Origin of the sequence: Streptomyces rapamycinicus NRRL 5491 (assembly GCF_024298965.1) — a bacterium.
Lineage (GTDB): Bacteria > Actinomycetota > Actinomycetes > Streptomycetales > Streptomycetaceae > Streptomyces > Streptomyces rapamycinicus.
In genome coordinates, this window is sequence record NZ_CP085193.1 from 861,508 (window position 1) to 919,178 (window position 57,671).

Below are 57,671 nucleotides of genomic sequence, written 5' to 3' on the forward strand. Positions count from 1 at the left end.
CGGCCACCGTCGGCAGCAGCGGCATGGCGTGTCCGGGGTGCCCTCCGGGCGCGCTCGCCACCAGGCCCGAGCTGCGCATATCGGCGAGGTCGGCACGCTCGCCGGCCGCCGTGCACAGGGCCTGGGTGAGCTCCGGCGGGCCCATGAACATATCCAGCTCGGTCGTCACGCCGAAGGCCAGCGCCAGTTCGAGATTGCTCTCGGCGCCGAACACATGCGTATGCGCGTCGATCAGCCCCGGCAGCACCGTCAGACCCGTTCCGTCGATCACATCGGCCGACGCCGACGCGTCCGAAGCCGCGGCGGGCTCCGTCAGGACGCATGTGATGACCCCGTCGGCGAACTCCACCGCCCCGGGGCCCAGCATCGCCGTCCCGTCGAAGATCCGCACCTTGTCGATGATCACCGGCCGCACCTCTCTCACCGTCCGATCGCGATCGCTGTGGACCCGTAGAAACACAGCAGGTTGAAGAAGAGCACAAAGCCCATCGCCGGGAGCATCAGCCCGGATGGCTGTCTGCGCACGAGGAAGCGCCAGGCGCCGAGCGCGGGGAAGACGACGCTCAGCGCCGGCAGCAGGCCCCGCGTCCCGAAGAGCAGGAGCCCGAGTGCCACCGCGCCCACGGCGAGGGCGAGGCACACGGCCGCGCTGCCGCGCGGGCCGAGCACCTCCGAGTACAGCCGTGCCTCCGGATCCCGCCGCCACTCGGTCTTCCGGGCGAACTCGAACTGGAGGAAGGCGCAGGCGAACATGGCCATCAGCGGGACGGCCCGCCCGTCACCGTCGATCGCGTCGCCGGTCAGCAGCGAGACATAGAGGTAGACGGAGAGCAGCAGCTGCACCGGGTAGCTGACGAGGAGATTGGCGATGAGGGCCTCGCCGATCCGCGGCGACCAGCGCTCCAGCGCGACCAGGAACAGCGTGTATCCGAGGGCGAGCAGGATCAGCAGCACGGAGAGGGCCGAGACGAGCGCGTTCAGCACGACGACGGCCATCGTGATCAGCGCCATCGCGCCGCGCAGCTCCGCCGCCGTGATGGCTCCCGTCACCAGGGGCCGGTCCGGGTTGTGCCGGCGGTCGTACTCCAGGTCCTTCTGCTCATCGACCATGCGGGCGAACAGCAGGGCCAGCACCACGCTCACCGCGCGCACCACGGTCGCCCCGGAGGGCGTCCAGTGCGAGGAGGGCCCGGAGAGTGCCTCGGCCGAGCCTTCCAGGGTCAGGGTCCACAGCACGCCGTAGGTGACGTAGATCTGCGGGCGGAACATCCGCAGGACGAAACGGCCCAGCCGGGCCGGCACGCGGGAAGCGGTCAGCACATCGCTCAACGCCGCCACCGTCTCCCGGACATGGGACCGTCGAACGTGCCGGGAGCGGCGGTCATATCGGCCGCGCTTCCGTGGGTGCCGGGGTGAGGCGCAGTTCGCCGTCGGCGATGGTGTGTCCGGCCTGCTTCATGACGCAGCGCAGAACGGCGCTCGTCCCGTCGCCCTCCACCCGGACGCTCTCGCAGGTGATGGGCAGGTCGAGCTCGCCGAAGCCGGTGAAGCGCGCCTTCAGCCCCGTGAGGACGGCCGACGCCGATGGCAGCGCCCCGGTTTCCACGGCGGTGGCGAGGCTCAGCTGCCGGAACGCCTCGAGGGTCAGCATGCCAGGGACATGGTCCAGGGGGTGGTCGAACAGTACCGGGTGGCTGGTGTCCACGAGCAACCGCACGGTCCCCATCTCCTCGCCGTCCGGCGGGAGTTGGAGCTCCAGCGGCGAGATGACCACGTTCGTCGCGTCCCTGCGGTCGACCAGGGCCTCCCCGATCCCCTCCCCCGGCTCACCGGCCGTGAACGTGGCCTGGACGGGCAGCCCCAGCGTGGCACGCACCTCCTCGCGCGTCGCTCGCCACTCGGCGGGCGCCAGCCAGGACATGGAGCCCTCCAGCGTCGCCACCACGCGATCACCGATCAGCGCGGTGTAGGACAGCCGCGCCCCCTTCAGCCCCTCGCGGCCACGGAAGCGGCGCACGATGCGGCAGCGCAGCACCACCTCGGTGGGTACGTCGCCCACCGCGAGCGGGGTGATGTCCACGTCGCGCAGGGCGATGTCCCGCAGGATGAACTTGGTGCCGAACGGGTTCTCGAACAGATCGTGGCCCAGCATGAGGAGCGACTGCCGGACGGCCTCCACCAGGACCATCGGGTCGTAGACGTGGCGGCAGCCCGCCGTGTCCCGGTAGAAGGCGTGTGAACGGGGTATCTGCACCCCGATGTCGAGGGTGTCCTCGTCCCGGGCGAGCACGCCGGTCAGGAACACCTCGGCCAGGCTCAGCCGGTGGACGAGCTCACGCGGCACCGTCTGGCTGAATTCCACCGTGTCCATGCTTCCCCCTCTGTGTTACCGAACCGCCGACCGCGCCAGGTGGTGGTGCCAGTCGGACACGCTGACTCCACCGAGCACGGGGGCCAGCCCCTTGCGCTTCATGGGCAGGACATGGGAGCCGACGATCACCGTGTCCCAGGCGTCGAGCGGCAGTCCGGCCCGCCAGACGGCTTCGATCAGCCGCCGGTAGCCCTCCTGGTCCCCGGCGGCGAGCCGGGCCGCGCGCAGCTCGTCCCGGACGGCGCCGGGGGCCAGGGATTCCTCCGCCTCCTGCACGGCCCGCTCGAGCCGTTCCGCGGCCGGTTCGAAGGAGAGATCCCGCTCGGCCACCTCGGCGTGCAACCGCTCGCCGAGCTCACGCGCGCGGGCCGACTGGTCCTCGCCCGCGAGCGCGGAGGCGTAGACCCGCCGCCGGAGTGCCGCGCCGAAGTAGATGCCCAACTCCCGTGCCACATCGGCGGGTTCGTCGGGGGTGTGGACGAGGTTGAGCAGATAACTGTAGCGGCCGGTCGCGTAGCGGAGCTGGCCGGGAACCCGGGCCCCCGGGTCGGTCGGGCCCTTCCGCTCGGTCAGGACGACCGACGCGGGTGCGCTCGGCGGCGCCTCGGTCCCCTCGGCGTCCCGGCGCACCACGAGCACCACCGCGTCGCAGGTGTCGGTGAACAGATCGGCGAGCCGGCGGCGCTCCGGTGTGGCCAGGTTCCACTGGAAGTACCACAGCGACCGCACGGTGTTGGGGGTGAGCCGGGTGCGTTCCGCGGCCACGATCCGGAAGCCCTCCCGGGCCAGCCAGTCGACGGTCGTGGGCAACTGCCTGCTGACCACGGCGTCGGGCTTGAGCAGCAGTGCGGCGTGCCGGTGGAGGAAGCCGTCGACGTCGGCGGTGAGGGTGGCGAGCTGTTCGACGCTCTCCAGGAAGTAGGTGTCCGAGCCGAAGAGGACGCGCTTGCGCGGATCGCAGCTGAGGGCCGGGGATATGTCGTCGCCGAAGGGCCGCCCGTTCGTCGTGTCGTCGGTCATCGGCCGGCTCCGTTCACATCGCTCGCGGTCGGGCCGGTCCCGTCCGCCGCGGAGGTCGCGTCCGGGCCCGTCGTGTTCAGCCGGGCGAGCACCTCGGTGGCGTCGGCCGGTGGTGCGCCCAGGTAGCCCGTCTCCAGGCAGTGGTCGATCAGCGCGCGCAGGAAGTCCTGCCCGTCCGCCGGTGGCCTGCGGGTGGCCAGGCCCGCCGTGTGGGAGTCGTCGAAGCGCATCCGGCGCCGGAAGTAGCTCTCGTAGAGCGTCATGACACGCTCGTAGTACGCCCGCTCCCGCCGGGGCAGCCGCTGGGCGTCGAAGCTCGTCGGCGGGACGAACCTCGGCACGTGGAACGGCGGGTACTCGGCCATCACATCGGAGAAGTCCCGCAGCGTCAGCGGTGCGCCCACCGCGTGGAAGGTCCGGCCCGCCGCCTCCTCGAACCGGTGGGTGACCTCGGTGATGATGTCCGCCACATAGTCCACGGGCACCAGGTCGAGGCGCGCCTCGTACTGGCCGGGGATGGAGCGCACCTTGCCCTCGGTGGCCAGCTTGAGCACGACATAGATGTTCTTGTAGTCGCGCACCACGCCGGTGCGCTCGTCGCCGACGACGATGCTGGGGCGGACGATCGCGGCCCGCACCCCGTCGGCCTGGGCCTTGTGCACGAGGGTCTCGGCCCGGAACTTGCTGTCCTCGTAGGCGTTGGCGAGGCGCTGGCCCTCGTCCAGCTCCGTCTCGCGGATCAGCCCGTCGCGCTCACCGCACACATAGGCGGTTCCCACGTGTACGAGAGGCACGCCCCCGGCGCGGGCCAGCTCCAGGACGTGGACGGTGCCGTCGACGTTGACCGCCTGGTAGACCTCGTCGGGGAGGCCGAAGTCGGTGATCGCCGCGCAGTGCACGATCCGGTCGAGGCCGTCGGCGACCAGCGCCTGGTACGCGGCCTCGGGCAGGCCGAGCCGGGGCTTGGTCACATCGCCCGGCAGGCGGGTGACGGCGTCCGGCTCCAGCGGGGTGCCGTCGTTGCGTATGACCACCGGCTGGTTGTGGACCAGGGCGGTGACCCGGTGCCCGGCCGCCACCAGCCGGGCGGTGACCTCCGCGCCGACCAGCCCGGCCGCGCCGGTCACCAGAATCCGCAAGCGCTCCGTCATCGGCCCGCCTCCGCCTGCCGTGCCTCGGTCTCTCGCGGTGTCCCGGTCTCTTGCCGTGCTTCGGTCTCTTGCCGTGCTTCGGTCACCAGGCGGACGATGTCGCCGAGCGTGGTGACCGTGGCGGTCCGCTCCTGAGCGAGCTCCCCGAGCCCGAAGCCCTCCTCCAGCGCCAGCGTCAGTTCGATGAGCCGGAGCGAGTCATAGGCCAGATCCGCGACGAGCGCGGTGTCGTCGGCCAGGGTGGCGCCCCCCGCGGGCGCCATCGCGCCGACGATCGCGTACACCTTGCTCCGCGTCCCGTCCTCGTTCGGCGATGGTGTGCCGGTGCTTGACGTCAACGTTCCTCCCTCAGCGTCAGGTGGTGGCCAGATGCGGCTGCGCGCCACCGCTGGACAGCAGATCGCTCGCCTCGTCGATGGGCAGGTCCGCGTCGAGGTGGGCGCCGAGGCGCAGCCAGTCGTAGCCGATCTCCAGGGTCTGCCGCCATCCGTCCGAGGAGTCGAAGGAGGACGGGAAGCTGTGCGCGCCGATCGTGTGCCGGACCAGGGCGACGAAGTCGTCCAGCGCGGTGAGCGCCGCGCCGCCCTGGGCCGTGGACGCGATCGTGAGCGTCGCGAGGTGCCGGGCCTTCGCCCGGATCTCGTCGGTGTCCGCCCCCGCCGGGAGGAGGGACAGCCTGCGGACGACCTCGGAGTCCGGGGGCAGCGGGTTGACGCCGTGGGCGCTGAGCACGCCGCGCAGCGCGGCCCGCACTATCCTCCGGGCGCTGAGTTCGGCGACGCTCCACTGCTCGCGGTCCAGGGCGCCGGTGAGATCCTCGCGGGCGTTCTCCACCAGTACGTTGGACCACACGAGGGTCATCGCGGCGGCGCTGAACCGGCGGGCGGGCATGGGCACGAGATCGATGCCCTCCTCACCGCCGGCCGCCGCCCCGCCCACGGTGACGATGGGCCGCGCGATGCTCGGTGGCGGTGTGACGGGGCCGGACGGAGCGGCCAGCGGCATGGCGGGGACGATCGGGCCGTCGCCCTTCCACGCCACCTTCACCAGGCCGAAGCGGAGGAACTGGGCGATCTGCGGGCCCGCCTGTGGTGCTCCCGACGCGTCAGCCACGGCCACTACGCTCCCCAGGGGCCGGCCGAAGACGACCGAACGCCAGGCCCGCGCCGCGCGGTCGCCGAGGACGAACACGTCCTGCTTGTCGCGTACGACATGCACTCGGTCGCCGGTCTGCCAGGTGGTCACCCCGGTCGCCCTGGCCACGGTGATCCGCTCGGAGTCGGGTTCGGCGCCCGCCACGCCCAGATCGGCCGTGAGCCGGACGCCCGCGGTGATGTACTCGGCGGGGTCGAGGCCCGACGCGTCCGGCGAGGCGAGCGTCCGGTACCGGTCGCACAGCGGCTGGTCGCCGAGGCGGTCCAGCTGCATGGGCAGCCACTTCGGCTCCAGGTAGGTCTCTCCCCGCCCCGCCGCCCAGGACTTCACCGCCTGGAGCAGTCCGGCTTCGGTCCATGCCGCGGCCTCTTCCTCCTGGCCGAGCTCCCGCAGGGCGAGCGCGTAGCGGATCGACTGGCGTGCGTGGTGTGCCCACCACTCCCGCATCGTGTCCTGGAAGTCGTCGAAGGACATCAGCCCCTTGACCGTCGCCACCAGGTCCGGATTGCGCAGTGGGAAGCTGCGCAGCAGACGCTGACAGCGGTTCAGCAGATCCTCCGGGACGGCGCCCACGTGGTCGCGCGTGTCGGTCGTGATCGCGGAGAACTGCTCGGCGAGCTGCCGCACGGAGCGGGTCCTGACCTCGACCCGCCGCCCGTCCAGGAACAGGAGCGAGGGCATCGTGGGCAGGTCGGCGTCGCTGTCGGCGATGAGCAGGAAGTCGATGTCCGACGAGGAATTGCCGAAGCCCTCGGCGATCGAACCCTCCAGGACCACGGCGCAGTTGGCGGCGGAGTGGATCTGCGGAATGGTCTTGTCGAGCAGGTTCTGCAGATAGTCCTCGCTGAGGATCACACGGGCCTCCCGGTCGTGGCATGGGCCGTCTCCAGGACGCGCGCGTCCTTGAGGCGGCCCGCTCGCAGCTCTTCCCACATGTGGCGACTGCATGGGCCGTCTCCAGGACGCGCGCGTCCTTGAGGCGGCCCGCTCGCAGCTCTTCCCACATGTGGCGACGTCTCGGCTTGCCGCTGGACGTCTTTCTGATCAGCCCGCTGCGGCCGGTGACGACGGTGATGGCGACGTCGTCGCCGAGTGCGCCGCGCAGGACGATCGTGGCATCGTCCACCCACGCGCCCTCGGCCTTCTCCACGAACAGCGTCACCGAGGCACCGTCGGTGCCCTCGACGCCGACGACCGCGCACTTCTCCCGGGCGATCCCGGTCGCGGAGACCACCTTCGCCTCCAGGTCCTCCATGTAGACGCTGCGTCCGCGCGCCTTGAGGCTGTCACCCATGCGGCCGAGCACGAACAGCTCGCCGCGGTGGAAGAACCCGGCGTCCCCGGTCCTGATACGGCCGTCGACGAACCGCGTGGAGCCGCTGCGCCCGGCGTGGTAGCCGCTCGTCACCGAGGGGCCCGTCACCTCGATCTCGCCGAGATGGCCGTCGGGCAGGGCCCGTCCCCCGTCGTCGACCACCGTGGCACCCACTCCGTCACCGGGGCCGCCGCAGCCGATCAGCCAGCCGTCCTCGACATCGGAGCGCGTCTTCGCGGAGTTCGCGAACTCGCCCTCCTCGTCGATGGTGACGGGGCCTCCGAAGCGCAGCGTGCCGGTGTCCACGCGCACGGTCGGCGCGGGGGCGCCGGAGATACGGACGGTCACCGCGAGCGTCGCCTCGGCGAGCCCGTACGACGGCAGGTAGACGGAGGGGGAGAATCCGGCGGGTGCGGCGAGCCTGGCGAAGTGCTCCAGCGCACGGGGGTTGATGGGTTCGGCGCCGACGATGACGTTGCGCCACGCGGACAGGTCCAGGTCCGCGAGCCGGTCACCGAGCCGCCGGGCCGCGTACTCGAACGCGAAGGGCGGGGCGGCGGTGTGCGCGGCGACGGCGAAGCACCGCAGCCAGCGGGCCGGATCGCGGATGAACTGTTCGGGGCGCATGAGCCACAGATCGTCCCTCACGCTCACGGGGGTGAGCAGACAGCCGATGAGCCCCATGTCGTGGTGGAGCGGCAGCCAGGAGGCCCCGGCGTCGCCCGCGCGCCAGCCCAGTGTGGACCGGATCAGCGCGAGGTTGGCCTCGAGGTTGGCCCAGGTGACCCGGACCCCGCGGGGCCGGCTGCTGGAGCCCGAGGTGAACTGGAGGAGGGCGAGTCCGCCGGGTTCGCGGGGCTGGATCTCATCGCCGTCATCGCGCCAGATCCACGGCTCCCGGCCGGAGCCCGCGGCGGCCAGAACCCGGTCGGCCAGGGGGGCGAGGCCCTCGGCGGTGATGGTAACGGCGGCCTCGGTCTGCCGCAGGATCCCGGCCGCGTGCTCCACGTACTCGGCCTCGGCGGCGAACGACGGCGGGGGGATGAGGCAGACCGTGGCGCCCGCGGCCCAGACGCCGAAGAGCGAGGACAGACACGGGAAACCGGTGGGAAGGAGGACACACACCACATCGCCGGGGCGTACCCCTCGGGCCGCCAGTGATCCGGCCACCCGACGTGCGGAGGCGGCGAGTTCGGGGTATCCGTGGAACTCCCAGCCGCCGCGGTCGTCGGCGAGGTGGATGCCGCGGCCGTGGAGGTCTCCGGCCGTCCGAGGGGGGTCCGTCAGCCAGGAGAGCAGTGCGTCACTCACTCGTCGCGTCCTTCGCCTTCTCGGCCCCGGCCCCGCTGTCCATTCCGGCCTCGGTGCCGGTTACGGCCGGGGTGCCGGTTACGGCCGGGGTGCCGTCGTCCAGGAACGTGATCGCCCCCGTACCTCCGTCCACCCTCAGCCGCATACCGGTCTCCATCTCCCTGACCGCGCCCTTGACCTGGACGACCGTCGGAATGCCGAGCTCACGGGCGACGATCGCCACATGCGTCAGCGGGCTGCCCCGCTCGATGATGAGCGCCGAGGCGGACGGCAGCGCGGCGACCCAGCCCGGATCCGTGCGGTAGGTCACCAGGACTCCGCCGTTCACATCCACCGGAGTGTCCGTGACGACGGCGCGCGCCTCGACCACACCGGGGCAGGACGGGGTGCCGCGCAACTCCCGGACGCCGGTGCGCGCCACGCCGCCCTTCACAAAGCCGGCCCGCTCCAGATTGCCCCGCCAGTAGGCGGCCCCACGGGTGGTGAACCGGGACGGCGCGGACAGCTGCTCGTCCTCGGCCTGCTGACGCTTGCGCAGCTCCACGAGGCCGCGCAGATCGGTGTGCGCCGTCGTGCCCTCGTAGGCGCCGCGCAGCTCCTCGAGGCGCAGGAAGAAGACATCGTTCCAGTGGTCGATCGCCCGCATCCTGGCGAGATCGCGGCCCATGGCGCGCAGCATCCGCTTCGCCGAGCCGAAGGCGCGGGTGCGGCAGAATCTCAGCCGCTCCCGGTTGTAGAGGGAGGTCCGTGCCTTGCGGCGGACGACGTTGTAGAGCATCCGGCGCGGCCCGCGCAGATGCTCGTCCAGATAGGCGTCGGCCTTCTCGCCGGAATTGGTGTCCACCTCGGGCAGCGCGGCACGCACCATGGCGAACAGGGTGGCCGGGTCCTCCCGCAGATCGGGCACTTCGAGCTTGAGTTCGTCGAGGCTGCGGTAGCCGTACGCGGCGACGTACTCGTCCACCGAGGCGAGGAACGCGGTGTGGCCGCCGTCGCGCAGCGCCTGATAGGTGTCCGCGGCCGGGGTCTCCTGGATGAGGCGGTTCAGTTCGGCGTCGTCACGGACGGTGGCGGCGAGGGCCGACAGCGCACGGGCGGGTTCGATGGACTCCACCCGGGAGCCGGGGCTGGCGGCGCTCCAGGTGAGCCACTCGGGGGCGTCGGGCAGCCAGCCCCTGTTCAGCAGGGCGAGTGCGCCGATGGACCAGAGAATCGTCGCGTCCAGGGTCTGCATCGGACCCCACTTCTCCAGCAGGTCCTTCTCCAGGGCGCGGAATCGCCGGTAGACGTCCTGGCCCTCCATCGCGTCGTAGTCGACGTTGTCGAACTCCTCGTACGCCTTGTAGAAGTAGGCCATGAATCGTTCGACAGAACGGTTCATGGTGAGGAAGCGGCGTATGAAAGCGGCCACCGTCCTGGCGCGGGACAGCCGGCCGCGCAAGGAAGAAGAGAAGGTGTACGGGTAGATGGTCTCGGCCATTTCGTCGTCGAGTGGCTCCTCGACGCCGATCGCGACCTCCAGCACTTTCCTGTTGAGTTTGTACAGTGGCGCGATCCGTACCATCCGGTACCAGTGGAGCAGGTTGTAGTACACCCGGCCATGGAAATAGCCGAGCATATGGGGAGCCCATTCCTCGATCTCGCGCAGTGCGGCGGGCGGGACCCGGAGACCTCGGGCGTAGTATTCGTAGACCCTGCCGTAGACATTGGCCGCGAAGCTGTAGGTCAGCGGTGAAACGATTCCGGAGAAGCTCTCGATGATGTTGGCGTTGTCCCAGATCCGGAGTTCGCCTTCGCTCGGCCCTAACTCATCCCCCGATGGCTGGATCGCATCCGGCAGCGCGGTGATCGGGCGGGCTTGCAAAATCCACAGGGCGTCGTCCGCGAGCGCCCACTCGATGTCCTGCGGAGCGTCGAAGACCGTCGCGATGTGTGCCCCGGCCTCGTGCAGCCGTGCTATGTCCTTCGGTTCCAGCGACAACTTCTCCCGGTCGCCCTGCGCCACTTCGGCGACCAGATATCCGGAACCCGCCGGATCCAGGTGATAGCGCTCCTGCTTGTCGCCGAGCACGGTGTCGTCCACCGTGCCCGTGGCGCCGTCGAGGACGACGGTGTCGGCGTCCACCGCGCCCGAGACCAGGCCCTCGCCCAGTCCGTACACGGAACTGATCACATACTGCCGCCGGTTGCCGGTCACCGGGTTGGCGGTGAACATGACGCCGCTGCGCTCGGCGTCCACCATGTCCTGCACCACGACGGCGATGCCCGCGTCGCGCGGCGGCAGCCCGTGGCGCAGCCGGTAGTGCAGCGACCGCTCGGAGAACGCCGAGGCCCAGCACTTCTTGACGTGCGCTATCACTTCGGGGAGCCCGGACACATTGAGGAAGGTGGCGAACTGCCCGGCGAAGGAGAGGTCCGAGCCGTCCTCCTCGACACCGGAAGAGCGCACCGCGACCCGGGGGCGCCCCACATGCGCATATGCTTCTTCAACGACCGACGCGGCCTCGTCGCTCAACTCCCCCGACTCGATGATTTCGGCCAACTGCCGGGAGATTCGGTTCACATTGTCCTGGGTGACCTCTCCCAGCAGATCCTCGATGCGTCCCGCCTCGTCAAGTGCGGCGATGAATTCCTGGAACACATCGAGCCCGACGACTGCCCACCGGGGGACGGCGAGCCCGTTCCTGGAGAGCTCATGGAGATTCTTCCCCTTCCCGCCCGCCAGCTCCGCAGCCTCACCTGGGAAGCTGTCGTCGACTATGGCTCGCATCGGTTTCCTTGACCTCCGGGCACGCATGTCGCGAAACACACCCCGCTTGATCACGAGGAAGTTTCACCGTACCCCACGGGTCTGGCGATTGCGATCGTTCCCCCCTCTTTATACAAGGCCACTTCATGACGTCTTGATTCAAGACGCCATGACACTTTGGCTGGTTGCTACGCATTTCCCTAGCGATTGCCGACCAACCGCCCCTGGTGCCCGGCGTTCGCTGGGGGGGTAGCAGTGAGCTGGCAACGCTAGGATCCTTGCCATTGCTCCCGCCCCGTTTCCTGCCCCCCCCACGCCCCTTGTTCTCCCCGGCCGGTGGCGAATCCCTGGTGGGCCGCACAGTGGCCACTAGTGGCCGCTGCCTCGTGCACGCCGGAGAACTGAGCGGACGCTGGACAACTGGAGAAAACCGATGTCCCTCCTTCCTCCCGGCTCCCGGCAGCCCGCCCTTCTGCAGACCATGCGCATGCGCGACCCGGTCCACTACTTCGCGTCACTCCGGCGGCGCTACGGTCCGGTGTTCCGCATGCAGCTGATCGGCTTCCCGCCCCAGGTGGTGGTGTCCACCGCGGAACTCGCCGCGGAGATCTACAGCACGGACGGCGACGGCAACCGCGCCGGGGCGCTGCGCGCGGGATACGTGCCCTGGCTCGGCGACTATTCGCTGTTCACGAACGACGGCGAGCCGTGGTGGCGGCACCGCAAGCTGCTCAGCCCGGCCCTGCACGGCCGGTCCATCGCGAACTACCCGGACCTCATCGCCGAGATCGCCGCGGAGGACATCCGGACATGGCCGCTCGGCAGGCCGTTCGCGCTCCAGGAGCATATGCAGGCCATCACGCTGGAGGTCACCCTGCGGCTGGTCTTCGGGATCCGCGACGTCACCCAGCTGGCCCGGCTGCGGGCATTGCTCCTCACCCTGTCCAAGGCCAGTGGCTCCCCGCTCCTGTTCCTGATGCCCGCGCGACTGCGGGCATGGGCGGAGAAGTCACCGCTGGCGATGCGCGTACCGGTCCTGCCGACGACCCGCACCATGAAGGCCAGCGCGGCGGTGGACGAGATCCTCTTCGCCGAGCTCGCCCGGCGCAGGGACGAGGAGGACAGCGGCGCCACCGATGTGCTGGGGCGGTTGCTCCAGGCGCGGGACGACCAGGGCCGCTCGATGAGCGACCAGGAGATCCGCGATGAGCTGCTCACCCTGCTGGAGGCCGGACTCGAGACCACGGCGACCGGCCTCTCCTGGGCCTTCGAACGGCTGATGCGCGCCCCGGACGTACTGCGGCGGCTGCTGGAGGAGTTGGAGCGGGGCGAGGACGACAGCTACCTCGAAGCGGTCGTCAAGGAGGTGCTGCGGCTGCGCCCGGTGATCACCGGTTCGGGGCGTCTGCTGGACAAGCCGCTGCGGCTCGGCGGCTACGAGATCCCGGCCGGGTGGGTGGCCATCCCCATGTTCTCGCTCATCCACCAGGACAGCGAGGCGTATCCGGACCCCGAGGAGTTCCGGCCTGAGCGGTTCCTCGGCGAGGGCGCCCAGGCGGCACAGAAGTCCTTCCTGCCGTTCGGTGGCGGCCGACGCTACTGCGTCGGCGCGCAACTCGCCATGATGGAGCTGAAGGTGATCATTCGGGAGGTGCTGCGGAGGGTGGAGCTGACCGCCGCCGACCCCGCACCGGAGGCCCAGCGCATGTGGCACGTCACCCTGGTCCCGGGCAAGCGCGCCGTCGCGGTGGCCCGCGAACAGCCCCTGAACCGCGCGTCGTTGAGCGAGGAGCCGAGGTGCCCCGTGCACCCTGCACCGTCCGAATAGGCCCTCACTCGCGCGGGGCGGCGGCGAGTCGGTCGCCGAGGGGACTTCGCCGGTACAGCACCTGCCGCCCGTGGCGCGCCCGGGTGACCAGACCCGTGGCGTGCAGGACGCGCAGGTGCTGGGACACGGCGCTCGGAGTCACCCTGAGGCGGCGGGCGAGCTCAACCGTGGGCAGGGGCTCCTCGAGGAGGCCGAGGAGCCTCGCCCGGGGCGCGCCGATGAGCGACCCGAGCGCGGACGCGTCGTGGGCGGGCGCCGAGGCCCACAGCGTCGCCACGCCACGGCTCGGGTAGACCAGCAACGGTGGTTCTTCCGGGCTCAGCGGGGGCGCGGGCTTGTGCGCGAAGACGGAGGGCAGGAGGAGCAGTCCCCGCCCGGATGCCACGACCCGGTGCCGACTGATCATTTTGGCGATGTGCAGCACCCCGTGGTGCCAGCGCAGATTGGGATGCATATCGGCGAAGAGCAAGCGGGCGCCTCCCATGGCCAGTTGGCGCGCGCGGTAGGTCATGTCCGCCTCCACCACGAGGCGCATCCGCGGCCACATCGGCTTGACGGCGATCTCCCAGTACTGGCGCAGGAGAGCGCAGATGGTGTCGCGGAGTCCGGCGACGGACGCATCGTCGGCGGCGGTGGCATCGCGCAGCGCCGGGGGCAGCGGGTCCGGCGCGTGTGTGGCCAGCAGATCGCGGCGTACCAGGCCGGGAGGGGTCCGACGGACGACGGCCAGTTCGTCCTCGAAGGCAGGGGCGAAGCTCGCGGGCCGTGGAGTCAGGAAGTCCGGAAGGGTGCGCCGCCGCGCCACCAAGGACATCAGCAGGTCGGTGTCCAGGTCGCCGAGTCCGCCCAGCACGGATCTGCGCCACGGCAGATGCACCGCCGACAGCCCCGGATCGTGCAGCACCCGCAGGCTGAACACCGTCTCGTTCAAGGGCGATACGGCGAACCGTGTGTCCGCCAGGTCCTCGACATCGAGCACAAAGCTGATCATTAAGCCATACGCTACATCGATTGGCAGCGGAGCTCCGGTGCCGTGGACTTCGGCCCATGACACATCCCACGACACATTCCGTGAGAGACCTCCTGTGTGTGCGGACCACGGCCGGATGAGCCGCCGCATGGTCCTGCTCCTCGCCATCACCTGCGCGGTGGCGGTGGGCAACATCTACTTCCCGCAGGCCATCGGCCCACTGGTGGCCGACGGGCTGCGGGTGTCCCCCGACTCGGCCGCCGTGGTGGTCACCGCCACCCAGGTCGGCTACACGGCCGGAATCGTCCTGCTGGTGCCGCTCGGCGACCGGATTCCACACCGTACGTTCCTCGCCGCCCTGCTCGGCCTCACCGGCCTGGCGCTGCTCGCCGCGGGTTGCGCACCGGCGCTGCGGCCCCTCGTCGCCGCCAGCGCCCTCGTCGGCCTGACCACCGTGGCGGCGCAGATCGTCGGCCCGCTTGCGGCCGGTCTCGTGGCCGCCGACCGCCGGGGAGCGGTGATCGGCACCCTGCTGAGCGGATCGACCGGCGGCATGCTGCTGGCCCGCACCTTCAGCGGCACCCTCGGCGAGTGGCTGGGCTGGCGGGCCCCGTATCTCGTGGCCGCGGTGCTGGCCCTGCTGCTCGCCACCGTCCTGGCGTTCGCCGTCCCCGCCACGGCCCCTGCCTCCCGGCAGTCCTACCCCGCTCTCCTGGCCGAACCGCTGCGTCTGCTGCGCACCGAGCCGGAACTGCGCCGCTCCTGCTGGTACCAGGCGACCGTCTTCGCCGGATTCTCGGCCGTCTGGACCTGCCTGGCGCTGCTCCTGACCAGTCCCGCCTACGGGCTCGGCGCCCAGGCCGTCGGCATGCTCGCCCTGGTCGGCGGGGCGACCATGCTGTGCACTCCGCTCGCCGGGCGCCTGGTGGACCGCCGAGGGCCCGATCCGGTGAACCTCGTCTGCCTGCTCGGGGTACTCCTCTCCGCCGCGATCCTCACCGCGGGCGCCCTGGGCGGGACGCCGGGCCTGGCCGCCCTGACGGTCGGCACCCTGCTGCTGGACGTGGCGATGCAGTGCGGCATGGTGGCCAACCAGGCGCGCGTCTACGCCCTGCGCCCGGACGCCCGCTCCAGGCTCAACACCGCCTATATGACCTGCGCCTATCTGGGCGGCAGCGCGGGTTCCTGGCTCGGGGTGCGCGCCTGGGGCCGGGCCGGCTGGTGGGGCGTGTGCGCACTCGTCGCGCTTCTCACCGTCCTCGCCCTGGTCCGCCACCCGCCGGCCATCCGCCGGCCTCGGCGGAGCCTGTCGGTTCCGGCTCAGGCCCCATGCCGTGACACGGCCCCTACGCCCCCGGACCCTCCCCTCGCAGCGCGGTGAGGAGCTCCCCCGGATACCCATCCGCCGCCGTTCGAACGCCGCACGGCATAGCCACTCACTTCCGGGCTGCCCTCGGAACCCTCTATAGTAGGTAGACCTACCTACCTAATTTGCCAGGGTGTATGCGATGCGTGAGACCCGTGTGAGGACGACGGAGCCCGGGAGGCGGCGGCCTGCGCGGGAGCGTCTGCTGTCGGCCGCCGCGCGCCGCTTCTACGCCGACGGCGTGACGGCGACCGGAATCGACACGATCACCGCCGAGGCGGGCGTGGCGAAGATGAGCCTGTACAACAACTTCTCCTCCAAGGCCGATCTCGTCAGGGCCTATCTCGACACCCGCCACGAGGAGTGGCTGGCGATGTACCGGGCACGGCTGGAGCGGGCCGAAAGCCCCCACGACGGCGTCCTCGCGGTCTTCGACGCCTACGCCGATCACGCGGCGTTCGCCTACGAGCGCGGCTTTCGCGGGTGCGGCCTGCTCAACGCGGCCGCCGAACTGCCCGCCGGGGACGAGGGGCGGACCGTCGTACGCCGCCACAAGGAGGAGGTCGAGCGGCTGATCGCCGGTCACCTCGAAGAGCTGCTGCCCGAGCGCCCCGACGACGCCCGGACGATGGCGGAGCACCTGGCGTTCCTGCTGGAGGGCGCGATGGCACGCGCCGGTCTGGAAGGGGACGACAGCCGTCTGCGGCACGCCCGCGCGATGGCGGCGGCCCTGCTGGACCGGCCGTGACGGCCCCCGGACACGGCGCCCGCTCTTCAGCGGGCGCCGGATCGTTGTGCGTGCTCGCCGCGTCCGTGCTGTGGGGTACCACCGGCACGGCCGCCACCTTCGCCCCGGACGTCGGCCCGCTCGCCATCGGCGCCGTCGCCATGGGCCTCGGCGGACTGCTCCAGGCCCTGGTCGCCGCTCCCCGCATCGCCCGGCAGGCCGCGCGGCTGCGTGCGCGGCGCGGCACCGTGCTGCTCGGCGCGGTCGCGGTGGCGGCCTACCCCTTGGCGTTCTACAGCGCGATGCACCTGGCCGGAGTGGCCGTGGGCACAGTGGTGTCCATCGGCATGGCCCCGCCGGCCTCGGCCGTGATCGAACGCGTCATGGACGGGCGGCGGCTGACGCGCCGCTGGAAACTCGGCGCCGCCCTGGGCCTGCTGGGCACCCTCATGCTGTGCGCGGGCCAAGCCGCCGGGGCCCCCGGCGGCACGGAGCGGACATCCACGGCCGCCACGGTGTCCGGTGTGGGGCTGGGCCTCATCGCGGCCACGACCTACGCCCTCTACTCCTGGGCGGCTCACCGCCTGATCACCCAGGGGGTCGCCTCGCGCGCGGCGATGGGCTCGGTCTTCGGCGTGGGCGGACTGCTGCTGGTGCCGGTCCTCCTGGTCACCGGCGCCCCGCTCCTCGACTCCGGGTCCAACATGGCCGTCGGGGCGTACATGGCGCTGGTGCCCATGTTCGCGGGTTACGTCCTGTTCGGCTGGGGGCTGGCGCATGTGCCCGCCAGCACGGCCACCACGCTCTCCCTGCTGGAACCGGCCGTCGCGGCCGTCCTCGCCGTGCTCATCATCGGCGAACGCCTCCCGGTCCTCGGCTGGGGCGGTATCGCACTCGTCCTCGCCTGTCTGGCCGTCCTCACCGCTCCGGCGGGCGTCTCCGGGCGGCGCCGACAGCGGCGGGACGGCGTGCCGCCGCGGCGCACAGCGGCGGAGCACACCCTTGCCCAGTCGGATCCGGCGCCGTAGCGGAAGTCCGGTCCGACGGCAGGGCGTCCGTCGTGCGGTGCTGTCATTCAGCCCGCCGCGGGCCGGAAAACCTCTCCGCGAGACCGCGATGCCTGTCGGCGGCCAGCTTCGCCCGGGCCGTGCCGATGGTCGATCCGGCCATCCCTCCCAGACGTTCGATCTCGTCCGCGAAGCGCAGATGCTCCTGCCGCGCATGCTCACGGCAGGCGAGGCAGGTGACGTTCTCCGGGCGCGGCGACGTCATCGCGTACGGCGCCCGCAGTCCGCATCCGGTATCGACGAGGCTCGGCAGGTCACCGGCCAGGCCGAACGTGGATGCCATCATTTCGCGGACGGCGGCCACGCCACGGACGACCTTCGACTCGACATGGATGTGCGGATCGTCCCCGCCCAATGCGTCCTCCTCGCCACGGCACCGTGGCCGACCGGGAATGCTCGGCGGACGGCCGCGGGAGTGCGGGACGAGTCTCCCACGCCGTCAATGGCCCGAGCGCGGGCCGACGGGGCTGACGGGATGGCCGGGGATGGTCACCCCGGCGGCCGGGCGAGTTTGGCGGCCACGGCGTCGAGGACCCAGTCCAGGCCGGTCGCGAAGGACTCCTCGGCGTCCACCTCCGTGCCGTCGTGCACGGCCTTGGCCAGCGCCGGGAAGCGGCCCGTGGCCAACATCCTCGTCACATGCGGGCCGGAGGCGCGCTGCCAGTCGCGCTTGGACAGGCCCGTGGCGCGCTCGGCCCGCAGGTTCGCGATCTCGCGCCTGATCGCGCCGGTGAAGTAGGCGCTTACGGTCTCCACGGCCCGCATGACGGTGTCGAGGTCGGCGAGGCCGTCGAGGGCGGCCAACGTGGACTCGGTCACGGCGAGGCCGTTCGGGCCCAGGGTCGGTCGGCCGCCGAGCAGGTCGGCCAGCCATTCGTGACGGAGGGCGGCCCGCCTGGTGCGGTGGGCGAGGACGCGCAGCGCCTCCCGCCAGTCACCGGGCCGCTCCTCGGGGAGGATCTCGCCTTGGACCTCGTCCACCATGAGGTCGAACAGCTCCTCCTTGGTGGAGATGTATCCGTACAGCCGCATCGGGCCGGCGTCCAGCCGGGCGGCCACCTTGCGCAACGACACCGCCGCCAGCCCGCCCTCGTCGGCCAGCGCGATGGCGGCGGCGACGATCCGCTCCCGGTCGAGCGGTACGGGGCGAGTCGGCGGCTCCGGCCGGTCCCACACAGTCATGGTCACACCGTACTTGTTGCGATGCATCGTAATGAGCCAATACAGTGTATCGACATGAGACACCGCATCGCTGTGGTCGGGGGCGGCCCCGCCGGCCTTACCCTCGCCCGCGTCCTGCACCGCCATGACCACCCCGTCGCCGTGCTCGAACGCGACCCAGCCCCCGACGCCCGTCCCCCGGGCGGCACGCTGGACCTGCACGAAGGGCTGGGCCAGCTGGCACTGGACAAGGCGGGGCTGCTGGCGGAGTTCCAGGCGCTGTCCCGTCCCGAGGGGCAGGCCATGCGCATCCTGGACCCGGACGGGACCGTGCTCCGGGACTGGCAACCCCGTCCGGACGACCGGGCCAATCCCGAGATCGACCGCGGGCAACTCCGTGACCTGCTGCTCGGCCCTCTCGACGTCCAGTGGGGGCGGGGCGTGACACAGGTGGTGCCGGGGACCCCGGATGGCGTACTGGTCCATTTCGCGGACGGGCGACAGGAGACGTTCGACCTCGTAGTCGGCGCGGACGGCGCCTGGTCCCGGATCCGCCCGGCGGTCTCGTCGGCGACGCCGCACTACACCGGCGTCACCTCCGTCGAGACCTCCCTGGACGACGCCGACACCCGCCACCCCGATCTCGCCCGGATGGTCGGCGACGGTTCCGTGGCGGTGTACGGCGCCAACCGAGCTCTCGTCGCCCAGCGCAACAGCGGCGGCCACATCAAGGTGTACGCCCAGTTCCGCGCGGAGCTGGACTGGCACACGGACCTGGACCTGGCCGACGTCGAAGCCGTGCGATCGAGCCTGCTGGCGCTGTTCGACGGCTGGGCCGCTCCCGTCCTCGACCTCCTCCGCCACGGCACCGCTTTCGTCCACCGCCCCCTCCACGTCCTGCCCGTGTCCCACACCTGGCCCCACGTCCCCGGGGTGACGCTGCTGGGTGACGCCGCCCATCTGATGCCCCCGTTGGGGGCGGGCGCGAACCTCGCGATGCTGGAAGGCGCCGAACTCGCCGAGTCCATCGCCACCGGCCCTGGAGATCTGGACGAGGCCGTCCGCGCCTTCGAGGAACGGATGTGGGCACGGGCCGGCCGGTGGGCGAAGATCACGACGGCCGGTCTGGAACGCCTTGTGAGCCCGGACCCCGCCGCAGCCATCGCCCTCTTCGACGAGGTCCAGCCATCCTGACGCCGGGTCAGGTCGCGGTCGCGGACGCCGCCGCGCGGCCCGCGGTGCGGCCCGAGAAGAGGCAGCCGCCGAGGAAGGTGCCCTCCAGGGAGCGGTAGCCGTGCACTCCTCCCCCGCCGAAGCCCGCCACCTCACCGGCCGCGTACAGGCCGCTGACCGGGTGGCCGGAGGCGTCCAGGACGCGGCCGGAGAGGTCGGTCTGGAGGCCGCCGAGGGTCTTGCGGGTGAGGATGTTGAGGCGCACGGCGATCAGCGGTCCGGCGCCCGAGTCCAGGATCCGGTGCGCGGAGGCGGTGCGGCTGAGGGTGTCCCCGGGGTAGGCGAGCGCGTTGCGGATGCCCATGACCTGGACGTCCTTGGTGTACGGGTTCGCGATCTCGCGGTCGCGGGCCTCGATCTGCCGTTGGAGGTCCGCCAGGTCGATCAGGTTGTCGCCGGTCAGCTTGTTCATGCCCGCGACCAGTTGGGGCAGGGAAGTGGCGACGACGAAGTCCTCGCCCTTGTCCCGGAACCGCTGGATCGGCTCGGGGGTCTGCCAGATGCGGGAGAGGAGTTGCAGGATGTCCTTGTTGGTCAGGTCCGGGTTCTGCTCCGAGCCCGAGAGCGCGAACTCCTTGGCCATGATCTTCTGGGTGGTGACGAACCACGAGTAGTCATAGCCGGTGGCGGTGATCGATGCGAGGGTGTGCAGGGTGTCGTAGCCCGGGATGTCGGGGCTGGAGAACCGTCTGCCCTTCGCGTCGAACCACATCGACGACGGACCGGGCAGAATGCGGATGCCATGGCCCGGCCAGATCGGGTCGTAGTTCCTGAGGCCCTCGGTGTAGTGCCACATCCGGTCGGGGTTGACGATCCGTCCGCCCGCCTTCTCGGTGATCGCCAGCATGCGGCCGTCCACATACGCCGGGACGCCGGTGACCATGAACTTCGGCGGTGAGCCGAGCCGGTCGGGCCAGTTCCGGCGTACGAGGTCGTGGTTGGCGCCGATACCGCCGGAGGTGACGATCACCACCGGGGCGTTGAGCTCGAAGTCGCCCACGACGGTGCGCGAGGTCTGCTTGCCGCGGGCGGCGTCGCTCGGCTCCAGGATCGAGCCGCTCACCCCGGTGACGGTGCCACCGGTGACGATCAGCTCGTCCACCCGGTGCCGGAACTTGAAGGTCACCCGGCCGTCCTTCGCGGCGGCCCGTACCTTCTTCTCAAATGGCTCGACCACGGCCGGACCGGTGCCCCAGGTGACATGGAAACGCGGCACCGAGTTGCCGTGGCCGTCCGCGAGGCCGCCGCCGCGCTCGGCCCAGCCGACGATCGGGAACCACTGCACACCGAGCCCGTGCAGCCAGGACCGCTTCTCCCCGGAGGCGAAGTCCACATACGCCTCCGCCCACTTGTGGGCCCAGTGGTCCTGGCCGCCGGGGTCGGTGACACCGCGGTCGAAGCCGGCCGTGCCGAGCCAGTCCTGCCAGGCCAGTTCGGGGGAGTCCTTGATCCCCATCAGCCGCTGTTCCTCGGAGTCGACGAAGAACAGGCCGCCGAAGGACCAGAACGCCTGGCCGCCGAGGTTGCTCTCGGGCTCCTGGTCGAGGAGGAGCACCTTGCGCCCCGCGGCGGCCAGTTCCGCCGTGGCCACCAGCCCGGCGAGCCCGTGGCCGACCACGATGGCGTCCGCGTCCGAGGACGCCCCGGAGGCGGCGAAGGCCGGAACCGCCGCCTGGGCGAGCGCGGCACCGGCGAGCACACCGCCCGCCGCCGTCAGGGCGCGGCGGCGGCTGATCCCGCTGATCCCGGCGGGCGACGCGGAATTCTCTGTGGAGTTCTCCATGAGCTGCCTTCCGGGAGGGGTTCGGAGGGTGCGGGAGATACGGAGGGGGCCGCCGCGACGGAATCGTGTTACCGGCCGACAACGTGTTACCGACGGTAGCCCACGGGGTGCGAGGCCGCCAGAGTTCTGCTCACAGGAGCAACTCCCCTACGTGGCAGGGGACTTCGGGCGTTCAGCGACCGCCCGGTGACGGCTCGGCCGAGGCACTCCCCCGCGGCGAGAAGGCGTACAGATCGAGGATGTCGGGCAGCGGCACCACCCCGGGGCCGCCCGCCCGGACCCAGGCCACGATGTCCTCCGTCGCGTCCGGGTCGTTGACCAGGCCGAGCCAGACCGGCCGGCCCCCGGCGGCCCGTCCGGCGGCCGACGGCTGCACCACGATCACATTGGCCTGGTCGCAGACGTCCAGACACTCGGAGACGCGTACGGGCGCCTCCGCACCGAGCCGCGCGAGCTGCGCGGCGTGGTCGACGCCGGTCACCTTGGGACTGCCGCAACAGCAGTCCCGGCACACGGTCACCCGGCACGGCAGCGGATCGGCCGGCCCTACGGGCACGCCGCACCACCCCTCCTCCGGGGAAGTCCGCCCCGGTGTCGATCGAGGAGGCGACCGCGTGAGTCTCCTGGCTCTCGGGTCGATGCTCGTCCCGGCCTTCCCACCCGCGCATGCGGGCAGTGGCCTGTCCGGGATCCGCTCGCCGATCACAGTGGCGGTACCGCGCCGGATTCTCACCGGCTTCCTCGTTCCGCCGTCGCCCTTGTCGCCCGGCATCATCGCATCCCGGGCGCCCCGCTCACTCCCTCGGGGCTCCGCAGCGCGCACAGCGAGCGAAGTGGGCGGTGTCCTGGATCGCGCCGCAGTCGGCGCAGACCCGCTCCAGCCAGCAGGCGGGGTCCCCGCCCTCGGGCTCGGCGGGCGCCGGGTCCGCCGCCTCCCGGTCCGCGGTCTCCGGGTCCACCGCCTCCCGGTCCGCCGTCCCCGGGTCCGGGTCGCCGGGCCGAGCCGTGCCGCTCATCGTGTGCGCCTCCTCATCCGGACCGTGCGCGGGTCCGTCAGCCGACCCTCTACCCCTGGTGGCGTCTCCGGAAGCAGCCAAGCTATAGATCCGATCTCTCACGCGCCCACGACCCTTGACGGGGCGTAATATCGCCCGCCCCCTCCCCAGTTATCGGATGACTCGGTAACGTATCCGCCTCGGGAGGCAACGATGCCGAGATCTTACCGACGCTCCGCAGTGGCATTTCTGCTCTGCGGCGTCCTGGCCATGACGCTCTTCGTCACCGGGCCCGCACAGGCGAAGGACTCCGCCTGGACCGTGCGCGGCCCCTCGCCCCACTCCGGTCCCCTCGCCCAACTGCGGCTCGACGGCGCCTCGGGAGCGCTGGCGCTCCAGGTGTCCCGGGGCGGACGTACGGTGATCGAGCCCTCGCCCGTGGGCATCGTCACCGAGCGGGCGGATCTGTCGCACGGGCTGCGCTATCTGGGACGCCACGACCGCACCGTCGTGGAGCGCTACCGGTCGACGGTCGGCAAGCAGCGCTCGCGCACGGCACGGATGACCGAGACCCGCTTCCGGTTCCGCGGCGGCGGGAACGCCCGGCTGGACCTCGTGGTGCGGGTCTCGGACGACGGGGTCGCCTATCGCTACGACCTGCCCTCCGGCAGCGGCGATGTCCTCGGCGAGACCTCGGCCTTCACCCTGCCCCCGGACGCGGCCGCGTGGCTGGGCGACTACCGCAAGGACAACGAGAACCTGTTCAAGGAGTACACCGCGGCGACCGCGCCCACCGGTGAGTACATGGCGCAGGCGCTCTTCGAGACGGGCGGCGGCTACGCGCTGATCGCGGAGTCGGATCTCACCGGCCGCTACTCCGCCGCCCGGCTGACCCACCAGCAGGGCATGCCCACGTACCGCATCGGCCTGTGGGACGAGCGGGTCGAGTCCGACGGGCCGCTCAGCACACCCTGGCGCGCCCTCATCGTGGGCGATCTGCCGACCGTCACCCAGTCCACCTTCACCGACGATCTGGCACCGGCGTCACGGGTCGCCGACACCTCGTGGATCCGGCCCGGACCCGCCCTGTGGACCTGGCTCGCGGGCGGCAAACCGGCCGGGCAGAGCCTGTCGATGCAGAAGGGGTACGTGGACTACGCGGCCCAGCGCGGCTGGCCGTATGTCGTGGTGGACGCGGGCTGGTACTTCGACCCCGACCAGTGGGACGTCACCGATCCCGACTGGCAGCGGAACAGCTGGATCCCGCAGCTCGTGGACTACGCCCGCGAGCGGCAGGTGGGCATCCAGGTCTGGATCCACCACCGTGACCTCGACACCGCCGAGGAACGCGAGCAGTGGCTGCCCACGCTGGAGCGGTGGGGGGTGAAGGGCGTCAAGATCGACTTCATGGACTCCGAGTCCCAGGAGACACTGCGCTGGTACGACGAGATCCTCAAGGACACCGCGGCCCACCATCTGCTCGTCAACTTCCACGGCTCGACGATCCCCAAGGGCATTCAGCGCACCTGGCCGCAGGTGATGTCGATGGAGGGCGTGAACGGCGAGGAGAAGCGGACCAACACCCCGCAGCACCTGGCCACGCTGCCGTTCACCCGCAATGTCATCGGCTCCATGGACTTCACCCCCGGGGCCTTCCACCGGCCCGAGCGCCCCAACGCGGTGTCGGACGCGGGCGAAGTCGGGCTGTCGGTGCTCTACGAGTCCGGTATCCAGAACCTGGCGGGCACCCCGGAGTCCTATGACGCCCGTCCGCTCGCCCGCCGGTTCCTGGAGCAGATCCCGGCCACCTGGGACCGCACCCGGCTGCTGGCGGGGCGGCCGGGTGAGAGCGCCGTGCTCGCCCGGGCCAGCGGCTCGCGGTGGTTCATCGGCGGTACGTTCACCGGTCCCGCGCACACCGCCGAGGTGCCGCTGCGGCTGGAGCCGGGCCGCTGGCTGGTCGATCTGATCCTGGACGGCCCGGACGGCCTGGTGCGCAAGCCCACGGTGGTGCGCGGCGGGCAGACCCTGTCCGTGCCGGTCGCGGCGGACGGCGGGTTCGCCGCCATCGCCTGCCGCTGGCGGCCCGGCCTGTCGACCTGCGACCGCCCCTGACCGCCCCCTACGACCCGGGCTGACCACCCGTCACGCGGACACCCCGTCCAGGACGCCCGTCCAGATGCCGAGCGCCGGAAGGCAGACGCCGGCCGCGAAGACCCATGCGGCGGCGACGGCACGGGCGTAGGGGGCGGGGTGGCCGCCGGTCCACCCTCGGGAGAGGGCCCTCAGCCGGTCGGCCTTCTGCCGTGTCGGGCTCTTCTGCTGCTGAGCGGTGAGGAAGGCGGACAGCCGGTCCGCCGACTCCGCGTCCGTGACCGCCTCGGCGTCCGCCCGCGTCTCCATCAGCGTGACCAGGACGCGGCGGGCGCGGCTGTTGGCGTAGAGGCCGCCGGTCAGGGTGAGGACGAAGGGCCATCGACACGAGGGTCTGCGCCGGGCGCTCGATGGGGGTGATGGCGAGGGCCGTCACCCCGTCGAAGCACACGGCGGCCTTCCCCGCCGCCGGCCCATGGCGCAGATAGCGCCGTCTCATCGGATCGCCGTGGCGCAGATGCGAGATCTCGTGCCGGAGCAGGACCGGACCGGCCGGGCTCTTCAGACCGCCGTCAACTCCCGTGCCCCGTACGGTGCGGGGGCCTGCGCGTGCGGGTCCAGTCCACCAACTGCCGGGCCGTCCAGGTGGTGATGACGCGCTCCGCCGGCACCCCGCATTCCACAGCCCGTGCGCATCCGCCCGGCTGCCAGTCGAGCTGGCCCGGCGCGTGGGCGTCGGTGTCGATGGAGAAGAACGTCCCCGCCCGCACGGCCTCCCGCAGCAGTCTGCGCGGCGGATCCAGCCGCTCCGGACGGCAGTTGATCTCCACGGCGGTGCCCGCCTCCGCGCAGGCGCCGAAGACCTCCTCATGGTCGAAGGCCGACTCGGGGCGCTTGCCGCCGAGCAGCCGTCCGGTGCAGTGGCCCAGCACATCGACCAGCGGATCACTGACGGCGGCGACCATCCGGCGGGTCATGGGACGGGCGTCCATCCGCAGTTTGGAGTGGACCGAGGCCACCACCACGTCCAGCTGGTCCAGCAGCTCCGGCTCCTGGTCCAGGGAGCCGTCCGGGAGGATGTCGACCTCGATCCCGGTGAGCAGCTGGAACGGGGCGAGCTTCGCGCGCAGCTCCGCCACCACGTCCAGCTGGGCGCGCAGCCGGTCCGCCGAGAGTCCGCGGGCCACCGTCAGCCGTGGGGAATGGTCGGTGAGCACCGCCCACTTGTGCCCCAGCCGCGCCGCCGTACGGGCCATCAGCTCGATCGGGGAACCGCCGTCGGACCAGTCCGAGTGCATATGGCAGTCCCCGCGCAGCGCGGCGCACAGCTTCGCCGCGTCCTCGTCGGGCTCGCGCCCGGCCTCGGCGGCCTCGGTCTCCAGCTTCGCCAGATACCCGGGCACCTGGTCCTTCAGCGCCTCCTGGACCACCTGCGAGGTCTTGGGGCCGAGGCCCTTGAGCGACCGGAGGGTGCCGTTCGCGGCACGCCGCTCCACCTCCTGGGGGTCCAGGTCGGCGAGCACCGACTGGGCCGTGCGGAAGGCACGCACCCGGTAGGTCGGCGCCTGCGCGCGCTCCAGGAGAAACGCGATCCGGTCCAGGGCCTCCAGGGGGTCCATCGGGCGCTCCTCGCTGTGGGTGGCGTGGCCTGCGGGGGTGTCGTGGTGGCGTGCGGAGGGTCGTGGCGTACTGCGTCCGCGCCTCAGGCGCGGCGGTTCGGGCGGCGGCCGGGGGGCTGATGGGGTTCGGGACGTGCGGTCAGCTCGTCGATGTCGCAGGTCCGGGGGGTCTTCTCGGAGACGGTGATGGGCCGCCCGTAGTGCCGGATCTCCAGGGGCGCGCCCTCGGCCAGGGAGTAGGTGACAGAGCGGTTGGTGATCTCCACGCGCAGCTTCCGGCCCAGCACCTGCATGGTGAAGGCGAGCCGGGCCAGCTTCTCGGGCAGCTTGGGCGAGAACTCCAGCCTGCCGTCGCGGTGCCGCATCCCGCCGAACCCGGCGACCAGGGCGATCCAGGTGCCGGCGAGCGAGGCGATGTGCAGACCGTCGCGGGTGTTGTGCTCCAGGTCCTTCAGGTCCATCAGGGCCGCCTCGCCCAGGTAGTCGTAGGCGAGCCGCAGATGGCCCACCTCGGCGGCCATGACGGCCTGGGCACACGCGGAAAGCGAGGAGTCCCGGACCGTGAGCCGCTCGTAGTAGTCGAAGTTGCGTGCTTTCTCCTCCTCGGTGAAGCACTCGCCGCGCAGATACATCGCCAGCACCAGGTCGGCCTGTTTGATCACCTGCTTGCGGTACATGTCGAAGTACGGGAAGTGGAGCATCAGCGGGTACTGGTCGGGCCGGGTGCCCTGGAAGTCCCACTCCTGGTGGCCGGTGAAGTCCGCGGACTGCTCGTGGACGCCCAGGGTCTTGTTGTACGGGACGGACATGGACTCGGCGGCGTCCCGCCACGCGGCGGCCTCCTCGTCGTCGACGCCCAGTTCGGCGCCCTTGTCCGGGTGGCGTTCGACGATGTCCGCGGCGGCCCGCAGGTTCGACTGGGCCATGAGGTTGGTGTACACGTTGTCGTCCGCGACGGCGCTGTACTCGTCCGGGCCGGTCACCCCGTCGAGGTGGAAGCGGCCGTGGTGGTCGTGGTGGCCGAGGGAGCGCCACAGCCGGGCGGTCTCCACCAGCAGTTCCACCGCGGTCTCGCGCTCGAACTCGTCGTCGCCGGTGGCCGCCACATAGCGCACCACGGCGTCCGCCACATCGGCGTTGACGTGGAAGGCCGCGGTGCCGGCCGGCCAGTAGGCGGAGCATTCGGAGCCGTCGATGGTGCGCCAGGGGAAGGCGGCGCCCTCGTGGCCGAGCTGCCGGGCCCGGTCCCGGGCGGCGGGCAGGATGGACTGCCGCCAGCGCAGCGCCTCGGCCACGGACTCGGGGAAGGTGTAGGTGAGCAGCGGCAGGACGAAGGTGTCGGTGTCCCAGAAGGAGTGGCCGTCGTAGCCGGAGCCGGTGAGGCCCTTGGCGGGGATGGCCCGTTCCTCGGCCCGGGCGCCGGCCTGCAGTACGTGGAAGAGGGCGAACCGCACGGCCTGCTGGATCTCGGCATCGCCCTCGACCTCGACGTCGGCGCGGGACCAGAAGTCCTCCAGCCAGCCGCGCTGCTGGTCCACCAGACCGCGCCAGCCGGTGCTGGCGGCCCCGGCCAGCGCGGCCTCGACCTGGTCCCGTACGGCGGGCAGCGAACGGGCGCCGGACCAGCCGTAGGCCACCAGTTTCTCCAGCCGCAGCACCTGGCCCGGCTCCAGTACCGAGGTGACGGTCAGCCGGGCGACGTCGTCGGCGCTCTCGCTGGCGTGACGGGTGGGCGGCGGCCCGGTGATCAGGTGGTCGGCGGCCGCCGCGATCCGCAGGTCGCTGGCCTCGGTGCAGTGGATCAGCCGCAGCCGCTTGTCGTTGGCGGCGTTCTCCTCGGGCTTGAGCGGGGACTCCAGGGCCTCGGCCACCCGGGGGTCGCCGGCGCGCTCGGGAAGCTGCTCGTTGGCGACCAGTTCGGACTGGACGACGACGCGGATCTGGGCGTCGACGGCCTCCACCTCGTAGGCGACGGCGGCGATGGCCCGCTGGGTGAGGGAGACCAGCCGGGTGGAGCGGACCAGCACGCTGATGCCGGAGGGGGAGGTCCATTCGCAGGTGCGGTGGAGCAGCCCGCCGCGCAGATCGAGCACCCGCTCGTGGGAGCGCAGCCGCCCGTACCGCAGATCGAAGGGCTCGTCGTCCACCAGCAGCCGGATGATCTTGCCGTTGGTGACGTTGATCATGGTCTGGCCGGCCTCGGGATAGCCGTATCCGGCCTCGGCGTAGGGCAGGGGACGCCGCTCGTACACCCCGTTGAGGTAGGAGCCGGGGAGGCCGTGGGGCTCCCCCTCGTCGAGGTTGGCGCGCCAGCCCACATGGCCGTTGGAGAGCGCGAAGACCGATTCGCTCTGGGGCAGCAGATCGAGCCGCAGATCGGTTTCCCGCAGCGCCCAGGGGTCGACGGCGTACGAGGAATCGGTGATCACGAGTCGTCCTCCAGCAGCTCGGCTAGATCCTTGACCACGATGTCGGCGCCGTGGGCGCGCAGCGCGTCGGCCTGGCCCACCCGGTCCACGCCGACGACACAGCCGAAGTGCCCGGAGCGCCCGGCCTCCATGCCCGCCAGGGCGTCCTCGAAGACGGCGGCCGCCTCGGGCCCGACGGCCAGCTCCTGTCCGGCCTCCAGGAAGGTGTCGGGGTGCGGTTTGCCGGGCAGCTTGCGCTCGGCGGCGACCACACCGTCGATCCGCACCTCGAAGAGGTGCTCGATACCGGCGGCGATCAGCACATCGCGGCAGTTGGCGCTGGAGGAGACGACCGCGGTCCGCAGGCCCTCGGCACGTACGGCCTCCACGAAGCGCACCGAGCCCGGGTACGCCTCCACTCCCTCCTTCCGGATCTTCTCCAGGACGAGGATGTTCTTGCGGTTGCCCAGGCCGTGCACGGTGTCCCGGTCGGGCGGGTCGTCCGGCTCGCCGTCGGGGAGCTCGATGCCCCGGGAGGCCAGGAAGGTGCGCACCCCGTCGGCGCGTGGACGGCCGTCCACGTACTCGTCGTAGTCGCGGCCCGAGTCGAAGGGGCGGAACGAGGGGCCGTCGCGCCGCCGCAGATACTCGTCGAACATCTGCTTCCACGCCGCCGCGTGCACCACCGCGGTCCGGGTCAGCACTCCGTCGAGGTCGAACAGGCAGGCTCGGATGCCATCGGGCAGGCAGAGCTTGGTCATGGCCCCCGGTTCCCCCGGGAACGCCGGAATATGCGGGGAGGGGGAAGCCTTCCCCCGCTCGGCGGAGCGCGGCGCGCACTCGGCGGGGCGCACTCGGCGCGGGGCGGCGCTCGCTCAGCGCGGGGCGGCGCTCGTCCACCGTGCAACAGCGCTCGCTCAACGCGGCACGACGGTGCGCCCCTCGCGGCCTGAGCGGTCGGCGGCCTCCAGGACGGCGACGACCTCCCGGCCGAACCGTACGTCGCAGGGATCGGCCGCCCCGCCGTCGCGGGCGGCGCTCAGCAGCCGGTCGACGGCCGTGGCGAAGGCGTCCAGGGCGGTGGTCCCCGCCTCGGGCACCACGGCGATCCCCCGCTCGCCGTAGAAGTCGCAGGAGAAGCCCTGGGCGGCGGGCCGGGCGTCCAGGGTGAGCGCGAGGGTGCCGATGGCGCCGGAGTGGTGGCGCAGCAGCACATGCGCGGCGCCGCGCGGCCCCTCGAGGGCGGTGACCTCGGCCACCGGGCCGAGGACCGGCAGCAGGACGGACAGCGAGTGCGGGCCGACGTCCCACAGCCCGCCGCGCTCCCGCCGCCAGTGGGAGTCGCCGTAGTGGCCGCCGGGCTGGAAGATCGAGGCGAAGGCGGTGGCACGGCCGCCGTCCCAGCCGCCGTCGGCCGCGGCCTGCCGGAGGAAGGTCTCGACGGGCGCCGCGAAGCGGTTGGTGAAGAAGACCACCGAGGCCAGCCCGCGCTCGTCCACGGCGCGCACGATCCGGTCGGCCTCCTCCGTGCCGAAGGCCAGCGGCTTGTCCAGGAGCAGATGGCGTCCGGCCAGCGCGGCCCGCTCGGCGAGGCCGCTCTGGATGTCCGGCGGGAGGGCGATGGCCACGGCGTCCACGTCGGCGATCAGGGCGTCGGCGTCCGGGTGGGCGCGGGTGCCCCAGCGGTCCGCCAGCGCCTTCGCCTTCGCCGGGTCGCGTCCCCAGATCCCGGCCAGTTCTGCCTCGGGGTGTGCGGCGAGCGCCGCCGCGTGGGTCTCGGCCGCCCAGTGTCCGGTGCCCAGCACTCCGAACCGCACTGTCCGTCCCCCTCCGCGCGAGGCCCCCGGAGTCCTCCCCGGGCGTCGGCCGCGATCCTACGCCCGCGCCGCCCGGCCGCTTCGGCCGAGGGCGGTACGCCGCTCCCCCGCTTGGCCGCGGGCGGATGCCGGTGGCCGGGGGCGGTGCCAGGGTGAGGCCATGGCCGGCCACGGTGCGGGTGACGGCCGAAGCCCACCCTCACCGCTGGAGGAACCCGTGACCCGTGGCTCGTCACGCTCCCTCTCCCGCGCACACCGGCGGCGTGCCGCGGTCCGGGCCGCGGCGGCCCTGCTGCTGTGCGGGGCAGCGGTTCCGGCCTGCGCCTCCTCCAGCGAGCACCGGCCGGACCGGGCGGCGTCGGCGTCGGCGCGGCAGAGCGCGATCCAGGCGTCGGCCGCGGCGAGGAAGAAGGCGGAGAAGAAGGCCGAGCTCGCCCGGCTGCTGCCGGGGATGCCGCCCCCGCTGGACCCGCATGACCTCTACGCGGCCGACCGGCCGGGGAAGCTGTCCCGGACGGTGAAGGACTATCCGTCACGGGTGTACGTACCCAACACGCTCTCGGACACGGTGAGCGTCATCGACCCGGAGAAGTTCAAGGTCGTCCGCACGATCCAGGTGGGCCACCAGCCGCAGCACGTGGTGCCCTCGTGGGATCTGAAGACGCTGTGGGTCAACAACGACCTGGGCAACACCCTCACCCCCGTCAACCCCGCCAACGGCCGGGTGGGCCGCCCGGTGGACGTCCACGACCCGTACAACCTCTACTTCACCCCGGACGGGAAGTACGCGGTGGTGATGGCCTCCATGGACCGGGCGCTGGTCTTCCGGGACGCGCACACCATGAAGGTGGTCAAGTCGGTGCCGGTGGACTGCTACGGCGTGAACCACGCGGACTTCTCACCCGACGGGCGCTACTTCATCGTCTCATGCGAGTTCTCCGGTGAGCTGCTGAAGGTGGACACGGCGAAGAAGAAGGTGATCGCCAAGCAGCGGCTGCCGATCGCCGGGGCGATGCCGCAGGACGTCAAGATCTCGCCCAACGGCAAGACCTGGTACATCGCCGACATGGTGGCGAACGGCCTGTGGGTGCTCAACGGCGACACCTTCGGCAAGCCGCGGCTGCTGCCCACCGGGAAGGGCACGCACGGCCTCTACGTGAGCCGCGACTCCCGCTCCATGTACATCTCCAACCGCGGCGAGGGCACCATCTCGGTGCTGTCCTTCAAGAGCGGCAAGCTGGTGCGTCGGTGGCGGCTCCCCGGCGGCGGCAGCCCCGACATGGGCGGGGTGTCCACCGACGGCAAGGTGCTGTGGCTCTCCGGCCGCTACAACGCCGAGGTCTACGCGATCGACACCCGCACCGGCCGGCTGCTCGCCCGGATCCCGGTCGGCGGCGGCCCGCACGGGCTCGCGGTCTACCCCCAGCCCGGCCGCTACTCCCTCGGCCACACCGGAATCTTCCGCTGAGGCGGTATTCCCGCGGGGCCGGGCCCGGGCCCGCGGCCTGCGTGCGCCGGGGATCTGCATAGCCTGCCTATATAGAGGCATGATATAAAACTAGATGTGGAATACACGCAGCAGTCCGGCGCCCGGGAGCCCGGCGCCCCCGCCACCCGTGAGGAGGTCGCGGAGGCGCTGGAGCAGCTGGCGTTCCTCGCGGTGCGCCATCTGACCAACCGGGACATCAGCTTCACGGCGGCCTCGACCCTCGGCCGGCTCAGCCGGGAGGGCCCGTCCCGCCTCACGGCCCTGGCCGCCGACGAGGGCGTCACCCAGCCCTCGATGACCCAGCTCATCCAGCGCCTGGAGCGGCAGGGTCTGGTGACCCGGGTCGACGATCCGCACGACGGCCGGGTGGTCCTGGTGGCGATCACCGACGCCGGGCGGGAGCTGCTCGCCGAGCGGCGCCGCGGCCGTACGAACCGGCTCGCCGAACTGCTGGCCACCCTTGCCCCCGAGGACGAACAGGCGCTTGCCACCGCCGTCCGCGCCGCCACGCCCGCCTTCCAGCGGCTCGTCGAGAACGCGGCACGGGCGCGGAAGTCCCCGGGAAACACCGCTTCCTGATCAACCGGCACCCTGCCGCGCCACGGCTCGCCATGTCGTCACGGCTCGGGCCCTGAACGACGGAGCATCATTTGTCCGCTCATCCCAGCGCCCCCAACCCCTTCAAGCAGCCGAAGGCCGTATGGGCGGTCGCCTTCGCCTGTGTGATCTCCTTCATGGGCATCGGCCTCGTGGATCCGATCCTGCCCTCCCTCTCCGCCAAGCTGCATGCCACGCCGAGTCAGGTGTCGCTGCTGTTCACCAGCTATCTGGTGGTCACCGCCGTCGCCATGCTGGTCACCGGGTTCGTCTCCAGCCGTATCGGCGCCAAGCGCACCCTGGTGGCCGGTCTGGTGCTCATCGTGCTCTTCAGCGCGGCGGCCGGGGCCTCCGGCAGCATCGACGGGATCGTCGGCTTCCGCGCCGGATGGGGGCTTGGCAACGCCCTCTTCATCGCCACCTCGCTGGCCGTCATCGTGGGCTCGGCCAGCGGTGGCTTCGCCGGCGCGATCATCCTCTACGAGACCGCGCTGGGCATCGGCATCGCGATCGGGCCGCTGCTGGGCGGCGAGCTCGGCGCGATCAGCTGGCGCGGGCCGTTCTTCGGTGTGGCGGTCCTGATGGCCATCGCGCTGATCGCGACCATCGTGCTGGTCCAGCCCACCCCGACCCCGGCGCGCCGGGCCTCGATCGCCGACCCGCTCAAGGCGCTGCGCCACCGCGGGCTGCTCATCATGGGGCTGACCGCGCTCTGCTACAACTGGGGCTTCTTCACCGTGCTGGGCTACGCCCCGTTCCCGATGGACCTGGGCACCCATGAGCTCGGCTATGTCTTCACCGGCTGGGGTGTGCTCGTCGCCCTCTTCTCGGTCTTCGGCGCCCCCTGGCTCCAGGCGCGGCTCGGCATAGCCCGCTCCCTGTATCTGAATCTGGCGCTGTTCGCCCTCGACATCCTCGTCATCGGCCTGTTCACCGACTCCAAGGCGACGCTGATCGTGGCGGTGATCGTGGCCGGCGCGTTCATCGGGATCAACAACACCATCACCACCCAGGCGGTGATGACCGTCGCCCCCGTCGAACGGCCCGTCGCCTCCGCCTCCTACGGTTTCGTCCGCTTCATCGGCGGTGGTCTGGCCCCGTACGCGGCGGGGAAGATCGCCGAGCACAGCGGTGTGCATCTGCCCTTCTACATCGGGGCGGCGGCGGTCGCGCTGGGGATCGGCGTCCTGGCCACCGGGCACTCGCTGCTCGCCGAGGCCGAGCGCGTCCAGGCGGCGGAGGCGGCCGGACACACCCCGGCCGAGGAGCGGCGCGAGACGCTGGAGAAGCAGGCGCTGGCCGAGGAGCTCGGCTCGGCGGGCTGACGCGGGACGCGGGGCCCCGGCGGGCCCCGCCCGTCCCCGTCGGATCAGCCAGGAACCTCAGATCCGCCAGGACCGGATGTTGCTGGCCGCGTCGAAGACATCCGCCTTGCTGGAGAGGATGTCGCGGACCAGGTCGATCAGCGCCCCGTACGGCGGGTCGATGCCCTCGCCGGAGGCGTGCATATAGGCGACCGCGGTCGCGGCGGCGAACCGCGCGTTGCTCGCCGGGAGCGGTCTGAGCAGCGCGATGGTGTGCAGCAGGGCCGCGGCCCGCCACGCGGGGTCGGGGTCGACGCCCAGGCGGGGCGGGTCGACGCGGTGGCGGGCGACGGCCGCGACCAGACCCGAGAAGTCCGAGATGGCCGGCTGTTCCGGCATGACCTCCTCATGGCGCTGCAGCAGCCAGGGGACGTCGATATGCAGCAGCGGGGCCATGGTCAGGCGGCCTGCCCGGGCTGGCGGTGCTCATCGTCGGGGAAGGCGTCCGCGAAGGCGTCGGCGTTGTCGGCGAAGAACCGCCGGAAGACCTCGGCGCCCTCCTGCAGAGCGCGGTGACGCGCGATGTCGGCCACGGTCGCCTCCCGGACGAGGGCCTTCATGGTGGTACCGCGCTCCTTGGCGATCTGGCGGAGGTCCTCAAGTTCCCGATCGCTGAATTCCACGTTGAGTGCTGACATGCGGGACACCCTACTCACCGGGTACCCCGTCAGCAATCGCCGCAGCTCAGATCATGTTTTTGTAGGTACTTGACAAACCTTTCCAGCCATCACGGACGGCTGCGGCCGGGGACGGGACCGCCGTCGGGCCCGACCCTGACGAACGGCTCGCGCACCTCCCGGTCCAGCAGGCTCCGGTACGCGGCGGGGCGGCGGAAGGCGTCTCCCCAGGTCTCCCGGCGCCGGTTGGCGCGCAGCGCGTCGAGGTCGAAGACCGCCGGATAGACCCCCTCGGCCTCGCCCGCCTCGACCACCAGGGTGTCCCGGGACCGCCCGTCCACGAAGGCGACGCCGTCGTGGGCGACGGAGTGGCCCCAGCCGGGACCGGCGTAGTTGGCCATGGCCATGCCGGTCATGTTCTCCACGGCGCGGGAGCGGAACTGGGAGAGCCGGTTGATCTCCAGCTCGCAGGCGTTCGGAGTGAGGACGATCTCCGCCCCGGCGAGCATCAGGGCGCGGGCGCTCTCCGGGAACTCCCGGTCGTAACAGATCATCGCCCCGGTCATCACTTCGCCCACCGCCGTGTCCAGGGCGCACACCTCGAACCCCTCCCCCGGGGTCAGACCGGCCTCCGGCAGGTCGAAGGCGCAGGTGTGCACCTTGGCGTAGGTCAGCACCAGGCGGCCGTGCCGGTCGATGAGGGAGAGGGTGTTGCGCGGCGGTCCGTCCCAGCGCTCCAGATAAGTGAGCCCGATGGCCATCTCGAGCTCGGCGGCCAGCTCGCGGAAGCGGGTGACGAAGGGCGAGTCGCGGGTGATGGGCTCGCCGAGCCAGACGGGCTCGGGCCATGGCCCGGCCGGGGTGCGGGCACCGTCCCACAGCGACGGATGGCGGTAGACGTCGCCGTCGGCGGAGCCTTCGGGGATGTCGCAGCTGTAGCCGTTGCTCCACATCTCGGGGAAGAGCGCGATGTCGGCGCCGAGTGCCCGGGCCCGGCGGCAGGCCGCCTCGCCGAGGGCGAGGTTCACCGGCAGATCGGGCCCCGGCGGGGCGAGTTGGAGCAGGGCGACGGTGAGGGTGGTCACGGTGGATGCCTCCTTCGGTACCTGATGGCGTGCGGGCGATGCGAAGGAGGTGTCCCGGTGGGCCTCTGGGGCGGGACGGGTGTCAAAGCATGCCGCCACGCTACCCGGGCGCGAGGTGGGTTCGCGAGGGGCCGTCGTCTCCGGATCCCGGCGGCGGGAAGCGGGTAGGGCTGCCCGTACGGCGTGATCGCCGGAGGGACCGGCCACAAGGAATGGGGTATGCGGTGAGGATCGAGTCGGCTGAGGTCGTCGTCACCAGTCCGGGACGCAATTTCACCACCCTGCGCATCGTCACCGAGGACGGTGTCACGGGTCTGGGGGATGCCACGCTCAACGGCCGTGAGCTGGCCGTCGCCTCGTATCTGCGGGACCACGTGGTGCCACTGCTGCTCGACCGGGACGCCTCGCGCATCGAGGACACCTGGCAGTATCTGTACCGCGGGGCGTACTGGCGGCGGGGGCCGGTGACCATGGCCGCCGTCGCGGCCGTCGACACCGCGCTGTGGGACATCAAGGCCAAGGCCGCCGGGATGCCGCTGTACCAGCTGCTGGGCGGGGCGTCGCGCAGCGGGGCGCTGGCCTACGGGCACGCCTCCGGCCGGGACGTCCCCGAACTGCTCGACTCCATCCGCGCCCATCTGGCACAGGGCTATCGCGCGATCCGCGTCCAGACCGGCATCCCGGGGCTGGCCTCGGTCTACGGAGTGGCCTCCTCCACCGCGGGCGGCGGGGAGCGCTACGACTACGAACCGGCGCGCCGGGGGTCGGGGCCGCGGGTCCTGCCCGCCGAGGAGAGCTGGGACACCCGGGCCTATCTGCGCCATCTGCCGACCGTGTTCGAGGCCGTCCGGGCGGAGTTCGGCCCGGAGCTGCCGCTGCTGCACGACGGCCACCACCGGATGACACCGATCCAGGCGGCCCGGCTCGGCAAGGCGCTGGAGCCGTACGACCTGTTCTGGCTGGAGGACGCCACACCCGGCGAGGACCAGGCCGCGCTGCGGCTCATCCGGCAGCACACCACCACCCCGCTGGCCATCGGCGAGGTCTTCAACCACGTCCACGACTACACCACGCTGCTGAGCGAGCGGCTGATCGACTACGTGCGCTCGGCGGTGACCCACACCGGCGGGGTCACCGGCATGCGCAAACTGCTGGACCTGGCCGCGGTCTACGGGATCAAGTCCGGGATGCACGGCCCGACCGACATCTCCCCCGTGGGCATGGCCGCGGCGCTCCACCTGGATCTGGCCGTCCACAACTTCGGCATACAGGAGTACATGCCGCACACCGCCGACACGCTGGAGGTCTTCCGCACCTCCTTCCGCTTCGAGGACGGGCTGCTGCACCCCTCCGACACCCCGGGCCTGGGCGTCGAGCTGGACGCGGAGGCCGCCGGTCGGTTCCCGTACCAGCCCGCGTATCTGCCGGTGAACCGGCTGGCGGACGGCACGGTGCACGACTGGTGAACGGAGGTACGGTGAGCCGCGTCGCCGTAGCAGAGAAGAGGGAGCATGGAGCAGCGTGAGTTCGGCCGGCTCGGCCGCAAGGTGTCGGTCGTGGGCCTGGGCACCTGGCAGCTGGGCGCGGACTGGGGCGAGGTCGGCGAGAACGACGCCCTGACCGTGCTGGACACGGCCGTCGAAGCGGGTGTGACGTTCTTCGACACCGCCGATGTGTACGGGGACGGGCGCAGCGAGCAGCTCATCGGGCGGTACCTGAAGGCGCGCCCGGACGCCGGGATCTTCGTGGCCACCAAGATGGGGCGGCGGCTGCCGCAGCTCGCGGAGAACTACACGCTGGACAACTTCCGCGCGTGGACCGACCGTTCGCGGGCCAATCTGGGCGTGGACACCCTGGATCTGGTCCAGCTGCACTGCCCGCCGTCCTCGGTGCACTCCTCGGCCGCGGTCTTCGACGCGCTGGACACGCTGGTGGCCGAGGAGCGGGTGGCGGCGTACGGGGTGAGCGTCGAGACGTGTGCGGAGGCGCTGGCGGCGATCGCGCGTCCGGGCACGGCGAGCGTGCAGATCATCCTCAACCCGTTCCGGCTCAAGCCGCTGGAGGAGGTGGTCCCGGCGGCGCGGGAGGCCGGTGTCGGGATCATCGCGCGGGTGCCGCTGGCGTCCGGTCTGCTGTCGGGGAAGTACACCAAGGACACCGTCTTCGCCGAGAACGACCACCGCACCTTCAACCGGCACGGCGAGATGTTCGACCAGGGCGAGACGTTCTCCGGTGTGGGCTTCGAGGAGGGCGTCGAGGCGGCGGTGGAGTTCGCCGGACTGACCCCACCGGGCGCCACCCCCGCGCAGACGGCGCTGCGGTGGATCATCCAGCAGCCGGGCGTGACCTCGGTCATCCCGGGGGCGCGTTCGCCCGAGCAGGCTCGGGCGAACGCGGCCGCGGCGGGGCTGTCCCCGCTGCCGGGCGCCACGCTGGAGGCCGTCGGCGACCTGTACGACCGGCGGATCCGGGCCCAGGTGCACCATCGCTGGTAACGGTGGCACGCGGGGCTCAGAAACCGGCGTCCGCCGTCCATTGCGCGAGCTCGCGCTGGGCGGCGGCGCGCTGCTCCGCCGTAGGGGCGGCGGTGCCGTCGGCGATCAGCGCGTAGTGCAGGGTGCCGGTGGACTCACCGGCCGGGGCGGACAGCACCAGCCGGTTGCCTTCGCCGTCGCCGGGCTCCGCCGCGGTGGCGACGGGATGGTCGGCGGTGTGGCCGTGCGCGGTGTACGCGGGCGGGCCGGTGAGGGTGCCCAGATCGGAGACGACGGTGGTCCGTGCGGGGTCGAAGTCGCGGGGCAGCCGGAGTTCGGTGGGCGCGTCGGTGGCGCCGTCTGAGCGCCAGACCAGCATGGAGTAGCGGCCTGAGCCGGTGACCTTGGCGACGTGTCGCAGGCTGCCGGGGATGCGGTCCCAGCTGAGCGTGGTGGAGCCGTCACGCGCACGGTCCTCGAAGGTGAAGGCGAGGGTGCGGCCCGCGACGGCGCGCGGATAGATGCGGTCGAGCAGCCGGGCGTCCTGGCGCAGCGCGGCGTCACCGGAGTCGTCGAGGCGCACGGCCGAGAGGTCCTCGTCGTTCCAGGCGTCACCCTCGGTGAGTACCTTCCCGGTGTTGCCGTTCATGGCCTCGTGGTGGCGGCCGTTGTAGATGTCCCACTGCCACTGGGTGGAGGAGAGCACGGCGCCGGAGGCGGCCGGTTTGGTCCACCAGGTGGCGCCGGGGAGGCGGGAGTCCAGCGCCTGGTACATGCCCTTGACGACGGTGGGGGCCTTGTCGGAGGTGAAGCCGGCCAGCGGATGGCCGAATTCGCTCATGACGGCGGGCAGGCCTAGGGCGGTGGAGCGGTCGCGCAGGGCGCCGAAGTCGCCCGCGTACTGGCCGTCGGCCGCCTTGCCGGGCATGAAGATCCCGGAGATGGCCTTCTGATCGTAGTAGTGGGTGTTGAAGACGTAGTCGGGGCCGGGTTTTCCGGCGTCGAGGAGTCCGCCCTCCTGGCGCTGGAAGTCCAGGTTGGAGTTCCAGAACATATTGGGTTCCACGAACGCGGGCTTGTCCTGCCAGCCCGCGGCGTCCATACGGGCGCGGAACTTCTCGTAGAAGGGCCACAGCACGCTCTTCTCCCAGGTGCGGCTGTTCTGGCCGTCGTCGTACGCGCCCGCGTACGGCTCGTTGAGCGGGTCGAAGCCGACGACGCGGGTGAACTGGTCGTCGGTGAGCTCCCGGGCGAGGTAGGTCATGGTCTTCTCGGCGGTGGCCAGGAAGGCGTCCTGGACACGGACGGTGCCCGCGCCGGTGGTCAGGGCGCGGTTGCGCCAGAAGTCGCGGGTGGCGTCTCTGACCGCCTGGTTCTGGGTGATGTTCTGGCCCCAGTGGAAGCAGATGCCGCAGGACTCCTTGGGGTATCCGCCCGCGTCGATGACCCATTTCGGGGCGCCGTCGCCGCTGTACCAGCTGTCCTTGTCGAAGAGACGGCCGGAGTACAGGTCCTGGTGGAAGTCGGGGAAGACCCGGATTCCGGCGTCGAGGAACGCCTTCATCTGCGCGGTGGCCTTCTCCAGATAGCCGGTGTCCACCTGGCCCGGCTCGGGCTCGGCATGGGCCCAGGAGAGCAGGTACCGCACCGCGTTGGCGCCGGTCAGGTGGCGCATGGCGGCGGCGGATTTCCTCGCGTCGGCGGTGGTGGCGAACGGGAGCCCGCCGTTCTCCTCCAGTTTGGTCTCGCCGGACACGTTGAAGCCGCGCAGCACGACCTCGCGGCCGTGGCCGTCGGCGAACCGGGTGCCGTCCACGGTCACCTGGTCCGCCGCCCGGCCGTCGAACCAGGGCGCCTCGGCCGCGGCCGCCGGAGTGCCCGGGGCCGCGGCCGCCGCCAGCAGCAGGACGGCCACCCCGAGCAGCCGGGTGCGACCCGGTCGGGGGCGGCCGATCCGTATCCCTCGTGTCTCATGAGTCGGCATGGACCTACCGTCCAGTAAACCTGAGGGATCGTCAACTACTCGCGTCAACTACTCGCACTCGAAGGGCAGTTCGGCGCCGAGGCGATGTGGCTACCGCTGGAAACCGTGGCCCAGGGCCGCACCGGCCTCCGGCGCCCCGAGGGAGTCCGGCCCGAAGGAGACGACACCGTCCGTGGTCAGGCCGCTCGCCTGGCCGCGCAGCGTCCAGGCCGCACCGCTGGTGGACTGGGCGCCGTCCTCGTCGGGCGCGCCCACGGCCAGGTCGTCCTTGCCGTCGCCGTCGGTGTCGGCGAGCCCGGTCGCCATGGCGAAGTGGTCCCCCGCCTCCGCGGCACCGGGGACACCGGCGGTGTCCTGGGTGAACGCCTGGGCGCCGGTGCCGGACAGCCCGCCCCGGCCGCCGTAGAGCTGGACGACGCTGCCCGCCTCCTTGACCGAGTCCAGGCCCTCGTACGGGATGCCGACGGCGATGTCCGCGTAGCCGTCGCCGTTGACGTCGCCGGAGCTGAGCGAGTAGCCGAACTGGTCGCCGTCCTCGTTGACGCCGGGGACGCCCGCGGTGTTCTGGTCGATGGTCGTGGTGCGGGTGGTGCTCGGCCCCGACGCGGTGCCGTAGAGGACCTTGAGCGTGCCGTGGTCGTACGGCAGGTTCTCGATGACGTCGCCGGGGACGGTGCGCAGGACCAGATCGCCGTGGCCGTCCTTGTCGACGTCGCCGATGGTCGCGGAGGCGGCGTCGGTGAGGTCGGCGGCCTTCTGCGACAGGCCCTTGTCGTCGCCCTTGAAAAACAGGCTGGACTGGGACATCTCCTCGAAGGCGTGGGTGGAGACGAGGTCGTCCTTGCCGTCGCCGGTGATGTCGCCCGCGGTCAGACTGGTCGGCGCGTCGAACCGGCCGGTGTCGGAGAAGGAACTGCCCTCGTCCTTGCCGTCGCGGGTGAACGGGCCGAGGCGGACGCGCACTCCGGTCTTCTCGTCGTCCGGGCCCTCGCCGGTGGTGACCACGTCGGCCAGGTCGGCGTGGCCGTCGCCGTTGAAGTCGCCGCCCGCGATGACGCTGTCGCCCCAGTGGTCGCCGTTGCCGGCGGGCAGCTGGGTGCCGCCGGTCAGCCCGTTCGGCGAGCCCCACAGGACCGTGATGGCCGGGGACTTGCCGGTCTGGATCGCCAGATCGGTGTAGCCGTCGCCGTCCAGGTCGCGGGCGACGGTGTGGGCCCCGAAGAACGCCGACGCGGCGGGGTCGCCGGGAACGCCCTCGGTGGCCTGGCTGACGACCTGGCGGTGGGCGGTGTCCGCGCCGGAGGCGGAGCCGTAGACGACGGCGACATAGCCCGCCTCGGCCTTGCCGCCCACCGTGCCGGCGGGTGCGGAGACGGCGAGGTCGGCGCGTCCGTCCTTGTTGAAGTCGACCTTCGGGGCGGCGGCCGCGGCGGGGCGGCCCTCGGCGGCGCCCGCGGAGGGTACGGCGAGTAAGGCGGGGGTGGTCACAAGTGCGGCCACCGTCGCGCAGCGCACGACGGTGGTGAGGGAACGGGGGCGCACACTTCCTCCTGCTCGTTGATGAGCGTTTACCTCATGTACACCCAGCAGGACCCGTGACGCCGCCTCAGGGTTGCACGGCCGATTCCAGGGATTTCCCTAATCCGTCTCGTTCACATGGCGGAGCACGCCCATCATGTGCGTCTCGTCGATCTCCTCCTCGGACGCCGCCACGCACTCGGTCAGGCGTTTGGTGAGGGTGTCGGCGTCGATTCCGGTGCCGATCATCACCAGCTGGGTGGTGCGGGGCTCACCGCGCTCCCAGGGCGAGGGCTGGAAGCTGAGGTACGAGCCGACCGCGTGCAGCCCGAACTTCCACTCCCGGCCCGCGCCCGCGAAGTGGAGGAACCCCTTGGCCCGGTAGAGGCCCACCGGGCGGCTGTCGAGGAAGTCCATCAGCCGGCGCGGATGGAGCGGCTCGGCAGCGGAGAACTCCACGCTCTCGTAGGCGGCGTGGAGGTGGTCGCCGTGGTCATGGCCGTGGCCGCAGTCGTCGTCCCCGCACCCGTCGGCAGATGCCTCGTCGGCCCATACGTCGGCGAACGAGAGCTGCCGGAAGCCTTCCTCGGCGGTCTCGCGGGGCCGGTGGTCGAAGAGGAGGGCGGGGTCCACCCGCCCGTGCGCGGCGGTCACGACCGGCACGCCGGGGGCGATCTCCTGGAGGGTCTCCAGCAGACCCCGCCACTCGTCCTCGGCGACACGGTCGGTCTTGTTGAGCACGACGAGGTCCGCGGCGCGGACATGGCGGTCGAGCTCGGGGTGGCGGACGCGGGTGTCCGGGAACTCCGCGGCGTCCACGACCTCCACCAGGCCGCCGTAGACGATCCGCTCATTGCTGCTGGACAGCAGCGCGCGGATCATGCTCTGCGGCTCGGCGAGGCCGCTGGCCTCGATCACCACGACATCGATGCGCCGCTCGGGATCGGTGAGCCGCTCGAGCATCTCGTCCATCTCGGAGGCGTCCGCCGCACAGCACAGACAGCCGTTCTCGATCGGGATCATCGAATCGACCTGCCCGGCGACGGCCAGGGCGTCGATGTTGATCGATCCGAAGTCATTGACGATGACGCCGATCCGGGTGTCCACGCTGTCCCGCATCAGATGGTTGAGCATCGTCGTCTTGCCGGAGCCCAGAAAACCCGTGACGAGAATGACCGGAATCCGTTGTGTGGCCAAGGCTGTGTCTCCGTGCGGCGGTCTGTGGTGATCTCGGGCGGACCGCTCATGCTATCCGGCCGCCGATCACCATGTCGCGCACGTGACCGTGGCCCGCCGCGCCGGGCGCGGCGGACGCGGCGGACGCGGCGGGGCCTTGAGTCCTTCGTGCTCCCGGGGCGGGGCCCGTCAGGGGATCTCGATCCCCGCCTCGGCCGAGAGCCGGTCGATCTCGGCCAGTTCGGCGTCGCTGAAGTCGGGCGAGTCCAGCACCGCGACATTCTGCTCCAGCTGGGCGACGCTGCTCGCGCCGATCAGCACCGAGACCACCCGGGGGTCCCGCAGCACCCATGCGAGCGCCAGCTGGGCGAGGGTCTGGCCGCGCCCCTCCGCGAGCTTGTTGAGGGCGTGCAGCAGGGCCAGCCGCTCCTCGGTGAGCGTCTCGCGCTTGAGGAAGTGGCCGAGCGCCATGCGCGAATCGGCGGGCACCCCGTGCAGATAGCGGTCGGTGAGCTGCCCCTGCGCCAGCGGCGAGAAGGCGATGACACCGGCGCCCGCCTCGGCGGACGCCTGGAGCACCCCGCCCTCGACCCCGCGCTGGAGGATCGAGTACGGATGCTGGTTGATCAGGTACGGGGTGCGCAGGTCCTTCAGGATCGCGGCGGCCTCGGCGATCGCCTCCGGCGGGTAGTTGGACAGGCCCGCGTAGAGCGCCTTGCCCTGGCGCACCGCGGTGTCGAGAGCGCCCATCGTCTCCTCGAGCGGGGTGTCCGGGTCGAAGCGGTGGGAGTAGAAGACGTCGACGTAGTCCAGCCCCATCCGGGACAGCGACTGGTCGAGGCTGGCCAGGACGTACTTGCGCGAGCCCCACTCGCCGTACGGCCCCGGCCACATGAGGTATCCGGCCTTGCTGGCGATGAAGAGCTCATCGCGGTAGGGGCGGAAGTCCTGGGCGAAGATCGAGCCGAAGTTGGTCTCGGCGCTGCCGGGCGGCGGGCCGTAGTTGTTGGCCAGGTCGATATGGGTGACGCCCAGGTCGAAGGCGCGGCGCAGCACCGCGCGCTGGGTCTCCAGGGGGTGGGTATCGCCGAAGTTGTGCCACAGGCCGAGCGAGACCTTCGGAAGCAGCACACCGCTGCGGCCGCAGCGCTGGTACTGCATGGAGTCGTAGCGGTTCTCGGCGGCGAGGTGGACCATGCGCGTCGTCCTTGTCCGTACGGTGCGATTGGGAGCGGACGGGCCGTGGGGACGGCCCGCCCGCCCGAGCTTGTCAGCTTTGGGCCAAAGTGGCGACCTCATTCCCGCTGAGTGTTCTGCCGTACACACGGACGTCGTCGAACGCGGCCTTGAGGTACGGGTCCGGGTACTGCGACTTGCCGAGATAGCCGGCGCGGACGTGGTTGCCGAAGTGGACGGGCTCGACGGTGACGGCGGTGTTGCGCCCCACCTCGCGCCCGCCCACGTAGAGGACGGCGGTGCCGCTGCCGTAGGCGACCGCCACATGGACCCACCGGCCGGTGGGCAGCGGGGCGGCCTCGATGCGCTGTTCGGCTCCGCCGCCGCCCGCGGTGATGGCGAACCGCAGCTTTCCGGAGTCGGCCATGGGGGTGAGGAACATATTGGCGGTGACACCGGTACCGATGTCGAAGATCCGGGTCCAGGCGGCGGGGGTGCCGTCCAGTCGGACCCAGGTGGCCAGGGTGTACGCACGGGCGCCGGCCAGGAGGTCGTCGGCGAGGACGACATGGCCGTCCGTGCCGTTCAGGGCGACCGCGCCACCGGTCCTGCCCGCCGTCCAGGAGGCGCCCCCGGCCAGCCGGGCGGCCTTCCCCCGGCCGGTGGCGTCGGCCGCGGTGGTGCCGGAGGTCTCGTCGAAGCGGTGCCAGGCGGCGAAGGCGGGCGGCGGGGTGGGCGGCTGCCCGGTCAGCCAGTACACGTTGTAGTGCTGGTGGTGGACGCGGGCGACCGGCAGCAAGGTCACGCTCTCCGCACTGGCCGTGGCGCTGAACCGCAGTGGGTCGGTGGCCGTCCGGGACACGGATCCGGTGTCCAGTCGCGGCATGGTCATTCCGGTGCGGCCGCCGTACGCCCCGGCGAGCACCACCGGCCCGTAGAGCACTGCCTGGACGTCGGGGTCATCGGGAGCGGGGTCGAACGTCAGCTTCATCGGCAAGGTCACCTCGACCCGGTCGCCGGTCTTCCACTGGCGGTCGATGATCAGCCGGCTGCCGGGGGCCGGCCGGTCGGCGAGGGTGGTGCCGTTGAGCGTGGCGCGGGCCCCGGCCGCCCAGGAGGGGATGCGGACGCGCAGTTCGAGGGAGGCCGCGCCGGAGGTGACGGTGAGGGTGGTGGTCTGCTGGTCGGGGAAGCCGGTGGTCTGACGCCAGGTGATGCCCTTGTCCTGCCAGCGCAGCTCGGAGGGGATGAAGAGGTTCACCAGCAGGCTGCGGTCGGCGTGGGTGTAGATGGTGTCCGCGAACTTGGCCTGGGTCTCCATGCCGCTGCCGTGGTCGCAGGAGAAGTTGTCGTAGTCGGTGGAGTACTGGTTGGGGTCGGTGCCCATGAAGGACGGCTGCTGTTTGAAGGAGCCGGGGGCGAGGCCCGTGTAGTAGATGTTGAAGCCGTGGGCCGAGTCCGGGTCCTGCTCCCCCAGCATCTGGTTGAGCAGGGTGCGCTCGTAGTAGTCGAGCAGGTCCACGCGCTCCGGTGCGTGGAAGTGGATCAGCCGGGTGAGCTTGAGCATGTTGTACGAGTTGCAGTTCTCGCAGCAGTTGTCGGAGAGCTGGGCGGCGATGGCGTCGGGCTCGTGGAAGGCCTCACCGTTGCTGTTCCCGCCGATGACATAGGTGTGGTGATCGGTGACGATCTTCCAGAAGTTCTCGCCGATGGTGCGGTAGCGGCTGTCGAGCCCCTCCTCCCACAGCCGCATGGCGCCGACCATCTTGGGGATCTGGGTGTTGGCGTGCAGCCCGGCGAGCCGGTCCTCGTTGCGGGCCAGCGGGTCGAAGACGCGGGCGTGGGTGAAGCGCTCGGCCACCTTCAGCCAGCGGCTGTCGCCGGTGATGGCGTGCAGATCGGCCAGGACGTCGTTCATGCCGCCGAACTCGGTCTGCAGCACCCGCTGCATCTGGTCGTAGCTGAGCTTCCCGGTGCGGGTGTCGACCCAGGCGGCCTGGCGCTCCACGGTCTCCAGCGCCTCGGCGTTGCCCGCGAGCCGGTACTGGTCGACGAGCCCGGCCATGATCTTGTGGATGGTGTAGTACGGCGCCCACACCCCGGTACCGGCCTCCAGCCGGTCGAAGAAGCTCTCGGGGAACGCCGAGAGATAGCCCCGTCCGTAGCCCGCGGCCGGGGACTTGGCCTGGCAGGCGGCGAGCGCCGAGACCAGCTTGCGGCCCTTGTCGAGCAGGGCGGTGTCCCCGGTGGCCGCGTAGCTGAGGGCCAGTCCGGACAGGAGGTGGCCGGTGCTGTGGCCGCGCAGTTCCGTGCTGGGGCTCTCCCAGCCGCCGCAGGGCTGGGCGCTGCTGGGGAGCCCGACGTTGAGGCGGAAGGTGTGCAGCAGCCGGTCGATGTCGACGAAGCGCAGATAGGCGGTGTTGCGGGACTGGTTGTCCTTGAAGGCGCCGGGGAGCAGGGTCACGGCGGTGAGCGGAAAGGGCTGAGCACTGGTCAGCGCCTTGGGTTCGCGGTGGGTCGCGGCCGGGGTGGCGCCGGGGGCGGCCGCCTCGGCGGTGGATCCGGCGGTGACGGAGAGCGCCACGGCCGCGGCCCCGGAGGCCGTGGCGGCGATGAAGTGCCGTCTGTCGACTGGTTCGCTCATGACTTCCCTCGCTGAGGTTCGAAATTACGAACAATGTCCGACATCATGTGCACCGTGAAGGTACCGGCCCTCCCGGGGACGTCAACAGCTCCCAATCAGGCGGGTACCGGCGGTGCGAGGTCGGTCAGCCGCGCCGCCACTGCTGGTTGGCGCCGCCGGTGCAGCTCCACTGGACGAGCGCGGCCTTGTCCGCCGTGGACTCGTCCGCGACATCCAGGCACTTGCCGCTGGAACGGGCGGTGAACCGGACGTAGCCGTCACCGGTGTCCGTGGCCCGCCACTGCTGGTTCGTCCCCGTGCCACAGGCCGACTGGACCACGGCGGCGCCGTCGGCGGTGGAACCGCCCGCCACCGTCAGACACTGGGAGCTGTGCCGGGCGACCAGCTGGACCTGGCCACCGCCCACGTCCTTGGACCAGAACAGCTGATTGCCACCGCCGTTGCAGGTGTACTGGACGGCCGCGGTGCCATCGGTCTGCGAGCCTGAGACGATGTCGGCGCACTTGCCGCTGTGCCGCGCCGTGAGCGTGGTGTACGGACCGCCGGAGCCGGTCACCGTGCCCGCCGCCGTGTCGATGGTGAGCTGCGGATACCAGTCCATGGTGAGGGTGGTGGCGGTGGGGAAGGCCAGCGGCAGCCAGACGTAGCGCGAGTCGTTGACGGTGCCGCCGAAGGAGTTCCCCCAGCGGTCGCCCAGATAGAGGTACGAGGTGGCGCCGCTGCCCTGCACCGGCAGGACGTACGCGGTCTGCGAACCGTAGGCGGTGGCGTCGCCCACGTTGCGCATCGCGCTCCAGGGGCCCGCCGGGCTGGTGGCGGTGGCGTACTGCTGCTGGTTGGGGTTCCAGCCGGTGGCGCCGGAGGTCAGCATGAAGTACACGTTTCCGCGCTTGAAGAGCGCCGGTGCCTCGCGGTGGCCGCCGGGCCAGGGGTTGGCCACCAGGCTCGCCACTCCGGTGTAGTCGTCGGTCAGCCGGTAGATGTGCAGGTCGTAGTTGTCCCGGGCGGCCGAGACCATGTATCCGGTGCCGTCACTGTCCTGGAAGAGGGTGATGTCCCGGGACATGTGCTGGCCCAGCGGGCGGAAGCTGCCCCGCCAGGTGTAGTCGCCGTCGATGGTGGCGGAGGTGGCGACGGCCGCGCGCGCCTCGCCGTAGTCGCTGCCGTTCTCCTTGTGCATCCACATCACGTACTGTCTGGTCCGCTCGTTGTAGAGCACCTTGGGCCGCTCGATGTTGGCGGAGGCCAGCTCGGGATCGGTGGCCTGAGTGAGGACATGGCGGCGGAACTCCCAGGTCTTCAGGTCCGTGGAGCGGTAGGCGGAGACATAGCGGAAGGTGTTGTCGGCGTTGCGGTTCTCACCGAACCAGTAGTAGTAGCCGCCGGACTTGATGACTCCCCCGCCGTGGGCGTGCACCGCCTCGCCCGATGTGGTGGTGAACTGTGTGCCGTTGGCGACGGTGACGGGGGCGGCCTGCGCCGCGCCGGCTCCCGCCAGCGGGGCGAGCAGCCCGAGGAGGGCGGCCACGACGAGGCTCCACAGACGGGCTCCGGGACGTCCGCGCATCACACGGTCTCCTTCAGGACGGTGAAGTGGCGGGCGAATCCGGTCAGCCCGGGCAGTTCCCGGATCGGGGTCCAGGTCCGGAAGCCGTCGAGGCTGTCGCTGTAGTAGTACTTCTGCTCGGTGTAGCCGTCGAAGTAGATCCGCCAGCCGCCGTTGTCCAGGCGCACCAGTGCGGGGCCCTCGCGCCAACTGCCCCAGCCCGCCCAGTCGCCGGTGCCGCGGAGGGTGTACGGCCCGCCGAGGCTGTCGGCCGTGGCGTGCTCGATGTACTTGGTCGTCTCCTGCTTGGTGAAGGCGTGGTACTGCCCGGCGTGGCGGACCACGAAGGTGTCGATGTAGTTGGCGGTTTCCAGGCCCTTCAGCGGTGTGGGCGTGGTCCAGGACGACAGCGAGGCGTCGGTGGCGGTGAGCAGATGCGGCCGGAAGATGTAGTCGGGTGTGGAGGTGGTGTCCAGCGAGACGACGACGTGGACGCCACCGCCGTCGTCCACGAAGAACTCCGGCGCCCAGGTGCGCTCGAGCCCGGCCACCGGGAGGGTGTGATTACGGACGAAGGTCCAGTTGACGCGGTCGCGGCTGCGCGCGAAGCCGATGGTGTTCCCGGTCCAGTCGGTCGTATGGACGATGTAGTAGTAGCCGTCGGTGTGCTTGATGAGGCTGGGGTCGCGGATCAGCCCGGACGGCGGGGTGTAGGCGGGTCCCTTCAGCAGTGTGTACGTGGTCGCGTCGGACGACTGGTAGACGTACATGTTCGACTCGCTGCTGTTGGTGAACGCCGTCATGGTGAAGCGGGTGGCGGCCGTGGTCTCCCGCGCGGGCGCGTCGGCCACGGGCACACCGAAGTCCGGGGTGCCATCGGCCCTCCAGCCGAGCGCCTGGACGCGGGTGTGCCGGTTGGGGTCGTTCAGCGGGTCGCCGGTGATGTCCTTGTACTGACGGGCGTGGTAGACGAGGAGATCGGTGCGGCCGTCCTCAGCGGCGGTGAAGGAGTTGTGGCCGGGCCCGTACTGCTTGGTGGTGTCATCGCTGGTGAAGACCGGCTGCGGGCTCTTCTTCCAGGACCCGGCGGCGAGCAGGTCACTGTCGGCGGAGGCGGTCAGCAGCCCCATGCAGTAGTTGGCGTCGGTGGCGCTGGCGGAGTAGGTGAGGAAGACCCGGCCGTTCCGCTGGAGGACCGAGGGGCCCTCGTTGACCTTGAAGCCGCGGGTCTCCCAGTCGTACGTCGGCCGGGAGATCTCCACCTGGGGCCCGGTGACGGTCCACGGATTGGCCATCCGGGCCAGGTAGATGCTCGAGTTGTTGCCGACGTCCGGATTGCTCTGGGCCCAGACGAGATAGCGGGTGCCCCGGTGGGTGAAGGTGGAGGCGTCGAGGGAGAAGGAGTCGACGGGCGTGACGATGCGGCCCTTCTCGGTCCAGGTCCCGGCGATGGGGTTGGCGCTCGCGTTCTCCAGCACCCACATCCGGATCTTCCAGACGTCGTTGGCGGGCGCCGAGGCGAAGTAGACGTACCACTTGCCGTCGATGAAGTGGATCTCCGGGGCCCAGATGTGGGCGCCCATGTCGCCGCTGGTGTGCTTCTTCCAGATCACCGACTCGGCGGCGGTGGCCAGCCCGCCGATGGTCCTGGAGCGCCGCAGGACGATGCGGTCGTACTCGGGGACGGTGGCCGTGAAGTAGTAGTAGCCGTCGGTGTGCTTGAGGATGTGCGGATCGGCGCGTCGGCGCACCAGCGGATTGGCGTACGCGGGTGCGTTGGCGGCCACTTGCGGCGCGGGGGTGGCGGCCGCTTGCGGCGCGGCGGGGGTGGCGGCCCGCGCGATGCCGGGTGTTCCGGCGGCCGCCCCCAGGACGAGGGCGCCCATCACCACGCGTCTGCGGCTGGGCTGGTGCTCTTCGCTGCGGCTCATACGGTTCTCTCCTGCTCTGGCGGATGACGCGCCTGACATCGGACGGGCGTGACGCCGGTCTATGGGACGGGGTCGATACCGGCCTGTGTCGGGCGGATCTTCTGGATGGTGCCGTCGGGGTCGAACCGCATCCGGTCGATGGCGACTTCGCGATGGGTGCCGTCGCCGCCGGGGCGGGCGAAGCGGTGGTAGACGATGTACCACTCGTCGCGGCCCGGGACCTGGATGACGGAGTTGTGCCCGGTGCCGAGGATCTGATCGCTTGGGTCCTTGGCCAGGACCGGGTTGCCCGCCGCCTTGGTGAAGGGGCCGAGCGGTGAGTCGGAGACTCCGTAGGCCACCCGGTAGTCCGGGCTGCGGGTGTCGTCCTCCGACCACATCGCGTAGTAGCGGCCCGCGCGCTTGAAGACGGTCGGGGCCTCGTTGTAGCCGGGCGGGGTGATCTTCACCGGCTGGGTGGCGAAGGAGACCATGTCGTCGTTCAGCCGGGCCGCCTCGAAGGCGCCCTGCCCGAAGTAGAGGTACGGGGTGCCGTCGTCGTCGACGAAGGCGTCCGGGTCGATCGACTGATGGCCGAACTGTCCCTTGGCGACCAGCGGTTTGCCGAGGGCATCGGTGAACGGCCCCTGGGGGCTGGAGGACTTGGCGACGCCGATGGACTGGCAGGCGCTGAAGTACATCCAGTAGGTGTCGCCCTTCTTCACCACCGAGGGGGCCCAGGCGTTCTCGTGGCACCAGGAGACATCGGCGAGGTCGAGGGCGGGGCCGTGGTCGGTCCAGTGGACGAGGTCGGGCGAGGAGAAGCCGTTGAAGCGGGTGCCGCTCCAGCCGGGGTGCCCGTCCTCGGTGGGGTAGATCCAGTACCGGCCCTCGGCGTACATCACATCGGGGTCGGCGTGGTAGCCGGGCAGGGCGGGGTTGGCATCGCCGGGCCGTACGGTGGCGGTCTCCCGGATGACGGTGCCGTGGCGTACCACCCCGGACAGGCCGGGCAGCTCCCGTTTGGGCGTCCAGTGCTCCAGGTCGGGGCTGTCGCTGTAGTAGTACTTCTTGACGGTGTACCCGTCCATGAACATGCGATAGCCGCCGCCGGGGAGGGCGACGACGGTCTGGCCCTCCAGCAGGCTGCCCCATCCCGCCCAGTCGCCCTTGCCGGTGAAGCGGTACGGGCCGGTGACGCGGTCGGCGACGGCGTGCTCGATGAGTTCGCCCGTGGCGTTCTTGGTGAACGCGTGGTACGTGGCGCCCTTACGGACCACGAAGGTGTCGATGTAGCCGTTGTAGTCGCTCTCGCTCGGCGCGATGCCCTCGAGCGGCCGGGGCTCGCTCCACTTGGTGAGGGTGTCGTCGAGGGCGGTGAGGACGTAGGGCTGGAAGTGCCGGTAGGCGGTGGGCCCGGTGGACAGCGAGACGACGACGCGGACCTTGCCGTCGGGCGCGTCGGTGAAGAACTCCGGTGCCCAGGTGTTGTTGGCGGCCACGCCGTGGTCGATGTCGGCGAGATGGGTCCAGGTGCGGCGGTCGTCGCTCACGGCGAGGCCGAAGGTGGTGCCGGTCCATCCGGTGGTGTAGGCGACGTAGTAGCGGCCGCCGCGGTGGATGACGCTGGGGTCGCGGACGAGACCGGAGGGCGGGGTGTACGCCTTGTCCTGGATCGACCAGAAGTTCCGCGCGTCGTCGGACCCGTAGACGTACATATTGCTCTCGCCGCTGTTCGTGAAGGCCGTGAACAGATAGCGGGAGACCGTGGTGGACTGCTGCACGGCGCGTCCGCTCCCGTCGCTCCGGTGGTGCTCCGCGGCGTGCACTCGGTTCGCGGTGAGGGGGACCACGAGGGCGAGGGCGGCCAACAGCGCGAGCAGCACCGCCGGCGCTCTCCAGGGTCGGGTGGTGTGCGGGGGCATCAGAGGGCTCCTGCGATCCGAAGTGATCGAATTTGTTCGGAGATTAAGGGTTCTGATGACTTCCGACAGCCCCTGGAGAGGGTGCGAAAGTTTCGAAAACCCTGGAGCCCTGGAGGACGCGCGATGAAGTGGTGGAGGGGAGGGAGCGGGTCAGACGAAGGTCTGGCGCTGCAGCCAGAGGTCCCTGGCGGTTCCGCTGCCCTGGATGAAGACGTAGAGCAGGTTCTCCTCGTTCAGGATGGGGACGCCGACGCCCGCGGAGCCGACGACCCCGCCCAGGGACTGGAAGCCGCTGTACGCCGTGCCGTTCTCGGTGTTCTGCACCGCGACCCACAGGGCGTTGTCGGTGGCCTTGATGAACACGTTGATCCGGCCGTCCTGGGCCAGGGCGCAGGTGGGCCGCCAGACGATCTGCGCGCCGAGGCTCACGGCGGCGCCGAACGAGTCGTAGTCGTCGCTCTGTCCGACCCGCCGTACGGATCCGTCGGAGCCCCGGTAGAAGATCTGCACCCGTCCCGCCGCGTCCAGGCACACCGACGGACGGCTCGTCACGTTGGCGGCATTGAGGGAGAACGCCTCCCAGAGGGTGGAGTTGGCGGTCTGCTGCTGGATGGTGTACAGGGTCTCGCCCGAGCCCTTGACCGCCACCACGAGCCGGCCTCCCCCGTCGAGGATGGGCGAAGGCGTGGCGAAGATGGCACCTCCGAGCGAGGTCGCGGAGGTGTAGGTCTCGTACTGGAGATCCTGGTTGCGGATGTACCACAGGGCGTTGTCGGTGCCGGGGAAGAACACGTAGATGCGGCCGTCGGCGCCGAGCGCCGCGGCCGGGTCGTCCCCGATGCCGGTGACCAGGGTCTGGGGCGGTCCGTACCCGGAGTTGATGGCGGTCTGGGTGATGACCTCCAGATTGTTGCTCGGGGTGCGGTAGAAGACCCGGATCTTGCCGTCCTTGCCCCGGATCGGCGCCGGGATGCCGTCGACGGACAGGCCCGGGTACTGCTGCCACGGCCCCCAAGTGCCGTCGCGGGCCTCCACCCTGCTCCACAGGACGTTCGACCCGCCCCGGATGAAGACCTGCACCCGGTCGTCGGCGAAGGCGACCGGGGCGGGCTCGGAGTGGATGCCGCCCTGGAGATTGATCCAGGTGCCCCAGACGGTGCCCGGGGTGGTGGAAACGGTCATGGGAGGACCTCCCTGTTCTCGTGAGACCTCGTGAGGCCACGAGAGTCGCGGATACACCGTCAATTCCCGGGGCAAGCATGGCGGATACCCGAAGAAGACAAGATGTATGGATATGACCGACTCATCGCCATGAGGGGTTGTTATCGGATTGAATGCGCTCGCTTGCTTTGGAATTCGTCCTGCGAGAAGAGCGATACTGATCGCAAGCCCGGCGGCACCCGTCGCCCCGTCGCCCCTGCGCGCCGTGGGCGCCGGTTCGGCGTTCGAGCCGGACTTCGCCCTGCGGAACGCCCGCGCCGAGGACGGCTGTCTGCTGTGCCCGGACGGGCTGACGGGGGTCGCGCCCACCGGGGAGATCCAGCGCGTGCTCGGCCCGGAGGACGACCCGGGCAGGGCCGTACGGGAGCTGGTCGCCCTCGCCAACCGCGCGGGCGGGCCCGACAACGTCACCTGTGTGGTGGCCCATGTGGCCGAACAGAAGGCGCTGACCTCGGTGTAAGCCCCGCTCCGGCCGTCTCGCCCGCCCGCCGATTCCGGTTGTTGAACGTTGATGAATGGTGTGGGCAAGGTCTTGTCGGCCGGAAGAACGCGTCCATATGCTCGCGGCGGAAACCGGTTTCCACTCCTGCGTGACCGGGAGACGGCATACCGGCGGCGCGGCGTAAGGGGTGGGCGGATGTCCGCAGGTCCGATCCGGCTCTCCCGGGAAGCGCACACCGCGCTCCGCCCGGCCACCTCCGCGCGGATCACCGGCGGCTTCTGGGCCGCCAGACGCCGCGTCAACGCCGAGGTGAGCGTTCCCCAGGGGCCGGACCGGCTGGAGCGGGCGGGCAATCTCGCCAACCTCCGGGCCGCCGCGGGAGCGGCGCCGGAGGAGTCCGGCTTCCGGGGCGACTTCCCGTTCCAGGACTCCGATGTGCACAAGTGGCTGGAGGCGGCGTCCTGGCAGCTGGCGGACGGCGCCGAGGGACCGGCCGAGGAGGAGCTGTCCCGGCAGGTGGAGCGGCTGGCCGGGCTGGTCGCGGCCGCCCAGGCCGAGGACGGCTATCTGCAGACGTACTACCAGCTGGGCCCGGACGCCCGGCGATGGGCGGATCCGCACTGGGGGCACGAGCTGTACTGCGCGGGCCATCTCCTCCAGGCCGCGGTCGCCCACCACCGGGCCACCGGCCGGGACGGGCTGCTCGATGTGGCGGTGCGGTACGCCGATCTGATCGACGCCACCTTCGGGCCCGGCAAGGACGAGACGGTGTGCGGACATCCGGAGATCGAGACCGCGCTGGTCGAGCTGTACCGGGAGACCGGTGAGCGGCGGTACCTCGATCTGGCCGGGTACTTCGTGGACCGGCGCGGGCGGGGCAGCCTCGGCGAGGGTCCGCCGGACGGCTCGCCCGGCCCACGCCCCGGGGCGCCGTACTGGCAGGACCACGTCCCGGTGCGGGAGGCGACGGCGGTCGCCGGTCACGCGGTGCGCCAGCTGTACCTCCTGGCCGGGGCCGCCGATGTGGCGGCGGAGACCGGCGACGAGGGGCTGCGGGACGCCCTGGTGCGGCTCTGGGAGGACATGGCCGCGACAAAGAGCCATCTGACCGGCGGGGTGGGCTCCCGCCATGAGCTGGAGTCCTTCGGGGACGCGTACGAGCTGCCGCCGGACCGGGCGTACGCCGAGACCTGCGCGGCCGTCGCCGCCATCCACTTCGGCTGGCGGATGGCGCTGCTGACCGGCGAGGCCCGCTACGGCGATCTGGTGGAGCGGACCCTGTTCAACGGCTTCGCGTCGGGGGTGTCGATCGACGGTGAGCGCTGGCTCTATGTGAATCCGCTACGGGTCCGCCACGACGGTGAGAACCATAAGGACGATGCGAACCGTAAGGCCGCCACCGGGGACCGGAGCGCCCACCGGACGTCGTGGTTCCGGTGTGCCTGCTGCCCGCCCAATGTGATGCGGCTGCTGGCCTCGCTGCCGCACTACATGGCGAGCGGCGACGCCGAGGGGCTCCAGCTGCACCAGTACGCGTCCGGCTCGTACGAGGCGGGCGGCGGGGCGGTACGGGTGGGGACCGGCTACCCCTGGGAGGGGCGGATCGCGGTGGTCGTGGACGCGGCCCCGCCGGAGGCGGACTGGACGCTGTCGCTGCGCATCCCGCACTGGGCGCGGACGTACGAGGCGACGGTCGGCGGGGAGCCGGTGGCCGAGCGGGCCGAGAACGGCTGGCTGCGGCTGCGGCGGCGCTGGCGGCCCGGTGAGACGGTCGTGCTGAGCCTGCCCCTCGATCCCCGGCTCACCCGGCCCGATCCGCGGATCGACGGGGTGCGCGGCTGTGCCGCGATCGAGTGCGGCCCGCTGGTGTACTGCCTGGAGCAGTCCGATCAGCCCGCCGGGCCGCGGCTGGACGACATCGGCCTCGACCCGGATGCCGAGCTGATCACCGAGCACCGGCCGGAGCTGCTGGGCAGGGTGACCGTGATCACCGCCCTGGCCCTGCCCCACACCGCCGCGCGCGACGGCTGGTGGCCGTACCGGAGCGACGGCGCGGGCCCCGGCGGCGCCGCGGGCGGCGCGAAGGCCCCCGAGCCGGTCCCGGTGACCGCGATCCCGTACTACGCGTGGGCGAACCGCGAGCCCGGCGCGATGCGGGTGTGGATCCCGGTCCGGGACCAGCCCGGCTGACGGCCCGGACCGCCCGGCTGGTCCTCACCGGCGTACGGAACACCATTGCCCGCCGGAACTCGGCGGACACCCCACGCGTTCATCGCCCGAGGAACACGCTCCTGTGCCCGAGCGGCACCGGCCGACGGGAGATGCCCCGTGAGCACCGGATCCACACCCCGAGGGGACGACGCCGACGACTGGGACGACGTCGTCCTCGACGCGGACTTCATACGGGACGCCGAGGTCACCGAGCCCGCCGCGCGCACCCGGATGCTGACCGCGCGCTGGCGGCGCCGCGCGCCCGAGCCCCAGCCGTGGCGGGCGGACGAGCCACCGGCCGGCTGGTTCTGGAGCAAGCGCCGCAGGCGGCGCCGGCGGCGCTGACCTCGCCTCTCCGTTATCCGGTCGCAATTGCACGCGTAAAGACACCGCGCCACTTCCGGTGGGAGGATGCGGCCCGACTCACTGATCATGAGATCCGTGGTCGTCCGCCGACCCCGCCCCCGGAGGTGCCGTGTTCGCTCGCTCCGCGTTGCCGCCCGTCATAGCCGTCGCCGCCGTATCCGCCCTGCTGGCCGGGTGCACCAGCACCAAGTCGTCGGGGTCCGGCGGCAAGGACATCAGCCTGGTGAACTCCGGGAAGCTCACGACCTGCACTCACCTCCCCTACCCGCCGTTCCAGTCCAAGCAGGGCAAGAAGATCGTCGGCTTCGATGTGGACATGGTCGATCTCGTGGCCTCCGCGCTCCATGTGAAGCAGGAGATCGTGGACACGCCCTTCGAGGGCATCCAGTCCGGGGAGGACCTCAACACCAACCAGTGCGACGTGGCCGCCGCCGGGATGACCATCACCGAGGTGCGCGAGAAGAACCTGGACTTCTCCGCCCCCTATTTCGAGGCCACCCAGGCGCTGCTCACCACCAAGGGCAAGCCGTTCAAGTCCCTCGCCGACCTCAAGGGCAAGAAGCTCGCGGTCCAGCAGGGGACCACCGGTGAGGCCTACGCCCAGAAGCACGCCAAGGGCGCGAAGCTGGTCCAGTTCGAAGACCTCGCGCTGCTGCTGACCGCCGTCAAGACCGGCCAGACCGACGCCGGCATCAATGACAACGGTGTGCTCTACGACTACGTCAAGGACAACCCCGACACCGCGGTGGCGGCCGAGTTCGACACCGGGGAGCAGTACGGCATCGCCGTGCGGACCGGCAATGACGCACTGCGCAAGAAGATCAACGCGGTGCTCAAGGACGCGCGCGCGGACGGCTCCTACGACCGTATCTACAAGAAGTGGTTCGGCACCGCGCCCAAGAAGTGACGCCCGCCGACGGCCATCGGAGCTGAGGAGTCCGCACACTTATGGCAATGACCCGCCGGCAGCGGGCGCGGGCGATACGAGCGGTGCAGTACGCCGTGCTCGTCGCCCTGCTGCTCGCCATCGTCCTGGCCGCCGACTGGGGTGAACTGCGGCGCGCGTTCTTCGACGCCGAGGTCGCCCGGTCCCTGTTTCCCGACATCATCACCACCGCCCTGGTCAACACCGTCGTCTACACCCTGCTCGGCTTCGGCTTCGGCCTGGTCCTCGGGGTGGTGCTGGCGCTGATGCGGCTCTCGCAGGTGCCGCCGTACCGCTGGCTGGCGGTGGCCTACATCGAGTTCTTCCGCGGAGTGCCCGCGCTGCTGGTGTTCATCGCGCTCGGCTTCGGGGTGCCGCTAGCCTTCCAGGTGGCGCTGGACCGGTATGTCACGGTCATGCTGGCGCTGGGGCTCGTCGGCGCCGCCTACATCGCGGAGACGATGCGGGCGGGCATCCAGGCGGTGCCCAAGGGGCAGATGGAGGCGGCGCGTTCGCTGGGCATGTCCCACAGCAGGGCGATGGCCTCGATCATCATCCCGCAGGCGTTCCGGATCGTCCTGCCGCCGCTCACCAATGAACTGGTGCTGCTGACCAAGGACTCCTCCCTGGTCTATCTGCTGGGGCTCTCCCTGGACCAGTACGAGCTGTCCAAGTTCGGCCGGGACGCGCTCAATCAGCACCGCAGCCTCACCCCGATCCTGGTCGCCGGGGTGTGCTACCTGATCATCACCGTTCCGCTCGGCCACCTGGTGCGCCGGCTCGAGGCACGTTCGGCGAAGGCGAGGTGACCGGGATGAAGGAGACGACGGAGGCGAAGGGGACCGGCGAGGCGGACGGCAT

General features: G+C 71.2%; 49 protein-coding genes, 1 pseudogene and 1 riboswitch (2 of these 51 only partly in view). Of the genes and pseudogenes, 18 read left to right on the forward strand and 32 right to left on the reverse strand.

The features are described from left to right. The 7 genes from LIV37_RS03885 to LIV37_RS03915 form a co-directional block, all read right to left on the reverse strand. Positions 1-406: the 5' portion of an amidohydrolase family protein gene (locus LIV37_RS03885; RefSeq protein ID WP_243146411.1), read on the reverse strand. The gene continues 851 nt to the left of window position 1, outside the view; 406 of the gene's 1,257 nt are visible here — the first part of the coding sequence; the start codon lies at positions 404-406; its stop codon lies off the left edge, out of view. A gap of 14 nt (positions 407-420) precedes the next feature. Then, positions 421-1,320 (reverse strand): UbiA family prenyltransferase, encoded by a 900-nt coding sequence (locus LIV37_RS03890; protein WP_243146483.1) that lies wholly within the window; start codon positions 1,318-1,320, stop codon positions 421-423. Between the two features lie 61 nt (positions 1,321-1,381). Beyond that, the gene (locus tag LIV37_RS03895; RefSeq protein WP_020865790.1) at positions 1,382-2,371 is read right to left on the reverse strand and encodes a ScbA/BarX family gamma-butyrolactone biosynthesis protein; all 990 of its coding nucleotides are present in this window, start codon (positions 2,369-2,371) and stop codon (positions 1,382-1,384) included. 15 nt (positions 2,372-2,386) lie between these two features. Beyond that, entirely contained in the window at positions 2,387-3,391 is a 1,005-nt protein-coding gene (locus LIV37_RS03900) for a nucleoside-diphosphate kinase (protein WP_020865791.1), read from the reverse strand. Further along, entirely contained in the window at positions 3,388-4,542 is a 1,155-nt protein-coding gene (locus LIV37_RS03905) for an SDR family oxidoreductase (RefSeq protein WP_020865792.1), read from the reverse strand. Before LIV37_RS03905 ends, LIV37_RS03900 begins: the two co-directional genes overlap by 4 nt. After that, entirely contained in the window at positions 4,539-4,880 is a 342-nt protein-coding gene (locus tag LIV37_RS03910; RefSeq protein ID WP_148717872.1) for an acyl carrier protein, read from the reverse strand. Before LIV37_RS03910 ends, LIV37_RS03905 begins: the two co-directional genes overlap by 4 nt. Before the next feature lie 16 nt (positions 4,881-4,896). After that, entirely contained in the window at positions 4,897-6,552 is a 1,656-nt protein-coding gene (locus tag LIV37_RS03915) for a hypothetical protein (RefSeq protein ID WP_020865794.1), read from the reverse strand. Between the two features lie 149 nt (positions 6,553-6,701). Between LIV37_RS03915 and LIV37_RS03920 the strand changes: the two genes are divergently transcribed. After that, positions 6,702-6,956, forward strand: a complete 255-nt coding sequence (locus LIV37_RS03920) for a hypothetical protein (RefSeq protein ID WP_202979657.1) — start codon at positions 6,702-6,704, stop codon at positions 6,954-6,956. 191 nt (positions 6,957-7,147) lie between these two features. Here the strand turns inward: LIV37_RS03920 and LIV37_RS52485 are convergent. Together LIV37_RS52485 and LIV37_RS03930 are read right to left on the reverse strand one after the other, a co-directional pair. Beyond that, positions 7,148-8,323, reverse strand: a pseudogene (locus tag LIV37_RS52485) (AMP-binding protein); the annotation flags it as partial. Then, positions 8,316-11,093, reverse strand: a complete 2,778-nt coding sequence (locus LIV37_RS03930; RefSeq protein WP_020865796.1) for a phosphoenolpyruvate synthase — start codon at positions 11,091-11,093, stop codon at positions 8,316-8,318. The pseudogene LIV37_RS52485 and the gene LIV37_RS03930, both read right to left, overlap by 8 nt. A gap of 412 nt (positions 11,094-11,505) precedes the next feature. Here LIV37_RS03930 and LIV37_RS03935 point away from each other — a divergent pair, with 412 nt between their 5' ends. Further along, complete coding sequence (locus LIV37_RS03935) at positions 11,506-12,900, forward strand: cytochrome P450 (protein ID WP_020865797.1); 1,395 nt, start codon at positions 11,506-11,508, stop codon at positions 12,898-12,900. 4 nt (positions 12,901-12,904) lie between these two features. Here the strand turns inward: LIV37_RS03935 and LIV37_RS03940 are convergent, their stop codons facing one another. Further along, positions 12,905-13,891, reverse strand: a complete 987-nt coding sequence (locus tag LIV37_RS03940; RefSeq protein WP_020865798.1) for an ArsR/SmtB family transcription factor — start codon at positions 13,889-13,891, stop codon at positions 12,905-12,907. 115 nt (positions 13,892-14,006) lie between these two features. Between LIV37_RS03940 and LIV37_RS03945 the strand changes: the two genes are divergently transcribed. From LIV37_RS03945 to LIV37_RS03955, 3 genes are all read left to right on the forward strand, one after another. After that, the gene (locus LIV37_RS03945; RefSeq protein ID WP_121825837.1) at positions 14,007-15,251 is read left to right on the forward strand and encodes an MFS transporter; all 1,245 of its coding nucleotides are present in this window, start codon (positions 14,007-14,009) and stop codon (positions 15,249-15,251) included. Positions 15,252-15,378: 127 nt separating this feature from the next. Then, positions 15,379-15,984, forward strand: a complete 606-nt coding sequence (locus LIV37_RS03950) for a TetR/AcrR family transcriptional regulator (RefSeq protein ID WP_020865800.1) — start codon at positions 15,379-15,381, stop codon at positions 15,982-15,984. Beyond that, the gene (locus LIV37_RS03955; protein ID WP_373920588.1) at positions 15,981-16,991 is read left to right on the forward strand and encodes a DMT family transporter; all 1,011 of its coding nucleotides are present in this window, start codon (positions 15,981-15,983) and stop codon (positions 16,989-16,991) included. Before LIV37_RS03950 ends, LIV37_RS03955 begins: the two co-directional genes overlap by 4 nt. A gap of 43 nt (positions 16,992-17,034) precedes the next feature. Here LIV37_RS03955 and LIV37_RS03960 read toward each other — a convergent pair whose 3' ends face one another. Both LIV37_RS03960 and LIV37_RS03965 read right to left on the reverse strand, forming a co-directional pair. Next, entirely contained in the window at positions 17,035-17,385 is a 351-nt protein-coding gene (locus tag LIV37_RS03960) for a hypothetical protein (protein ID WP_020865802.1), read from the reverse strand. A gap of 134 nt (positions 17,386-17,519) precedes the next feature. Then, on the reverse strand, positions 17,520-18,212 hold the full coding sequence (locus LIV37_RS03965; RefSeq protein ID WP_121826241.1) for a TetR/AcrR family transcriptional regulator: 693 nt from the start codon (positions 18,210-18,212) through the stop codon (positions 17,520-17,522). 54 nt (positions 18,213-18,266) lie between these two features. Between LIV37_RS03965 and LIV37_RS03970 the strand changes: the two genes are divergently transcribed. Then, the gene (locus LIV37_RS03970; RefSeq protein ID WP_020865804.1) at positions 18,267-19,385 is read left to right on the forward strand and encodes an FAD-dependent oxidoreductase; all 1,119 of its coding nucleotides are present in this window, start codon (positions 18,267-18,269) and stop codon (positions 19,383-19,385) included. 7 nt (positions 19,386-19,392) lie between these two features. On the opposite strand, the gene LIV37_RS03975 is transcribed toward LIV37_RS03970, so the two are convergent. From LIV37_RS03975 to LIV37_RS03985, 3 genes are all read right to left on the reverse strand, one after another. Next, on the reverse strand, positions 19,393-21,207 hold the full coding sequence (locus LIV37_RS03975) for an FAD-binding dehydrogenase (RefSeq protein ID WP_020865805.1): 1,815 nt from the start codon (positions 21,205-21,207) through the stop codon (positions 19,393-19,395). 172 nt (positions 21,208-21,379) lie between these two features. After that, positions 21,380-21,763, reverse strand: a complete 384-nt coding sequence (locus tag LIV37_RS03980) for a (2Fe-2S) ferredoxin domain-containing protein (RefSeq protein WP_121825836.1) — start codon at positions 21,761-21,763, stop codon at positions 21,380-21,382. Between the two features lie 45 nt (positions 21,764-21,808). Beyond that, positions 21,809-21,986: riboswitch (cobalamin riboswitch) on the reverse strand. Positions 21,987-22,001: 15 nt separating this feature from the next. Further along, positions 22,002-22,223 carry a hypothetical protein gene (locus LIV37_RS03985; protein WP_020865807.1) on the reverse strand — a complete coding sequence of 74 codons (222 nt, stop codon included), beginning with the start codon at positions 22,221-22,223 and terminating at the stop codon, positions 22,002-22,004. Between the two features lie 192 nt (positions 22,224-22,415). On the opposite strand from LIV37_RS03985, the gene LIV37_RS03990 reads away from it, so the two are divergent. Continuing rightward, entirely contained in the window at positions 22,416-24,317 is a 1,902-nt protein-coding gene (locus LIV37_RS03990; RefSeq protein WP_121825835.1) for a glycoside hydrolase family 97 protein, read from the forward strand. A gap of 30 nt (positions 24,318-24,347) precedes the next feature. Here the strand turns inward: LIV37_RS03990 and LIV37_RS03995 are convergent, their stop codons facing one another. The 5 genes from LIV37_RS03995 to LIV37_RS04015 form a co-directional block, all read right to left on the reverse strand. Then, positions 24,348-24,605 (reverse strand): hypothetical protein, encoded by a 258-nt coding sequence (locus LIV37_RS03995; RefSeq protein ID WP_020865809.1) that lies wholly within the window; start codon positions 24,603-24,605, stop codon positions 24,348-24,350. Positions 24,606-24,868: 263 nt separating this feature from the next. After that, positions 24,869-25,915 (reverse strand): PHP domain-containing protein, encoded by a 1,047-nt coding sequence (locus LIV37_RS04000; protein WP_020865810.1) that lies wholly within the window; start codon positions 25,913-25,915, stop codon positions 24,869-24,871. 83 nt (positions 25,916-25,998) lie between these two features. After that, on the reverse strand, positions 25,999-28,344 hold the full coding sequence (locus tag LIV37_RS04005) for a glycoside hydrolase family 65 protein (protein WP_020865811.1): 2,346 nt from the start codon (positions 28,342-28,344) through the stop codon (positions 25,999-26,001). Then, positions 28,341-29,084 (reverse strand): HAD family hydrolase, encoded by a 744-nt coding sequence (locus tag LIV37_RS04010; RefSeq protein WP_020865812.1) that lies wholly within the window; start codon positions 29,082-29,084, stop codon positions 28,341-28,343. The genes LIV37_RS04005 and LIV37_RS04010 overlap by 4 nt, the downstream gene beginning before the upstream one ends. Before the next feature lie 156 nt (positions 29,085-29,240). After that, positions 29,241-30,140, reverse strand: a complete 900-nt coding sequence (locus LIV37_RS04015; RefSeq protein ID WP_020865813.1) for a Gfo/Idh/MocA family protein — start codon at positions 30,138-30,140, stop codon at positions 29,241-29,243. A 217-nt stretch (positions 30,141-30,357) separates the two neighbouring features. Here LIV37_RS04015 and LIV37_RS04020 point away from each other — a divergent pair, with 217 nt between their 5' ends. The 3 genes from LIV37_RS04020 (at position 30,358) to LIV37_RS04030 (ending at position 33,551) form a co-directional block, all read left to right on the forward strand. Further along, the gene (locus LIV37_RS04020; protein ID WP_020865814.1) at positions 30,358-31,608 is read left to right on the forward strand and encodes a YncE family protein; all 1,251 of its coding nucleotides are present in this window, start codon (positions 30,358-30,360) and stop codon (positions 31,606-31,608) included. Between the two features lie 96 nt (positions 31,609-31,704). Then, positions 31,705-32,208, forward strand: coding sequence for a MarR family winged helix-turn-helix transcriptional regulator (locus LIV37_RS04025; protein WP_020865815.1), 504 nt, complete (start codon positions 31,705-31,707; stop codon positions 32,206-32,208). 71 nt (positions 32,209-32,279) lie between these two features. Next, positions 32,280-33,551, forward strand: coding sequence for an MFS transporter (locus tag LIV37_RS04030; protein ID WP_020865816.1), 1,272 nt, complete (start codon positions 32,280-32,282; stop codon positions 33,549-33,551). 57 nt (positions 33,552-33,608) lie between these two features. Here the strand turns inward: LIV37_RS04030 and LIV37_RS04035 are convergent, their stop codons facing one another. The 3 genes from LIV37_RS04035 to LIV37_RS04045 all read right to left on the reverse strand — a co-directional run bounded on the left by LIV37_RS04035 (position 33,609) and on the right by LIV37_RS04045 (position 35,292). Next, positions 33,609-33,986 (reverse strand): hypothetical protein, encoded by a 378-nt coding sequence (locus LIV37_RS04035; protein WP_020865817.1) that lies wholly within the window; start codon positions 33,984-33,986, stop codon positions 33,609-33,611. A gap of 2 nt (positions 33,987-33,988) precedes the next feature. Then, positions 33,989-34,228 (reverse strand): hypothetical protein, encoded by a 240-nt coding sequence (locus LIV37_RS04040; protein ID WP_020865818.1) that lies wholly within the window; start codon positions 34,226-34,228, stop codon positions 33,989-33,991. Positions 34,229-34,317: 89 nt separating this feature from the next. Continuing rightward, complete coding sequence (locus tag LIV37_RS04045) at positions 34,318-35,292, reverse strand: carbon-nitrogen hydrolase family protein (protein ID WP_020865819.1); 975 nt, start codon at positions 35,290-35,292, stop codon at positions 34,318-34,320. 224 nt (positions 35,293-35,516) lie between these two features. On the opposite strand from LIV37_RS04045, the gene manD reads away from it, so the two are divergent. Next, positions 35,517-36,758, forward strand: a complete 1,242-nt coding sequence (gene manD / locus LIV37_RS04050) for a D-mannonate dehydratase ManD (protein WP_020865820.1) — start codon at positions 35,517-35,519, stop codon at positions 36,756-36,758. 45 nt (positions 36,759-36,803) lie between these two features. Next, the gene (locus tag LIV37_RS04055) at positions 36,804-37,787 is read left to right on the forward strand and encodes an aldo/keto reductase (RefSeq protein ID WP_020865821.1); all 984 of its coding nucleotides are present in this window, start codon (positions 36,804-36,806) and stop codon (positions 37,785-37,787) included. 16 nt (positions 37,788-37,803) lie between these two features. Here the strand turns inward: LIV37_RS04055 and LIV37_RS04060 are convergent, their stop codons facing one another. The 9 genes from LIV37_RS04060 to LIV37_RS04105 all read right to left on the reverse strand — a co-directional run bounded on the left by LIV37_RS04060 (position 37,804) and on the right by LIV37_RS04105 (position 52,827). Then, entirely contained in the window at positions 37,804-39,750 is a 1,947-nt protein-coding gene (locus LIV37_RS04060; RefSeq protein WP_121825834.1) for a cellulase family glycosylhydrolase, read from the reverse strand. A 90-nt stretch (positions 39,751-39,840) separates the two neighbouring features. Beyond that, positions 39,841-41,292 (reverse strand): FG-GAP and VCBS repeat-containing protein, encoded by a 1,452-nt coding sequence (locus LIV37_RS04065; RefSeq protein ID WP_020865823.1) that lies wholly within the window; start codon positions 41,290-41,292, stop codon positions 39,841-39,843. Positions 41,293-41,388: 96 nt separating this feature from the next. Continuing rightward, positions 41,389-42,465, reverse strand: coding sequence for a CobW family GTP-binding protein (locus LIV37_RS04070; RefSeq protein WP_020865824.1), 1,077 nt, complete (start codon positions 42,463-42,465; stop codon positions 41,389-41,391). A 168-nt stretch (positions 42,466-42,633) separates the two neighbouring features. Further along, positions 42,634-43,641: an aldo/keto reductase gene (locus LIV37_RS04075; protein ID WP_020865825.1), complete on the reverse strand. Its 1,008-nt coding sequence runs from the start codon at positions 43,639-43,641 to the stop codon at positions 42,634-42,636. A gap of 73 nt (positions 43,642-43,714) precedes the next feature. Continuing rightward, the gene (locus LIV37_RS04080) at positions 43,715-46,264 is read right to left on the reverse strand and encodes a glycoside hydrolase family 127 protein (protein WP_020865826.1); all 2,550 of its coding nucleotides are present in this window, start codon (positions 46,262-46,264) and stop codon (positions 43,715-43,717) included. Between the two features lie 124 nt (positions 46,265-46,388). Next, entirely contained in the window at positions 46,389-47,831 is a 1,443-nt protein-coding gene (locus LIV37_RS04085) for an RICIN domain-containing protein (RefSeq protein WP_020865827.1), read from the reverse strand. Continuing rightward, positions 47,831-49,741 carry a family 43 glycosylhydrolase gene (locus LIV37_RS52030; protein WP_020865828.1) on the reverse strand — a complete coding sequence of 637 codons (1,911 nt, stop codon included), beginning with the start codon at positions 49,739-49,741 and terminating at the stop codon, positions 47,831-47,833. The genes LIV37_RS04085 and LIV37_RS52030 overlap by 1 nt, the downstream gene beginning before the upstream one ends. 59 nt (positions 49,742-49,800) lie before the next feature. Beyond that, positions 49,801-51,645: a family 43 glycosylhydrolase gene (locus tag LIV37_RS04100; protein ID WP_020865829.1), complete on the reverse strand. Its 1,845-nt coding sequence runs from the start codon at positions 51,643-51,645 to the stop codon at positions 49,801-49,803. A gap of 150 nt (positions 51,646-51,795) precedes the next feature. Beyond that, positions 51,796-52,827, reverse strand: a complete 1,032-nt coding sequence (locus LIV37_RS04105; protein ID WP_020865830.1) for a DUF8189 domain-containing protein — start codon at positions 52,825-52,827, stop codon at positions 51,796-51,798. 244 nt (positions 52,828-53,071) lie between these two features. Between LIV37_RS04105 and LIV37_RS04110 the strand changes: the two genes are divergently transcribed. The 6 genes from LIV37_RS04110 to LIV37_RS04135 form a co-directional block, all read left to right on the forward strand. Further along, positions 53,072-53,326, forward strand: coding sequence for a PP2C family protein-serine/threonine phosphatase (locus LIV37_RS04110; RefSeq protein ID WP_020865831.1), 255 nt, complete (start codon positions 53,072-53,074; stop codon positions 53,324-53,326). A 177-nt stretch (positions 53,327-53,503) separates the two neighbouring features. Further along, entirely contained in the window at positions 53,504-55,498 is a 1,995-nt protein-coding gene (locus LIV37_RS04115; RefSeq protein WP_020865832.1) for a glycoside hydrolase family 127 protein, read from the forward strand. 138 nt (positions 55,499-55,636) lie between these two features. Next, complete coding sequence (locus LIV37_RS04120; RefSeq protein ID WP_020865833.1) at positions 55,637-55,864, forward strand: SGM_3592 family protein; 228 nt, start codon at positions 55,637-55,639, stop codon at positions 55,862-55,864. A gap of 130 nt (positions 55,865-55,994) precedes the next feature. Then, positions 55,995-56,792 (forward strand): ABC transporter substrate-binding protein, encoded by a 798-nt coding sequence (locus tag LIV37_RS04125; RefSeq protein ID WP_020865834.1) that lies wholly within the window; start codon positions 55,995-55,997, stop codon positions 56,790-56,792. Between the two features lie 41 nt (positions 56,793-56,833). After that, complete coding sequence (locus LIV37_RS04130; RefSeq protein WP_121825833.1) at positions 56,834-57,619, forward strand: amino acid ABC transporter permease; 786 nt, start codon at positions 56,834-56,836, stop codon at positions 57,617-57,619. Between the two features lie 5 nt (positions 57,620-57,624). Further along, a protein-coding gene (locus LIV37_RS04135) for an amino acid ABC transporter ATP-binding protein (RefSeq protein WP_020865836.1) crosses the window boundary here: on the forward strand, positions 57,625-57,671 show its 5' end (the start). Its footprint extends 790 nt past the window's final position; only the first 47 of its 837 coding nucleotides appear in the window; the start codon lies at positions 57,625-57,627; its stop codon lies off the right edge, out of view.

Coding starts and splice junctions, on each gene's coding strand:
- LIV37_RS04000 (WP_020865810.1), bottom strand. CDS start 25,915: ATGGACCCCCTGGAGGCCCTGGACCGGATCGCGTTTCTCCTGGAGCGC.
- LIV37_RS03935 (WP_020865797.1), top strand. CDS start 11,506: ATGTCCCTCCTTCCTCCCGGCTCCCGGCAGCCCGCCCTTCTGCAGACC.
- LIV37_RS03970 (WP_020865804.1), top strand. CDS start 18,267: ATGAGACACCGCATCGCTGTGGTCGGGGGCGGCCCCGCCGGCCTTACC.
- LIV37_RS04130 (WP_121825833.1), top strand. CDS start 56,834: ATGGCAATGACCCGCCGGCAGCGGGCGCGGGCGATACGAGCGGTGCAG.
- LIV37_RS03990 (WP_121825835.1), top strand. CDS start 22,416: ATGCCGAGATCTTACCGACGCTCCGCAGTGGCATTTCTGCTCTGCGGC.
- LIV37_RS04105 (WP_020865830.1), bottom strand. CDS start 52,827: ATGACCGTTTCCACCACCCCGGGCACCGTCTGGGGCACCTGGATCAAT.
- LIV37_RS04075 (WP_020865825.1), bottom strand. CDS start 43,641: ATGGTCCACCTCGCCGCCGAGAACCGCTACGACTCCATGCAGTACCAG.
- LIV37_RS04010 (WP_020865812.1), bottom strand. CDS start 29,084: ATGACCAAGCTCTGCCTGCCCGATGGCATCCGAGCCTGCCTGTTCGAC.
- LIV37_RS03900 (WP_020865791.1), bottom strand. CDS start 3,391: ATGACCGACGACACGACGAACGGGCGGCCCTTCGGCGACGACATATCC.
- LIV37_RS03985 (WP_020865807.1), bottom strand. CDS start 22,223: ATGAGCGGCACGGCTCGGCCCGGCGACCCGGACCCGGGGACGGCGGAC.
- LIV37_RS04080 (WP_020865826.1), bottom strand. CDS start 46,264: ATGAGCGAACCAGTCGACAGACGGCACTTCATCGCCGCCACGGCCTCC.
- LIV37_RS03920 (WP_202979657.1), top strand. CDS start 6,702: ATGTGGCGACGTCTCGGCTTGCCGCTGGACGTCTTTCTGATCAGCCCG.
- LIV37_RS04100 (WP_020865829.1), bottom strand. CDS start 51,645: ATGCCCCCGCACACCACCCGACCCTGGAGAGCGCCGGCGGTGCTGCTC.
- LIV37_RS03930 (WP_020865796.1), bottom strand. CDS start 11,093: ATGCGAGCCATAGTCGACGACAGCTTCCCAGGTGAGGCTGCGGAGCTG.
- LIV37_RS04085 (WP_020865827.1), bottom strand. CDS start 47,831: ATGCGCGGACGTCCCGGAGCCCGTCTGTGGAGCCTCGTCGTGGCCGCC.
- LIV37_RS03950 (WP_020865800.1), top strand. CDS start 15,379: ATGCGTGAGACCCGTGTGAGGACGACGGAGCCCGGGAGGCGGCGGCCT.
- LIV37_RS04035 (WP_020865817.1), bottom strand. CDS start 33,986: ATGGCCCCGCTGCTGCATATCGACGTCCCCTGGCTGCTGCAGCGCCAT.
- LIV37_RS03965 (WP_121826241.1), bottom strand. CDS start 18,212: ATGACTGTGTGGGACCGGCCGGAGCCGCCGACTCGCCCCGTACCGCTC.
- LIV37_RS04115 (WP_020865832.1), top strand. CDS start 53,504: ATGTCCGCAGGTCCGATCCGGCTCTCCCGGGAAGCGCACACCGCGCTC.
- LIV37_RS03895 (WP_020865790.1), bottom strand. CDS start 2,371: ATGGACACGGTGGAATTCAGCCAGACGGTGCCGCGTGAGCTCGTCCAC.
- LIV37_RS04055 (WP_020865821.1), top strand. CDS start 36,804: ATGGAGCAGCGTGAGTTCGGCCGGCTCGGCCGCAAGGTGTCGGTCGTG.
- LIV37_RS03945 (WP_121825837.1), top strand. CDS start 14,007: ATGAGCCGCCGCATGGTCCTGCTCCTCGCCATCACCTGCGCGGTGGCG.
- LIV37_RS03940 (WP_020865798.1), bottom strand. CDS start 13,891: ATGATCAGCTTTGTGCTCGATGTCGAGGACCTGGCGGACACACGGTTC.
- LIV37_RS03995 (WP_020865809.1), bottom strand. CDS start 24,605: ATGGAGACGCGGGCGGACGCCGAGGCGGTCACGGACGCGGAGTCGGCG.
- LIV37_RS03975 (WP_020865805.1), bottom strand. CDS start 21,207: ATGGAGAACTCCACAGAGAATTCCGCGTCGCCCGCCGGGATCAGCGGG.
- LIV37_RS52030 (WP_020865828.1), bottom strand. CDS start 49,741: ATGAGCCGCAGCGAAGAGCACCAGCCCAGCCGCAGACGCGTGGTGATG.
- LIV37_RS04060 (WP_121825834.1), bottom strand. CDS start 39,750: ATGCCGACTCATGAGACACGAGGGATACGGATCGGCCGCCCCCGACCG.
- LIV37_RS03905 (WP_020865792.1), bottom strand. CDS start 4,542: ATGACGGAGCGCTTGCGGATTCTGGTGACCGGCGCGGCCGGGCTGGTC.
- LIV37_RS04040 (WP_020865818.1), bottom strand. CDS start 34,228: ATGTCAGCACTCAACGTGGAATTCAGCGATCGGGAACTTGAGGACCTC.